Origin of the sequence: Halospina denitrificans (genome assembly GCF_004364635.1) — a bacterium.
GTDB lineage: Bacteria > Pseudomonadota > Gammaproteobacteria > Pseudomonadales > Oleiphilaceae > Halospina > Halospina denitrificans.
The window spans coordinates 57,491-112,904 of sequence record NZ_SOAX01000001.1 but is presented as its reverse complement, the minus strand read 5'-3'; the positions used below and the strand labels follow the sequence as shown (position 1 = coordinate 112,904).

General features: G+C 62.4%; 55 protein-coding genes and 1 pseudogene (2 of these 56 cut by a window edge). 39 read left to right on the top strand and 17 right to left on the bottom strand.

The window, feature by feature from the left end; genetic code table 11:
* Positions 1-681: the 3' portion of a dihydroorotase gene (locus DES49_RS00520; RefSeq protein ID WP_166645945.1), read on the top strand. It extends 594 nt beyond the left edge of the window; 681 of the gene's 1,275 nt are visible here — the last part of the coding sequence; its start codon lies beyond the left edge, outside the window; the stop codon is at positions 679-681.
* Positions 682-699: 18 nt separating this feature from the next.
* A complete protein-coding gene (locus tag DES49_RS00515; protein WP_133734436.1) occupies positions 700-891 on the top strand; it encodes a hypothetical protein in 192 nt (63 codons plus the stop codon).
* A gap of 19 nt (positions 892-910) precedes the next feature.
* On the opposite strand, the gene DES49_RS00510 is transcribed toward DES49_RS00515, so the two are convergent.
* Positions 911-1,183: an HU family DNA-binding protein gene (locus DES49_RS00510; RefSeq protein WP_133734435.1), complete on the bottom strand. Its 273-nt coding sequence runs from the start codon at positions 1,181-1,183 to the stop codon at positions 911-913.
* Between the two features lie 234 nt (positions 1,184-1,417).
* Here DES49_RS00510 and DES49_RS00505 point away from each other — a divergent pair, with 234 nt between their 5' ends.
* Genes DES49_RS00505 through DES49_RS00495 form a run of 3 tightly spaced genes read left to right on the top strand, consistent with a single transcriptional unit; the run spans position 1,418 to position 5,619 of the window.
* On the top strand, positions 1,418-2,479 hold the full coding sequence (locus DES49_RS00505; RefSeq protein ID WP_208296996.1) for a hypothetical protein: 1,062 nt from the start codon (positions 1,418-1,420) through the stop codon (positions 2,477-2,479).
* 23 nt (positions 2,480-2,502) lie between these two features.
* Positions 2,503-3,531 (top strand): putative solute-binding protein, encoded by a 1,029-nt coding sequence (locus tag DES49_RS00500; RefSeq protein WP_243864777.1) that lies wholly within the window; start codon positions 2,503-2,505, stop codon positions 3,529-3,531.
* 30 nt (positions 3,532-3,561) lie between these two features.
* Positions 3,562-5,619, top strand: a complete 2,058-nt coding sequence (locus DES49_RS00495; RefSeq protein ID WP_133734434.1) for a TRAP transporter large permease subunit — start codon at positions 3,562-3,564, stop codon at positions 5,617-5,619.
* 31 nt (positions 5,620-5,650) lie between these two features.
* Here the strand turns inward: DES49_RS00495 and DES49_RS00490 are convergent.
* A pseudogene (locus tag DES49_RS00490) lies at positions 5,651-7,192 on the bottom strand (phosphoenolpyruvate carboxykinase); the annotation flags it as partial.
* Between the two features lie 339 nt (positions 7,193-7,531).
* Between DES49_RS00490 and DES49_RS00485 the strand changes: the two are divergent.
* From DES49_RS00485 to DES49_RS00475, 3 genes are read left to right on the top strand one after another with little or no spacing between them, the layout of a single operon-like run.
* On the top strand, positions 7,532-8,656 hold the full coding sequence (locus DES49_RS00485; protein ID WP_133734991.1) for an NAD(P) transhydrogenase subunit alpha: 1,125 nt from the start codon (positions 7,532-7,534) through the stop codon (positions 8,654-8,656).
* A 2-nt stretch (positions 8,657-8,658) separates the two neighbouring features.
* Positions 8,659-8,964, top strand: coding sequence for an NAD(P) transhydrogenase subunit alpha part 2 (locus DES49_RS00480; protein WP_133734432.1), 306 nt, complete (start codon positions 8,659-8,661; stop codon positions 8,962-8,964).
* 9 nt (positions 8,965-8,973) lie between these two features.
* Positions 8,974-10,389 carry an NAD(P)(+) transhydrogenase (Re/Si-specific) subunit beta gene (locus tag DES49_RS00475; RefSeq protein ID WP_133734431.1) on the top strand — a complete coding sequence of 472 codons (1,416 nt, stop codon included), beginning with the start codon at positions 8,974-8,976 and terminating at the stop codon, positions 10,387-10,389.
* Here the strand turns inward: DES49_RS00475 and DES49_RS00470 are convergent.
* Complete coding sequence (locus DES49_RS00470) at positions 10,373-11,044, bottom strand: SOS response-associated peptidase (RefSeq protein ID WP_133734430.1); 672 nt, start codon at positions 11,042-11,044, stop codon at positions 10,373-10,375. The genes DES49_RS00475 and DES49_RS00470 overlap by 17 nt on opposite strands.
* 239 nt (positions 11,045-11,283) lie before the next feature.
* On the opposite strand from DES49_RS00470, the gene DES49_RS00465 reads away from it, so the two are divergent.
* Positions 11,284-11,685 carry a hypothetical protein gene (locus DES49_RS00465; RefSeq protein WP_133734429.1) on the top strand — a complete coding sequence of 134 codons (402 nt, stop codon included), beginning with the start codon at positions 11,284-11,286 and terminating at the stop codon, positions 11,683-11,685.
* A 5-nt stretch (positions 11,686-11,690) separates the two neighbouring features.
* Here DES49_RS00465 and DES49_RS00460 read toward each other — a convergent pair whose 3' ends face one another.
* The 5 genes from DES49_RS00460 to DES49_RS00440 are packed head-to-tail and all read right to left on the bottom strand — an operon-like array spanning position 11,691 to position 18,093.
* Positions 11,691-11,933 carry an acyl carrier protein gene (locus tag DES49_RS00460; protein ID WP_133734428.1) on the bottom strand — a complete coding sequence of 81 codons (243 nt, stop codon included), beginning with the start codon at positions 11,931-11,933 and terminating at the stop codon, positions 11,691-11,693.
* The gene (locus DES49_RS00455; protein WP_133734427.1) at positions 11,930-13,144 is read right to left on the bottom strand and encodes a dihydrolipoamide acetyltransferase family protein; all 1,215 of its coding nucleotides are present in this window, start codon (positions 13,142-13,144) and stop codon (positions 11,930-11,932) included. The genes DES49_RS00460 and DES49_RS00455 overlap by 4 nt, the downstream gene beginning before the upstream one ends.
* A complete protein-coding gene (gene pdhA / locus DES49_RS00450) occupies positions 13,141-15,153 on the bottom strand; it encodes a pyruvate dehydrogenase (acetyl-transferring) E1 component subunit alpha (protein WP_133734426.1) in 2,013 nt (670 codons plus the stop codon). The genes DES49_RS00455 and pdhA overlap by 4 nt, the downstream gene beginning before the upstream one ends.
* Positions 15,150-16,877 (bottom strand): acetate--CoA ligase, encoded by a 1,728-nt coding sequence (gene acsA / locus DES49_RS00445; protein WP_133734425.1) that lies wholly within the window; start codon positions 16,875-16,877, stop codon positions 15,150-15,152. Before acsA ends, pdhA begins: the two co-directional genes overlap by 4 nt.
* A gap of 34 nt (positions 16,878-16,911) precedes the next feature.
* Positions 16,912-18,093, bottom strand: a complete 1,182-nt coding sequence (locus DES49_RS00440) for a cystathionine gamma-synthase family protein (protein ID WP_133734424.1) — start codon at positions 18,091-18,093, stop codon at positions 16,912-16,914.
* Between the two features lie 222 nt (positions 18,094-18,315).
* Here DES49_RS00440 and DES49_RS00435 point away from each other — a divergent pair, with 222 nt between their 5' ends.
* The 6 genes from DES49_RS00435 (at position 18,316) to DES49_RS00410 (ending at position 22,864) form a co-directional block, all read left to right on the top strand.
* Positions 18,316-18,867, top strand: coding sequence for a hypothetical protein (locus DES49_RS00435; RefSeq protein ID WP_133734423.1), 552 nt, complete (start codon positions 18,316-18,318; stop codon positions 18,865-18,867).
* Between the two features lie 61 nt (positions 18,868-18,928).
* Positions 18,929-19,324, top strand: coding sequence for a GFA family protein (locus DES49_RS00430; RefSeq protein WP_133734422.1), 396 nt, complete (start codon positions 18,929-18,931; stop codon positions 19,322-19,324).
* Between the two features lie 75 nt (positions 19,325-19,399).
* Positions 19,400-20,539, top strand: a complete 1,140-nt coding sequence (locus DES49_RS00425; protein ID WP_133734421.1) for an MlaE family ABC transporter permease — start codon at positions 19,400-19,402, stop codon at positions 20,537-20,539.
* A complete protein-coding gene (locus DES49_RS00420) occupies positions 20,539-21,306 on the top strand; it encodes an ABC transporter ATP-binding protein (RefSeq protein WP_243864776.1) in 768 nt (255 codons plus the stop codon). Before DES49_RS00425 ends, DES49_RS00420 begins: the two co-directional genes overlap by 1 nt.
* Positions 21,307-21,338: 32 nt before the next feature.
* Positions 21,339-22,328 carry an MlaD family protein gene (locus DES49_RS00415; protein WP_166645944.1) on the top strand — a complete coding sequence of 330 codons (990 nt, stop codon included), beginning with the start codon at positions 21,339-21,341 and terminating at the stop codon, positions 22,326-22,328.
* Positions 22,325-22,864 carry a PqiC family protein gene (locus DES49_RS00410; protein ID WP_133734419.1) on the top strand — a complete coding sequence of 180 codons (540 nt, stop codon included), beginning with the start codon at positions 22,325-22,327 and terminating at the stop codon, positions 22,862-22,864. Before DES49_RS00415 ends, DES49_RS00410 begins: the two co-directional genes overlap by 4 nt.
* A 7-nt stretch (positions 22,865-22,871) precedes the next feature.
* On the opposite strand, the gene hslO is transcribed toward DES49_RS00410, so the two are convergent.
* The 5 genes from hslO to mutM form a co-directional block, all read right to left on the bottom strand.
* Positions 22,872-23,729: an Hsp33 family molecular chaperone HslO gene (hslO, locus tag DES49_RS00405; RefSeq protein WP_133734418.1), complete on the bottom strand. Its 858-nt coding sequence runs from the start codon at positions 23,727-23,729 to the stop codon at positions 22,872-22,874.
* 9 nt (positions 23,730-23,738) lie between these two features.
* On the bottom strand, positions 23,739-24,152 hold the full coding sequence (locus DES49_RS00400) for an RNA-binding S4 domain-containing protein (RefSeq protein ID WP_133734417.1): 414 nt from the start codon (positions 24,150-24,152) through the stop codon (positions 23,739-23,741).
* A gap of 4 nt (positions 24,153-24,156) precedes the next feature.
* A complete protein-coding gene (yrfG, locus tag DES49_RS00395) occupies positions 24,157-24,831 on the bottom strand; it encodes a GMP/IMP nucleotidase (RefSeq protein ID WP_133734416.1) in 675 nt (224 codons plus the stop codon).
* Positions 24,824-25,159, bottom strand: coding sequence for a hypothetical protein (locus DES49_RS00390; RefSeq protein ID WP_133734415.1), 336 nt, complete (start codon positions 25,157-25,159; stop codon positions 24,824-24,826). The genes yrfG and DES49_RS00390 overlap by 8 nt, the downstream gene beginning before the upstream one ends.
* Before the next feature lie 70 nt (positions 25,160-25,229).
* Positions 25,230-26,042: a bifunctional DNA-formamidopyrimidine glycosylase/DNA-(apurinic or apyrimidinic site) lyase gene (mutM, locus tag DES49_RS00385; protein WP_133734989.1), complete on the bottom strand. Its 813-nt coding sequence runs from the start codon at positions 26,040-26,042 to the stop codon at positions 25,230-25,232.
* 76 nt (positions 26,043-26,118) lie between these two features.
* On the opposite strand from mutM, the gene DES49_RS00380 reads away from it, so the two are divergent.
* Complete coding sequence (locus DES49_RS00380; RefSeq protein WP_133734414.1) at positions 26,119-28,110, top strand: hydantoinase/oxoprolinase family protein; 1,992 nt, start codon at positions 26,119-26,121, stop codon at positions 28,108-28,110.
* On the opposite strand, the gene rsmD is transcribed toward DES49_RS00380, so the two are convergent.
* Entirely contained in the window at positions 28,095-28,691 is a 597-nt protein-coding gene (gene rsmD / locus DES49_RS00375; RefSeq protein ID WP_243864775.1) for a 16S rRNA (guanine(966)-N(2))-methyltransferase RsmD, read from the bottom strand. The two genes, DES49_RS00380 and rsmD, sit on opposite strands and share 16 nt — an antisense overlap.
* A gap of 250 nt (positions 28,692-28,941) precedes the next feature.
* Between rsmD and ftsY the strand changes: the two genes are divergently transcribed.
* From ftsY to DES49_RS00345, 6 genes are all read left to right on the top strand, one after another.
* Entirely contained in the window at positions 28,942-30,096 is a 1,155-nt protein-coding gene (gene ftsY, locus DES49_RS00370; RefSeq protein ID WP_133734413.1) for a signal recognition particle-docking protein FtsY, read from the top strand.
* Positions 30,093-30,785 (top strand): cell division ATP-binding protein FtsE, encoded by a 693-nt coding sequence (gene ftsE / locus DES49_RS00365; protein ID WP_133734412.1) that lies wholly within the window; start codon positions 30,093-30,095, stop codon positions 30,783-30,785. The genes ftsY and ftsE overlap by 4 nt, the downstream gene beginning before the upstream one ends.
* Entirely contained in the window at positions 30,775-31,758 is a 984-nt protein-coding gene (gene ftsX / locus DES49_RS00360) for a permease-like cell division protein FtsX (RefSeq protein WP_133734411.1), read from the top strand. Before ftsE ends, ftsX begins: the two co-directional genes overlap by 11 nt.
* A 113-nt stretch (positions 31,759-31,871) precedes the next feature.
* Positions 31,872-32,729 (top strand): RNA polymerase sigma factor RpoH, encoded by an 858-nt coding sequence (gene rpoH, locus DES49_RS00355; RefSeq protein WP_133734410.1) that lies wholly within the window; start codon positions 31,872-31,874, stop codon positions 32,727-32,729.
* Between the two features lie 170 nt (positions 32,730-32,899).
* On the top strand, positions 32,900-33,580 hold the full coding sequence (locus tag DES49_RS00350; protein WP_133734409.1) for a response regulator: 681 nt from the start codon (positions 32,900-32,902) through the stop codon (positions 33,578-33,580).
* Complete coding sequence (locus DES49_RS00345; protein ID WP_133734408.1) at positions 33,567-35,015, top strand: HAMP domain-containing sensor histidine kinase; 1,449 nt, start codon at positions 33,567-33,569, stop codon at positions 35,013-35,015. Before DES49_RS00350 ends, DES49_RS00345 begins: the two co-directional genes overlap by 14 nt.
* A 2-nt stretch (positions 35,016-35,017) precedes the next feature.
* On the opposite strand, the gene DES49_RS00340 is transcribed toward DES49_RS00345, so the two are convergent.
* A complete protein-coding gene (locus DES49_RS00340) occupies positions 35,018-35,287 on the bottom strand; it encodes a hypothetical protein (protein WP_133734407.1) in 270 nt (89 codons plus the stop codon).
* A gap of 115 nt (positions 35,288-35,402) precedes the next feature.
* On the opposite strand from DES49_RS00340, the gene greB reads away from it, so the two are divergent.
* From greB to DES49_RS00325, 3 genes are all read left to right on the top strand, one after another.
* Positions 35,403-35,906, top strand: a complete 504-nt coding sequence (gene greB, locus DES49_RS00335) for a transcription elongation factor GreB (RefSeq protein ID WP_133734406.1) — start codon at positions 35,403-35,405, stop codon at positions 35,904-35,906.
* A 94-nt stretch (positions 35,907-36,000) separates the two neighbouring features.
* Positions 36,001-36,435, top strand: coding sequence for a hypothetical protein (locus DES49_RS00330; RefSeq protein WP_133734405.1), 435 nt, complete (start codon positions 36,001-36,003; stop codon positions 36,433-36,435).
* Between the two features lie 77 nt (positions 36,436-36,512).
* Positions 36,513-36,785: an acyl-CoA-binding protein gene (locus DES49_RS00325; RefSeq protein WP_133734404.1), complete on the top strand. Its 273-nt coding sequence runs from the start codon at positions 36,513-36,515 to the stop codon at positions 36,783-36,785.
* Positions 36,786-36,794: 9 nt separating this feature from the next.
* Here the strand turns inward: DES49_RS00325 and DES49_RS00320 are convergent, their stop codons facing one another.
* Complete coding sequence (locus DES49_RS00320) at positions 36,795-38,780, bottom strand: serine/threonine-protein kinase (RefSeq protein ID WP_133734403.1); 1,986 nt, start codon at positions 38,778-38,780, stop codon at positions 36,795-36,797.
* A 50-nt stretch (positions 38,781-38,830) separates the two neighbouring features.
* Positions 38,831-39,121 carry a PAAR domain-containing protein gene (locus tag DES49_RS00315; RefSeq protein ID WP_133734402.1) on the bottom strand — a complete coding sequence of 97 codons (291 nt, stop codon included), beginning with the start codon at positions 39,119-39,121 and terminating at the stop codon, positions 38,831-38,833.
* Positions 39,122-39,428: 307 nt separating this feature from the next.
* On the opposite strand from DES49_RS00315, the gene tagH reads away from it, so the two are divergent.
* From tagH to tssF, 14 genes are all read left to right on the top strand, one after another.
* The gene (tagH, locus tag DES49_RS00310; RefSeq protein WP_133734401.1) at positions 39,429-40,589 is read left to right on the top strand and encodes a type VI secretion system-associated FHA domain protein TagH; all 1,161 of its coding nucleotides are present in this window, start codon (positions 39,429-39,431) and stop codon (positions 40,587-40,589) included.
* A gap of 2 nt (positions 40,590-40,591) precedes the next feature.
* Entirely contained in the window at positions 40,592-41,041 is a 450-nt protein-coding gene (gene tssJ / locus DES49_RS00305) for a type VI secretion system lipoprotein TssJ (RefSeq protein WP_133734400.1), read from the top strand.
* A gap of 14 nt (positions 41,042-41,055) precedes the next feature.
* Complete coding sequence (gene tssK, locus DES49_RS00300) at positions 41,056-42,378, top strand: type VI secretion system baseplate subunit TssK (protein WP_133734399.1); 1,323 nt, start codon at positions 41,056-41,058, stop codon at positions 42,376-42,378.
* A 24-nt stretch (positions 42,379-42,402) separates the two neighbouring features.
* Complete coding sequence (gene tssL, locus DES49_RS00295) at positions 42,403-43,689, top strand: type VI secretion system protein TssL, long form (protein WP_133734398.1); 1,287 nt, start codon at positions 42,403-42,405, stop codon at positions 43,687-43,689.
* Between the two features lie 17 nt (positions 43,690-43,706).
* Positions 43,707-47,216 carry a type VI secretion system membrane subunit TssM gene (gene tssM, locus DES49_RS00290; protein ID WP_133734397.1) on the top strand — a complete coding sequence of 1,170 codons (3,510 nt, stop codon included), beginning with the start codon at positions 43,707-43,709 and terminating at the stop codon, positions 47,214-47,216.
* A 14-nt stretch (positions 47,217-47,230) separates the two neighbouring features.
* Positions 47,231-47,902 carry a type VI secretion system-associated protein TagF gene (tagF, locus tag DES49_RS00285; protein ID WP_133734396.1) on the top strand — a complete coding sequence of 224 codons (672 nt, stop codon included), beginning with the start codon at positions 47,231-47,233 and terminating at the stop codon, positions 47,900-47,902.
* Between the two features lie 3 nt (positions 47,903-47,905).
* Positions 47,906-48,703: a PP2C family protein-serine/threonine phosphatase gene (locus tag DES49_RS00280; protein WP_133734395.1), complete on the top strand. Its 798-nt coding sequence runs from the start codon at positions 47,906-47,908 to the stop codon at positions 48,701-48,703.
* 16 nt (positions 48,704-48,719) lie between these two features.
* Entirely contained in the window at positions 48,720-49,859 is a 1,140-nt protein-coding gene (gene tssA, locus DES49_RS00275) for a type VI secretion system protein TssA (RefSeq protein WP_243864851.1), read from the top strand.
* A gap of 72 nt (positions 49,860-49,931) precedes the next feature.
* Complete coding sequence (gene tssB, locus DES49_RS00270) at positions 49,932-50,441, top strand: type VI secretion system contractile sheath small subunit (RefSeq protein ID WP_133734393.1); 510 nt, start codon at positions 49,932-49,934, stop codon at positions 50,439-50,441.
* Positions 50,438-51,931, top strand: a complete 1,494-nt coding sequence (tssC, locus tag DES49_RS00265) for a type VI secretion system contractile sheath large subunit (RefSeq protein WP_133734392.1) — start codon at positions 50,438-50,440, stop codon at positions 51,929-51,931. The genes tssB and tssC (DES49_RS00265) overlap by 4 nt, the downstream gene beginning before the upstream one ends.
* A gap of 75 nt (positions 51,932-52,006) precedes the next feature.
* The gene (tssC, locus tag DES49_RS00260) at positions 52,007-53,518 is read left to right on the top strand and encodes a type VI secretion system contractile sheath large subunit (protein WP_133734391.1); all 1,512 of its coding nucleotides are present in this window, start codon (positions 52,007-52,009) and stop codon (positions 53,516-53,518) included.
* 72 nt (positions 53,519-53,590) lie between these two features.
* The gene (locus DES49_RS00255; RefSeq protein ID WP_133734390.1) at positions 53,591-54,400 is read left to right on the top strand and encodes a type VI secretion system accessory protein TagJ; all 810 of its coding nucleotides are present in this window, start codon (positions 53,591-53,593) and stop codon (positions 54,398-54,400) included.
* Positions 54,387-54,851 (top strand): type VI secretion system baseplate subunit TssE, encoded by a 465-nt coding sequence (gene tssE / locus DES49_RS00250; RefSeq protein ID WP_166645943.1) that lies wholly within the window; start codon positions 54,387-54,389, stop codon positions 54,849-54,851. The genes DES49_RS00255 and tssE overlap by 14 nt, the downstream gene beginning before the upstream one ends.
* Before the next feature lie 2 nt (positions 54,852-54,853).
* On the top strand, positions 54,854-55,414 hold the start of the coding sequence (gene tssF / locus DES49_RS00245) for a type VI secretion system baseplate subunit TssF (RefSeq protein ID WP_133734388.1). Its footprint extends 1,254 nt past the window's final position; 561 of the gene's 1,815 nt are visible here — the first part of the coding sequence; it begins with the start codon at positions 54,854-54,856; its stop codon lies off the right edge, out of view.

Here is a 55,414-nt window from a genome sequence, read left to right as displayed (position 1 = left end):
GCGCGTCTGGGTTTGCCCGGCATCCCTGAAGTCGCGGAAACCACCGCTGTGAATGAACTATTGATGCTGGGCGCGGAAACCGAGGTAAGACTGCACCTGGGCCCGCTAAGCTGCGCCCGCTCCCTGGACCTGGTGCGCGCCGCCCGCGAGTCAGGGCAGGCGGTGACCTGCGAGGTGGGTATTACCCACCTGGTGGCCACAGAAGGCAGCATCGATGGCTACGAGGGCATTTTTCACTGCCGCCCGCCGTTGCGGACCGAGGTGGACCGCCAGGCGCTGCTCGAGGGTGTGGAATCGGGCGTGATTGACGCCATTGTCAGCCAGCACCGCCCGACCGACAGGGCCGCCAAGCAGGCTCCTTTTGCCGACACAGAACCCGGGCTTTCGACCGTGGAGTCACTGCTCTCGCTGGGGCTGAGGCTTGTCAGTGAAGGGGCGCTTTCACGGGAAAGACTCCTGGCAGCCCTGACGTCCGGGCCGGCGCGGATCCTGGATCAAGCGCCACCCTCGCTGGAGGCAGGTAGCCCTGCGGATTTCTTCCTGCTCACACCCGGCCAGAGCTGGAACGTGGAACCGGAAAGTCTGCTGTCATCGGGGGCACATGCCCCGACCCTGGGGGCGGAGCTTCCGGGCGTTGTTACCCTCACGGCCCTGGGGGGACGGGTTGTCTACCAGGCCTGAACAGGGAGAACGGGACTCATGACGATTCTGCTATTGGTCGCACTGGCGGCCATTATCTGGTTGCTGATGCGGATTGCCCGCCATACGGCGGATGCGCTGGACCGCCAGGCTGCGCTGCAGGTTGAACTGGCCGCACTGAACCGGCGTCTTAGCGCCATTGAGCGGCGGCTGGCATCGGATGCCGGGGAGCAGGACTCACCGGGCGGGTGAGTCCTGCGGAATGTGACTGTTAGTTAACGGCTTCACGCAGGGGCTTGCCAGCCTTGAAGCCCACTGAACGGCTGGCTGGAATCTTGATGGACGCGCCGGTCTGTGGGTTTCGGCCGGTGCGGGCACTACGTTCACGGATGTTGAAGTTGCCAAAACCCGGCAGGGATACGGGTTCATTCTTGGCCAGGGCGGCGCTGATCTGATCGGTTACCGCATTGAGCACTTCCTGGGCCTTGTTTTTCGAAAGGCCTGTTTCCTCAGCAATCGCTGCGGCGAGTTCCGGTTTACGCATCGTTGGGTCTCCTTGTGGGGTTGACGACACAGTACTTATCTATAGCTCACCCATTGCAGCTGTCAAACCCGTCCCCTGCCCAGGCGGACGCCGCCACTGTCGGCTTTGAGGCATCTGTCTCACAAATCCCCTGCCATTTTATTTATGATGCCCAAACTCCGGCTTTAACATTCTGTAACAATGGCGCCCGGACACGGTTCCCAAGCGTCAGACAGTATAACAACAGGACCCATCATGATCCGATCTGCGCCATTACAAGGCCACCGTCACGCGAGCTGTGCAAGACTTGTGGTACTTCTGCTCGTACTCACCCTGCTTAGCGGCTGTTCCATCATCCGCAACCATATGTACCGCACTACCGGCGGCGTGATGCAGGGCCTGTCCAAGGAACATACAACGCCCTACCTGCTGCAGCAGAAGGACCTCGGCATGTCCTGCGCCATGAGCGAGGCGACCACCCCCATGATTATGTCGTTTGGCCGGATTATCGACGAACCCAACCAGCTCGGCGTCATGATGAACCTCTCGGCCGCTGGCTGTTCCATTGAGCGGGCCCGCGAACATGATCTTGCCTACCACCGGCTGATGCGTGACCGCGACACCGACGCCGCCAGGGATGCGCAGTACAGCGCACGGCGCCATTTTCGCGAGGCGACCCTGCGCTATCACCGCAGCTGGAAGAATCTCAACGCCCACTACGGGGATATCGGGAACCAGCAGTGTCCGACGGGCATGCTGGAAACGGAGATGGACCAGTTCATGTACCTCAGCGGTCTTATCGCCGGGCTTCAGGCCATGAATACCCAGGTGCGCTCGGCAGAGCAGCTCGGCGTGCCCAATAACATCGGTTCCCGTGTTGCCCGTGCAACGGACTGTCTCGACGACGATCGCTGGTGGGGCGTCCCCGGTGCCATGAAGGCTGCAGTCCACGCCATGCTCCCGAGCGCTGCCCCTGAGGGCGCTCAGCCCTTCGAGGAACTTGAGGCGGCCAGCCGCAAGGGCGAAGAAGCCGGCGTGCGGCTCGCCAATGTTTTCCACGCCGTGGCGGCCCAGAACGCCGAGGATCGGCAGCGGGTCCGGGATGTGATCCGCCGCCATGCCAAAGCGGTTGAAGAAACGGAGCCGGCGGAGGACTGGGTCATGATCGACGAGACCGCCACGCAGCAGATCCGGGCGATTTCGGACACGCTGTGGACCAAAGCGACCGGGCACAGGACGCCGACGGGGCGCCTTGGGGAATTCTGGGACGATGCGGAACCGGATTCCGAGGACATTGACCTTAACGAGCTGATGTAAGAATCAAGGGAGAGGACAGAACCATGGGTGGAACAACACGCAACATCCTGAAGGCCTGCCTGATGGCAGTCGCAATCGCCGGCCAGCCCCTGATGGCTCAGGGGGACGACGTCATTGAACGCAGTTTCTGCGTTTTTGATCCGGTGGGTGCGAACGGCCCGCTTTTCAACCTGATGCAGTCGGCGCGCCCCATGGCGCTGGAAAACGGCGTGGACCTGGAGTTGCGGGCCTATACCAGCGAGAAGATTGCCGCTGAGGAATTTCGCAATGGCCAGTGCGATTCCGTTCTGATCACCGGCACCATGGCGCGTGACTTCAACCGCTTCACGGGCACCATCGAAGCGATGGGTGCATTGCCGGGCCAGGAGGAGATGCGCATGATGATGCAGGTCCTTAGCCAGGACAATGCACGCAAGTACCTGCAGACCGAGAAGTATGAAGTGGTCGGCGTGCTGCCGGCCGGTGCCATTAACCTATACCTTGATGACCGCCGTATCGACAGCGTCGAAAAGCTTCAGGGCAAGCGCATTGCAACGATGGATCACGACAAAGCGGCCATTACCCTGGTCCGGCACGTTGGTGGGTCGGTGGTGGGCTCCAGCACCTCCAACTTCTCGGGTCGTTTCAACAACGGGAGTGTCGATGTCGCTTACGCGCCCGCAGTCGCGTATGAACCGTTGGAGCTTTATCGGGGACTTGGTGATGATGGCGGCATAATGGACTACAACGTGGCCCAGATGACCTTCCAGATCCTGGTGCGGCGCGACCGCTTCCCGGAAAAGTACACCACGAATGTTCGCGATTACGCCTTCAGCCGGGTCGATGAAGCTTACGAGATCATCGCGGACGCTGAGTCCGGTATCAAGGACAGTTACTGGATGAAGCCCACCCCGCAGGAGCGCAAAGACTACGACGCCATGCTGCGTCAGGTGCGCCAACAGCTCCGGAACGAGGGCGAATTCGACGAGACGGCATTGCGGCTGATGAAAGGCATTCGTTGCCGCGTGGATGGTTCACGCGCGGAGTGTGCCCGCACCGCAAGTAATGACTAAATTTTCCGCTCAACAGGATTCGCTGTAATCATGCCTGTACCCAGTCGCTCCGGTATTGAGTGGTTTTCTTCATTACCGGCATGCCTGATCCTGCTGCTGTTCGTTTTCTTTTCAACAACAACGGATCTGCACAATCAGGCACTTCAGCTCGGTGACCACATCTGGCCCAGCTATTACGAGCTGCGGGAGGATCCGGTCCCACCGGACTGCAATCCCAGGGCGGACGTCGAGTCCGAAGTGGATCGCCTGGCCGAAGAGCGCCTCGAGGATGACATTGCCGGGTTACTGGGGGAATCGGCGGTTGACCGTGAGGCAATCCGCGAATCGGTTATTGCTTCCCGCGAGTCCTGCGAATCGGAGCATGAGGGGTATGAACAAACCAAGGACCGCATTACCCCCGCAGTGCGCACCTACCGGTATCTGGAGCAGAAGCTGGCCGAACTGACCGAGGCCGGGCTTAACTGGCAGCGACCGATGCTCATCGTGCTTTTGATGATCTGTGCGGCCACCGCCACCCTTGGGCGTCATCAGATTGCGATTCGCGGTATTGAAACGATTACGGACTATCGGGTTTCCTACACGGGCCAGTTGATCGCCAACATTCTGCTGCTTGGCTCCAGCTGGATCTTTCGTATCCATACCCATGAGGCAATGGATTCGGTTCCGCCAGAGCGTGACACCCTGCACCTGCTGTGGATTCTGTGCTTCGGCGTGCTGTCCCTGGCCAGTCTTTACCGGCTTCTCCGGATGCCCGGTGACCTCAAGTCAGGCGGAAATGTGGCCCAGGCCCTGTCGACTGTGCCGCTATACAGCGTCATGTGTTTCATTTCCGCCGCCTATTTCCTGAGCTTCGGGTACGCCCAGGGAATCGGGGTCTACCTGGGCGCGCTCATGGAGCACGCGGATATTTTCGTTAACGTTGCGCTCTATGTCTGGGCCGGCATGATGTTGAAACAGACCCGTGTCGCTACCCTCGTGTTCGATATTTTCCGCCCGCTCAGGATGCCGCCTGAACTCCTGGCAACCGTTGCCGTTGTGGTCGCGGCCATTCCCACGGCCTATACCGGTGCCTCGGGGATCTTCGTGATTGCCGCGGGCGCGGTTATCTACCACGAGATGCGCGCCGCCGGAGCCCGCCGGCAGCTCGCTCTGGCGGCAACCGCCATGTCCGGCTCCATGGGCGTCGTGCTCAGGCCCTGTCTGCTGGTGGTGGTGATTGCCATGCTCAACCGGGAGGTCACTACGGACCAGCTGTTCAGCTGGGGTTACTATGTGTTCCTGCTGTCCGCTGTACTGTTCTTCCTGGTGACCATGCTGGTTAACCGCCAGAGCCGTTTCGAGCTTGCACCGCTTAACGTTGCCATCCCCGAGATGCTCCAGGCGCTACGACCACTGATTCCCTATGCCCTGGTCATTGCCGCGGTCGTTCTGGCCTATAAGTATGGGCTTGGTGTCAGTCTTGATGAGTTCTCGGCGCCCCGAATTCTGCCATTGATGCTCCTCGGCATCCTCGTCTACGAGGCCGCGCGCTTCCGTGGCCAGCCCCTGCCGGAAACTGCCGGCGGTCAGGCGCACAGTGGTTTTGAGCCGAGCCTGCGCCACGCAACCAGTGACACCACCATCGAGATCGGCGCCCTGCTGCTGCTGTTCGGTCTGTCCATCAGCCTGGGCGGGGTTATCGAGCGTGGCGGCCTGATGGGCCACTTCCCGGACAGCTTCGCCAGCCCCTGGAGCGCGATGCTCATCATGGTGCTTGTGCTGGTCATCCTGGGAATGATCATGGACGCCTTTGGCGCTGTGATCCTGGTCAGTGCCACGGTCGCGACTATGGCCTATAAGAGCGGGATCAATCCGGTCCATTTCTGGATGGTTACCCTGGTGGCCTTTGAGCTGGGCTACCTGACGCCGCCTGTGTCACTCAACCATCTGCTCACGCGTCAGGTGGTCGGAGATGCGGAGGTACGGCTGAGCCATCTTTCAGAGGGCAGCTTCTACCAGCGCCACGAGCGGATACTGATGCCCATGGTGGTCATGGGCACGGCCCTGTTGCTGGTGGCGTTCGTTCCGCTTCTGTTCTACGGCCTCTGAGCGAGGCCGCATCCGCTGTTGTGGATCAGGGTTACTGGTTCAGGCGGGGTCCGGCGTTCACGATGGATTCGGGAACGTCGAACTTGCTGAAGTTGTCCACGAACTGACCGATCAGCTCCTGGGCCTTACGGTCATACTCTGCCGGATCATCCCAGGTGTTGCGCGGGTTCAGCAGTGTGGAATCGACGCCCGGAACCTCTACCGGCACGTTCAGGTTCAGATCTTCCAGGTGCTGGGTCTGCGTATCGTCCAGGGCACCGCTCTGAATGGCCGTGATGATGGCCCGGGTTGTCGGGATGCTGAAGCGCGACCCAACGCCATAAGGGCCCCCGGTCCAACCGGTGTTTACCAGGAAGACATGGCTGCCGAAGGCTTCCATCCGCTTCATCAGCAGTTCGGCGTAGACACCGGCCGGACGTGGGAAGAAGGGAGCACCGAAGCAGGTGGAGAAGGTCGACTTGAGACCCTCGCCGGATCCCATCTCGGTGGAACCCACCAGCGCCGTGTAACCACTCAGGAAGTGATAGGCGGCGGATTCCTTGTCGAGAATCGATACCGGGGGCAATACCCCGGTCATGTCGCACGTCAGGAAGATGATGTGGCTGGGCTCACCGGCACGGTTCGCCACCACGCGTTTCTCCACGTGCTCCAGCGGATAGGCGCAGCGCCCGTTCTCGGTCAAGGAGGTGTCCTTGTAGTCGGGCTTGCGGGTCTCTTCATCCACAACCACGTTTTCCACCAGTGAGCCGAAGCGGATCGCGTCCCAGATGATCGGCTCGTTCTTGCGGCTGAGATCAATGGTCTTGGCGTAGCATCCGCCTTCCAGGTTGAAGACCGTGCCTTCGCCCCAGCCGTGCTCATCATCACCGATCAGGTAACGGCTTTCGTCGGCTGACAGGGTGGTCTTGCCGGTGCCGGACAGGCCGAAGAACAGGCAGGTTTCGCCGTCATCGCCCACATTGGCCGAGCAGTGCATGGGCAGCACGTTATGGGCCGGGAGCAGGAAGTTCTGTACCGAGAACATCGCCTTCTTCATCTCGCCCGCGTAATGCATGCCGGCGATGAGCACCTTTCGGCGCGCGAAGCTGATGATGACGCAGCCGTCACTGTTGGTGCCGTCGCGATCCGGTACGCACTCGAATTCCGCCGCGTTCAGGATCTCCCACTCGGCATTGCCGGCAGGGTTGTATTCATCCGGACGGATGAAGAGATTAAGACCAAAAAGGTTCTGCCAGGCCAGCTCGGTGGACATCTTCACCGGCAGGTAGTTCTTCGGGTCGGATCCCACGTGAACGTGGGACACGAAATGCTCACGCTCATTCAGGTACTGGGACACGCGGTCCCAGAGAGCGTCGAACCTGTCGCCGTCGAATGGATGGTTAATGGCACCCCAGTCGATCTGGTCCCTGGTGTCATTCTCCTCGACAATGAAACGGTCCACGGGGGAGCGGCCAGTGCGCTCACCCGTCTCGACCACCAGCGATCCGTTGGATGCCAGTTTGCCTTCATTTCTTACCAGTGCCAGTTCGACGAGGCGTGCCGGGCACAAATCCGTGTAGGTTTTACTCACGTTGACCTCACCTTCAGATGTTTCGAAAACGGTTGGCTTCGCCGGCTGACGAGATGACGGTCAGCGCGGCTGCCAAGGGTGCGGATGGCTCTGCTTGGGCTGCACCCTGAATAACGCGGTTGCATTCCGGCGGGTCCAAGGGTTGCCGGATGCGGGGAAGCGTTCGAGTCTCTATAGGCGCAACAGTATGCCAGAACATGGAATCGATTACGACCACCAGCGCCGGCTTTGCCCTTTAGTGCTCCTGATCACAGTCCAGGGGGTTCGTCAGCGCGATTTATTAGCTACTCTTGTCCTGAGAGATGGTTCATGCAATCACATGACGATGAGGGGGTTCCCACAATGACGGTGAAGATCACCGCACCCAGGGAAACGCGGGCGAATGAACGACGGGTTGCCGTTGTTCCCGCGGTCGGTGCCAAGCTCCAGAAACTGGACGCGGAAGTCAGCGTGCAGAAGGGGGCTGGTGAGGCAGCCAGGGTTCCGGATGAGGCCTATGAGGAAGCGGGTATCCGTGTGGGCCGGCTCGAGCTGGGCAAGGCGGATGTGGTATTGAGCGTGCAGCCGCCGAGCCCCACCGAGATCCGTAAAATGCGCCAGGGTAGCGTGTTGCTTTCACTGGTCTATGCCCACCGCGAACCGAAGGTCGTCCAGGCCCTGGCCGAGAACAGGGTTACCTGTTTTGCCATGGAGCTTGTGCCACGGATCAGCCGGGCCCAGGCCATGGACGCCCAGTCGACCCAGTCGGCGCTGATCGGCTATTACGGCGCCTTGCTGGCCGCCACCAACCTGCACCGGATTCTTCCCATGATGACGACGGCCGTTGGCTCCATACGCCCCGCCAAGGTGCTGGTGATGGGGGCGGGTGTGGCCGGACTGCAGGCCATCGCCACCGCGCGCCGTCTCGGGGCCATGGTGGAGGGGTATGACGTGCGACCGGAAGTCGCGGAACAGGTGGAGTCGCTGGGCGCGAAGTTCGTGGACACGGGCGTATCCGCCTCGGGTGAAGGTGGCTATGCCCGGGAGTTGACGGACGAGGAAAAGGCGCAGGCCAACGAGGTGCTCACCCGCCACATCCAGAACGCCGACGCCGTGATCACCACGGCGGCGATTCCTGGCCGGGACAGCCCAAAGATCATTTCCGAGGAACAGATCCGGGGGATGAAGCCGGGCGCGGTCATTGTGGACCTGGCTGCCGATGGGGGCGGGAACACGCCGTTGACGCAGCCCGGGGAAACGGTTGAGGCGGGCAGCATTTCCATTGTGGCTCCGCTGAACGTGGCAAGCCACCTGGCGGAACACGCCTCGGAACTCTATGCCAAGAACCTTCTCAACTTCCTGGGCCTGATCGTGAAGGAAGGGGAGATTCACTTTGACTGGGAAGATGAGGTCATCGCCCGTTCGTGCCTGACCCACGACGGCGAGATCAAGAACGAAGCGGCGGCCGAAGCCGTCAAGGGGAGCTGATCATGGATGCCACAACCGCAATAACGGGCTTCGTCGCCCTCTACATCTTCATGCTGGCGGCGTTCACCGGTTACGAGATCATCGGCCGGGTACCGGCCATTCTGCACACCCCGCTGATGTCGGGGTCGAACTTCGTGCACGGTATCGTGGTGGTCGGTGCCATCTGGGCTCTGCTCAACGCGGGCACCCCGCTGGAGCAGACCATCGGTTTCATCGGGGTGGTCCTGGGCGCGGGCAATGCGGCCGGCGGCTACGTGGTCACGGACCGGATGCTGGACATGTTCAAAACCAGCGACAAGCAGGAATAGGGGAGCCTCATGACGGTTAACTTCATCATTGCGGCAGCCTTTTTCATTGCAACGCTGCTGTTCATCTACGGACTCAAACGCATGGCCAGCCCGGTGACCGCACCTTCGGGCATCCGCGTGGCTGGTTGGGGCATGGTCCTGGCCGTGGCCGCATCCTTCCTTTACGCCTTTGATGTGCGTGAGGCGGCGGCGGACAACCTGGGCATGAATCTTTTCCTGGCGCTGGTCGCTCTGGGTATCGGCGTTGGCTGGGCCTGGCGCAGCGGCAAGAAGGTGGCCATGACCGGCATGCCCCAGATGGTCGCCCTCTACAACGGCATGGGGGGTGGCGCCGCGGCGGCCATTGCCGCCGTTGAGCTCTATTCCGGCAATGCCCAGCACTACGGCTTCGCCGTGACGGTGCTGGCACTGCTCGGTGGGCTGATCGGCGCCGTTGCGCTGTCCGGCTCCATCGTGGCCTGGGCCAAGCTGGACGGGCGCCTGAACAAGACCATCCGCTTCGGGGCCCAGCAGCTCGTCAACGGTGGCCTTTTGGCCTTCGCGGTGCTGCTGTCCATCTATGTGCTGGCCGTGGGCGACGGTGGAACACCGGACATGGCGATCACCCTGTTCTTCCTGGTCTCACTGGTGCTGGGCATCCTGCTCACAACGCCCATCGGCGGGGCGGACATGCCCGTGGTCATCTCCCTCTATAATGCCTTCACCGGCCTGGCGGTCGCCTTCGAGGGCTTCGTACTCCAGAACCCGGCAATGATCATCGCCGGCACCGTCGTCGGCTCCGCCGGTACCCTGCTGACCTTCCTGATGGCCAAGGCCATGAACCGGTCCGTCAGCAACGTCATCTTCTCCAACTTCGGGGCCGAGGATGACGGCGGCAGTGATATTGAAGGCAGCATGAAGTCCGTGGAAGCCTCCGATGCGGCCATCAACATGTATTACGGCTCCAGGGTCATCATCGTCCCGGGTTACGGCCTGGCCGTGGCCCAGGCCCAGCACAAGCTTTACGAGTTCGTGAAGCTGCTGCAGAAACAGGGCGTGGACGTGAGCTTTGCCATTCACCCGGTCGCCGGGCGCATGCCCGGGCACATGAACGTGCTGCTGGCCGAGGCGGGCATTCCCTACGACATCATCCACGACCTGGAAGACATCAACGAGGAGTTCCCGCTGGCTGACGCGGCCCTGGTCATCGGCGCCAACGATGTGGTGAACCCGGCTGCCCGCTCGAATACGTCCAGCCCCATCTACGGCATGCCCATCCTCAACGTGGATCAGGCGCAGCAGGCGTTCGTGGTCAAGCGCGGCCAGGGCAAGGGCTACAGCGGTGTGGAGAATGAGCTCTTCTTCGCTGACAACACCTCCATGGTGTACGGCGATGCCCAGAAGGTGATGGTGGAGATGATCGAGGCGATCAAGTCCCTGGGGTGATTGGCTCGAGCAGATCCGGGGAGTCGTTCGCCGGGCGGTTCACGGCGCTGGAAACCGCCCAGAACCGAAGGCTTTCCGGATCCCGGCGCTGCACCATCCGGCGGACGGCCTCGCGATCCACCAGCTCTGGATCCAGCCACTGCTCAAGGCAGGCTGGATCCAGAACCACGGGCTGGCGTGAATGGATGGACGCGAGCGAGGGCGCCGCCGGTTCCGTGATGATCGCGCAGACGGGATCATCCCCGGCGCCGTATTCCCAGATGCCCGCCATGAACAGGACCCCCTCCGTATCCGGGGCGGACGTGATGTAATAAGGCACCTTCCCAGCGTCCGAGGCCTGCCACTCAAACCAGCCATCCGCCGGTACCAGACAGCGCTTGTGGGCAAAAGCATGCGCAAAGTACCGCGACCCTGCCACCGTCTCCGCCCGGGCATTGATCGGCTCCGGTGCATCCTTTCCGGCCCAGGCCGGACGAAAGCCCCAGTGCATGGGGCTGATGTAAACCGTCTCCGCGTCCAGCCGGGTCAGCGCATCAATCGGCGTCCCCGGTGCCACATTGTAACGCGGCGACGATTCCGGCCCGCTCAATGCCCGCCCGAAACACTGCCGCGCAATCCATTCGTTGCTGGTGTGTTTATCAAACCGACCGCACATGCCCGACGCCCCTCGCCTGTGATTTCAAAACTGTAGGGTATTATTGAATGAACGAAAACTAGAAATCATGCGATTCCATGGTGCCGGGTGGCCGGGTATGCTGAGGTCCTGGGTAAAATATATCGACCAGAATCCTGAAGTCTTCATTCAGTCACTCGTTAAAGTTCATTCCCCGTCTGTGATCGGGTCACCATTCAGGTAATCACCTGACATTGATATCTCCAGTAAGGGAGCAATAGATGCTTTCGGTCGTGGCTTTAAAGGCATTTACAATCTGGGTCGGCATTCTCGTCCTGGCTATCGCGAATGGCGCATTGCGCGAGGCGGTGCTCATGCCGCGGCTGGGAATTCCGGCCGCGCTCGTGCTGAGCGGATTGCTGCTTTCAGCCCTGATCATCGGCGTGGCGTACCTGTCGCTCCCCTGGCTGCAGATTCGCCGTCCTATGCAGTTCTGGGCCGTTGGGTTTGGCTGGCTCGCGCTCACGCTCGTTTTTGAGTTTGCATTCGGGCTGTGGCAGGGCAAGTCGTGGCCGGTACTGCTTGAGGCCTATACGTTCAAGGGCGGCAACATCTGGCCGGTCGTTCTTGCGGTAACGCTCCTTGCACCCTACATCGCTGCCCAGCTCAGGGGTTGGGGGTAGGCCCATCAGACCCTTTTCTCCAGATAATCCAGGAGCTCCGCGATGCAGTGCATGCGCGCGTAATCCTGGTCGGGAATGTTGACCCCCAGCCGCTTGTGCACTCGCTCCGCCAGGGTCAGCGCGTCCATGGAATCCAGGTCGTATTCGTCCTGCAGGTTCGCGTTGTCGTCGAACGATGCCAGATCAATGTCCGGGGCAATACCGGTGAGTTCCTCCAGTACCGCCTTGCGTAATTCGTCCCTGTTCACAGTGCCTCCGGTTGCTGTAGCAGTTGCTCGATTTCATTCAGGAAAAGGGCGCCCAGGTGACCGTCACAGACGCGGTGATCCGCAGCCAGGCTGAGATCCACGGCCAGTCGCACGGCAATGCCATCCTCCACTGCCAACGGCTGCCGGCGGGCACGGCCAATACCGATCATGGCGACCTGGGGCGGATAGATGACGCCATAGACGGTGTCGACGCCGCGATCCCCCAGGGCGGTGACGGTGGCGGTGCCGCCGGTCATCTCGGACAGGCGCAGGCCTCCGCCCCGGGCCCGGCGCACCAGGTCCCGAAGCTGGTGCATCAGTTCCGGCAGTGTCAGTGTATCGGCATCCATAATGGCTGGCGCCACCAGGCCGCCACCCCGCAGGTGCACGGCCATCCCCAGGTTGACCTGAGTCGCGGCAACGAAACCGTCTTCGCCATAGTGGCCGTTGAGTTCGGAGTAGCGGGCCAGGGCCAGGGCGGTGGCTTTCATGAAGAGCGCGGACAGCAGCAGGCGGTTTTCCGGCGGCTCGTGTTCGTTGTAGTCCGCGAGCCACTGCTCGGCCGCATGCAGATCGACGGTGGTGGCGAGGTAGTAATGCGGTATCTCGCGCTTGGAGCGGCTCATGGCGGCGGCGATGGCGGCGCGCATCTGGGCGGGATCGAAACCGGCCGTCGGCCGGGTTTTCGGGCTGGTGGGCTGCGTGCCCTGGAGATCCCGGAGCACGATGGCGCCGTCCGGGCCACTGCCACGCAGCTGTGAAAGGGGGATGCCCTCTTCCCTCGCCTTGCGGCGTGCGGCGGGTGAGGCTGGCACGCGCTCTCCGGCGCTGCGCTTGTCGGATGCGGGTGGCGAGGCGGGTTCTGGCGGGACCCGATCCGGTTCGGTTTGGGCGGCCTCCGGTGCCGTTGGTGTTGCAGGCTCGGGTTTCGGGCCGTATTCAGCCCCGCCGCCGGATGCCGCCTGCCCCATGCCGCTGCCATCGCCGATCCGGGCCAGTGGAGTGCCCACATCCACGTCGGTGTCCTCGGTCACGTACAGGGCTTCCACGACGCCGTCCTCGAAGACCTCCACGTCCATCACGGCCTTGGCGGTCTCCACCGAAGCGATTACCTGACCCTTGCTGACCCGGTCCCCGGGTTGCACCTTCCATTCCACCAGCCTGCCGCTGTCCATGTCGGCGCCCAGTGAGGGCATGAGGAAGTCGCTCATGGCGCCTCTCCGAGCGTGCGTTTCGCGGCGGCGACAATGGCATCCACGCTCGGCAGCACGGCCTGCTCCATGTGCCTGGCGTAGGGCACCGGCACCTCGGCACTGCACACCCTGGCCGGAGGTGCATCCAGCTCCCAGAATGCCTGCTCGTTGAGGATCGCCATCAGCTCGCCGGCCAGGCTGCCGGTCTTCCAGCCCTCGTCGACCATGACTGCCCGCCGGGTGCGGCTAACGGACTTGATCAGGGTGTCGGTGTCCAGCGGCCGCAGCACGCGCAGGTCGATGACTTCGGCTTCGATGCCGTCGGCGGCAAGCTGCTCGGAGGCCGCCAGGGTCTTGTAGAGCGAGCCGCCGTAGGTGATGAGGGTGATGTCCCTGCCCGGGCGGCGGATGGCCGCCTTCTCGATGTCCACGCCCTGCGGCTGCGGGGTCAGTTCGGCCTTGTGGTTGTAGAGCATCACGTGCTCGACAATCACGACTGGGTTGGGGTCCTGCAGCGCCGCCCAGAGCATGTAGCGGGCATCCTCCACCGTGGCCGGTGCCAGCACCCGCAGGCCGGGAACATGGGTGTACCAGTTCTCCAGGCTGTGGGAGTGCTGGGCCGCCACCTGGCGGCCGGCGCCGGTGGCCATGCGGATGACCACCGGTACGTTGAACTGGCCGCCGGACATGTGCAGCAGGGCGGCGGCGGTATTCACGATCTGGTCAATCGCCAGGAGGCTGAAGTTGATGGTCATGATCTCCACCACCGGCCGCATGCCGCCCAGTGCAGCGCCCAGGCCGGCGCCGGTGAAGCCGTTTTCCGCAAGTGGTGTGTCAATCACCCGCCCGGCGCCGAACTGCTCGAAAAGGTCACGGGTAACGGCGTAGCAGCCCCCGTAACGGCCGATGTCCTCGCCCATCAGGAAAACCCGCTCATCCTGCGCCAGGGCTTCCTCGAGCCCCTGCTGGAAGGCCTCGCGCATGCTGATTTCCCCCGCTTCGGCGGTCGGGGACGGTGGCGGAGGGAGCGGCTCCGGCAGGGGCAGGCTGAGGTGATCAAACAGGGTCTCGGTTGATTCCCAGTCCGCCGCTTCGGCGAACTGGACCGCCTGCTCCACTTCCTCGGCGATTGCCGCCTCCATGACGTCAAGCTCGTCCTGGCTGATCAGGTTGGTCTGTGCCATCCAGTTGCTCAGCCGGTCGATTGGATCTTTCCGCTTCCATTCCTCCACCTCGGTCCTGTCCCGGTAGAGCTGGGGGTCGAACATGGAGTGCGCGCGGAAGCGGTAGGTCTCGCATTCAATCAGGCGCGGCCCTTTGCCGGTCCGCGCCGCCTCCAGTGCATCGCGGGTGGCCGCTTCCACCTGCACCACGCTCATGCCATCCACCCGCTCGCTGGGCACGCCGATCGCCTCGGCCTTGCGGAAGATTTCCGGTTGGGCATGCTCAACGGCCAGTGGCGTGCCCATGGCGTAGTAGTTGTTCTCGCAGATGAACACCACCGGCAGCTGCCAGAGGGCGGCCAGGTTCATGGATTCGTAGAAGACGCCCTCGGAGGCGGCCCCTTCGCCGAAGAAGCACAGGGTGGCCCGGTTCCGCCCCTGCATTTTGTCGGCAAGCGCCAGGCCAACGGCGAGGGGGATGCCGCCGCCGACAATGGCGTTGCCGCCGAAGAAGCGGGTCTGCGCGTCGAACAGGTGCATGGAGCCACCGCGGCCCAAAGCACAGCCGGCTGCCTTGCCATACATCTCGGCCATCACCCGGTCCATGGACAGGCCCTTGAGCAGCGCGTGGCCGTGGTCCCGGTAGGCGGCCACCACGGCCTCATCCTCGGCGACATTGAACAGGACGCCCGCGGCCACCCCTTCCTGGCCGATGCAGACGTGCAGAAACCCCCGGATCTTTTCCTGGGTATACAGCTCCACGCAGCGCTCCTCGAAACGGCGCACGCGGAGCATGTCGCGCAGCAGGGCCAGGGTATGTTCCTTCGACACTCGGGGTTTGCGGGAAGCCGTTGCCTCGTTCATTCCCCGGCTCCCTCCAGCGTTGAGGTGTCGCCTTCGGGCAGGCCCAGCTCGCGCGCCCGCAGCAGCCGACGCATGATCTTGCCGCTTCGGGTGCGCGGCAGGTCCTCGCGGAACTCGATGTGGCGCGGCGCCACCGCCGGTCCCAGGCGTTTGCGGGCCCGCCCCATCAGGTCCCTGCGCAGGGCCTCGTCCGGTTGATAGCCGGGCTTCAGCGAAACGAAGGCCTTCACGATCTCTCCGGCGACTTCGTCGGGTATACCGATGACCCCGGCCTCGGCCACGGCAGGGTGTTCGAGCAGTACGGTCTCCACCTCGAAGGGGCCGATCAGGTGGCCGGAGGACTTGATCACGTCATCATTGCGGCCGATGAACCAGAAGTAGCCGTCACTGTCCCGGGAGGCCAGGTCGCCGGTGAGGTACCAGTCGCCGTCGAAGGAATGGCGGTATTTCTCCTCCTGATGGAGGTAACCCCGGAACATGGACGGCCAGCCCTTTTTCAGGACCAGCTCGCCCGTTTCGCCGGGCTCGTCGATCAGTTCGAGGCCGCTATCGGTGTGGCGTGCCACCGCGGCCTCGATGCCAGGGATCGGTTTGCCCATGGAGCCCGGGCGGATCGCCATGGTGGCGTAATTGCTGACCATGATGCCGCCGGTCTCGGTCTGCCACCAGCTGTCATGGAAAGGCCGCCCGAGCACTTCCCGTCCCCAGATGACCGCCTCCGGGTTGAGCGGTTCGCCCGCGCTGGCCATGAACCGCAGTGAGGACAGGTCATGCGCCCGGGGCAGTTCCTCGCCCAGCTTGATCAGCATGCGGATGGCCGTGGGAGCGGTATACCAGACCGCTACCTTCTGGTTCTGGATGATGCGGTACCAGCGTTCGGCGTCAAACTCGGCCTCGTCCACCACCATGGTCACCCCGTTGGTCAGCGGCGCGACAATGCCGTAGGAGGTGCCGGTGACCCAGCCCGGGTCTGCAGTGCACCAGTAGATATCGCCCGGGTGCATGTCCAGCACATAGCGACCGGTCATGTGATGGGTGACCACCGCTTCGTGCACATGCAGTGCGCCCTTGGGCTTGCCGGTGGTGCCGCTGGTGAAGTGCAGCAGGGCAGGGTCTTCAGGGTCCATGGCCCGGGTTGTGTAGTCACCGCTGGCCGCATCCATCAATGCCCGGGCATCCAGGGTGCCGGCAGGGGCCTGGTCGAGCTCGTCAATCAGCAGGACATGGCGCACTGAGGGGGTTTCAGCCACCCAGTCAGCGACCTTCTTCTGGTACAGCCGCTTGCTGGTGACGAGTACCGCCGGCTCGCCGATTTCCACCCGCTGGCGTATGGGCTCGGGCCCAAAGGCGGGGAACAGGGGCGTGAACACACAACCATGCTTGAGGGTACCGAGCACGGCCGCGTAGAGGTCCGGAATCCGGTGTGAGAGGCCGTAGACCCGCTCGCCGGGCTTGACGCCCAGCTCCTGGAGCACATTGGCAAACCGGTTACTGCGCTCGTTGAGCGCTCGGTAGCTGATGTCCACAGGGGTCTCGCTGTCCCGGGCCAGGAAGCGGATGGCGGTGCGCTCGGCTGCTTCCGTGTCCATATGCCGGTCCAGCGCCTCGTGGGCGATGTTGAGCCGGCCATTGGCCATCCCCGCCAGCTCGCGGCGGGCCTGGTTCCAGGAAAAACCGGCGCAGAACCGGTCGTAATCGGCCAGGTTTGGCGCCTTTTCATCCATTCCCTGTGTCTCCTCTTGTCATCCGGAAATCCGTTCAGAGTCCGGACAGGCCGCTGTCGAGATCCGCGAGCAGATCCTCGACGTTCTCGATGCCCACCGAATAACGGATAAGGCTCTCTGGAATCCCCATAGCGCGCCGCTCCTCCATGCTCAGTTCCACATGGCTGGTAACGCGCGGCGGGCCCACCAGGGTGGCGACGGAACCGAGACTGGCCGCGTTGTGGCTGTAGTGAAGCCGGGGCAGCAGCTTTTTGACCTGATCGAAATCGCCGGGCAGGGCGAAGCTCAGCATGCCGCCGAAACCGTCCATCTGCCGCCGGGCAATGTCGTGATTGGGGTGGTCAGGAAGGCCGGGGTAGTACACGGCCTCGACCCCCTCGTGGTCGTGCAGGAACTCGGCGATCCTCTGGGCACTCTCGTTGTGGCGCTGAATACGCAGCTCCAGGGTCTTCAGGCCGCGCAGGATCATGTAGGCGGAATTGGCATGCAGGGCGGCGCCATTGATCTCCCGGTAGTGGAATACCTGGTCCACCAGGTCCTTGGCTCCGCTGAGGATGCCGCCCATGGCGTCTGAGTGGCCGTTCAGGTACTTAGTGGCGCTGTAGACAACCAGGTCAGCGCCCAGTTCCAGTGGCCGCTGGTTCACGGGAGTGGCAAAGGTGTTGTCGACGATGACAATGCCCCTGTGTTCATGGGCTACCCGCGCCAGGCGCTCTATATCGACGACTTTCAGGGTGGGGTTGGTGGGTGTCTCCAGGTAGAGTACCTTGCAGCCCTTGCGGATCTCGGCCTCGATCTCCTCGAAATCCAGGGTGTCGCAGAGGGCGACCTCCACGTTGTTCCTGGGCATGAATTCCAGAAAGATCTTGTTGGTTCCGCCATAGGTGTCCTTGATGGCGACGACCCGGTCGCCCGGCACCAGCAGGGTAAAGAGGGTGTTACTGATTGCGGCCATGCCGGTGGAGAAGCTGATGCACTCCTCGGCGTCATCCAGGGCACGCATGGTCAGCTCCAGTGGCCGCACGGTAGGGTTGGTGTTGCGCGAATAGATATGACCGGGGCGCTTGCCCAGGGCGACGTCGAGCCATTCGTCCACATCCTCGTAGGCGAAGTTGACGCTGTGATGAATGGGCAAGGCCACATCCTTTTCACCGCTCCCTTCCGGGTGAGCGGCCCACAGGGCCAGGGTTGCGAAACGCCTGGACGAATCCGCCATGACAGTGCTCCTTTGCCAACCCCGTCCCCGACGGGGAATGAGTGCCCTCTAAGCATCATGCAACGGGCGGGACAAACCCTTGACACAGGTCAACCCTTACGGTGATCGGTCGGTTTCTCAACGAGGATGATAATGCTGTTGCCCGGGTGTTCTTCAGCGATACACTGATCCCAGGACTGATGTTGTTTGAGTGGCAGACCCCAGGCACGGGAGGGCCGAACAATGGCAAATCAATCCCAGAGGACCCCGGGGCGATTGATGTTTTTCCTGCTTGCCCTGATTGTTGTGCCCGCGGCTGACGGCGAGAGCAATCGTAGCGTCCTGAACCGGATCCTTGAGGACAGGATGACGCAGTCGGAGCCGTCCCTCGGCGAACAGATTGAAGCCTGTGAGCGCATCGCAGCTGATCGACAGGGACCGGTTCTTGACGCGGAAAAGCTGTCGTCGCTGGGTGCGAAACGCCACCAGGTGGTGACCGCGTTGGCCTATCTTCACGCCCGGAACCAGTACCTCTGTGAACGGGAGATGCAGCAGGAGGGAGCGCTCAAGCGCGACGTTCTCGCTCATCTGCAGGCTAAGCGTGGTAAGGCGGGTCGCTCAAACTACCCCACCCATGAGCGTTTCCTTGATGAAGGCTATCGCTATCACCGGCTTGCCGGGAAATACCGGGCCCTTCCCCTCGGCTTGCGCCGACACCTGGAGGAACGCGTCGGGAATGTGCCGTTCAATCTGCCGCGCACCATGGAAAACGCCGGGTATGCACCTTTACAGTGATTGGACGCCTCGCTTGACGGCGGGTCTCGAGTGAGGGATATCGCACCAGGAGTCCACTGTTATGAAGATTCACCCAGTCCACAACGCCTCCTGCCACTGCGGCGCGGTCCAGTTTCAGCTGTCCTTACCCAATGGGCTGGTTGAGCCCCGCCACTGCAGCTGCTCGATGTGCCGTCGCCGGGGCGCCATTGTGGCTTCTGTTCCGCTTGATGGGCTCACGATTCTCAAGGGGGAAGAGCACCTGCGTCTTTATCAATTCAATACCATGACGGCCAAGCACTATTTCTGCTCCATTTGCGGCATCTACACCCATCATCAACGTCGCTCCAACCCAAATGAGTTCAGTTTCAACATTGGCTGTCTGGATGGTGTTGAAAACCCTTTTGAGTTGGAGCCGGTGAAGGTTCTGGATGGAGGTAATCATCCAAAGGATCGAGACAATGTGGATGGAAGGTAATCAGCATGAAGTAATCGTTTTATAAGACGCTGTGCTGTTAAGCTTCAGGCAAGATTCACTATCACGGAATGACGAATGATGCGCCAGGAGCAATCCGCGGAACCGCTCTGGTCCGTGAGCGACGAGGGTGACAGCGCCATGCTGGTGTTGCGGGGCGATTGGCAGCCCGGAGAGGGGCAGGCGTTCCCCTCGGCCAGCGCGGTTCTGAAAGCCTGTCCCAGCGGTATCAAGCGCCTGGATGTGGATGCAGGCGCGCTGGAAAGCTGGCACGGATCTGTGCTTCCGGCTCTTCTGTATGGCCTGGAAACCCGGCTTGAGGAGAAGGGGGCGGCACTGCATGCGGGCGACCTGGACGAAGAGCTTCAGGCGCTCCTCGACCTGACCCGGGACCGTATTGGCGATGCCCGCAGGCCCCTGGCAGCGCCCCTGCTGGAGCGGGTATGGGAGGTGCTGCTGGGGGCCGGCAATGCAACCTATGCCGTTGGCGTCAGTGTGGTCCTTTACATGAAGGGGCTTGGGCGTCTGGCATCCGGTAGTGTGGGCTTTCGGGCCCGGGACTTCCTGGACGCGCTGACCCAGAGCGGCGTGCAGGCGCTGCCTATCATTACGCTGGTCAGCCTGCTGGTGGGCAGTATCCTCGCCTTTGTGGGCGCACTGCAGCTGCAGGATTTCGGGGCCGAGATCTATATTCCGGAGATGGTCGGCGTTGCGGTGGCCCGGGAAATGGCGGCGATGATGACGGCCATTGTGATGGCGGGGCGAACGGGCGCGGCCTTTGCCGCCCACCTGGCCTCCATGGAGGTGAACGAGGAGGTGGATGCGCTCAAGACCCTGGGCGTGTCCTCCTACGATTTCCTGGCCTTTCCGCGCATACTGGCGCTGACCCTGATGATGCCACTGCTCTATCTCTACGCCTCGGCCATCAGCATTCTCGGAGGGCTGATCGTTTCGATGCTGGCGCTTGGGCTTGAACCCGCCATCTATCTGGCCCGCACCTTCGAAAAGGTCGCCCTTTACCACTTCTACATCGGGCTTCTCAAGAGCGTGTGCTTTGGCGCGCTCATTGGCATGGTGAGCTGCCATATTGGCTTGCGCTCCGGGCGCAGTGCGGCGGCTGTGGGTGAATCCGCCACCCGCGCGGTGGTGATCAGTATTGTGGGCATTATTGCGGTGGATTCCGTGTTTGCCATCGTCAGCACGTTGACGGGGGCGTGATGATGGCATCGCGGAACCGCCCGGAAGAAACAGTGGCGCGGGTCGACCGGCTGACCATGGCCTTCGGGGATACCGTGGTCCAGCGGGATCTGGATTTCGAGATCGTGCCGGGAACCATCTTTGCGATCATGGGGCCCAGCGGCTGCGGCAAGAGCACGCTGCTGCGCCATATGGTCGGGCTTCATGAGCCGGCCGCCGGGCGGGTGTTCCTGGGGGGCGAGAATTTCTGGGGACTGGAGCAGCATGACCGCAACCGGTTGCTGCAGCAGGCGGGCGTGCTCTTTCAGGGAGGCGCGTTGTGGAGTTCCATGACGGTGGCGGAGAACGTGGCCCTGCCCCTGGAGCTGTTCACGGACCGATCACCGGAGCTGATTGCCGACCAGGTGGCGTTCAAGCTGGCACTGGTGGGGCTTGCGGGGGCTTCGGACGTGTACCCTGCGGCTCTTTCCGGCGGGATGCGCAAGCGCGCGGGCCTGGCGAGGGCTCTGGCAATGGACCCGAGGGTGCTGTTCCTGGATGAGCCTTCGGCCGGTCTGGATCCGCTCAGTGCGCGGCGCCTGGATACGCTGATCCTGCGCCTGCGCGCGACACTGGGTGTTACCGTGGTAATGGTGACCCATGAACTGGAGAGCCTGTTTGCCATTGCGGACGACAGCCTCTATCTGGATCCTGAAACAAAGACGGCCATTGCCCGGGGCGCACCCCGGGACTTACAGAAGCAGAGCGAGCACGACCAGGTGCGAGAGTTCCTGAACACTCGCCTCTGATCGACTTGCTCTGAAGCATGGATGGAGAACCAATGGGGAATCGAACCAAACCGGCGCTGGTTGGCCTTTTTGTCCTGGGCGGCCTGGTGCTTGCCTTTGTCGGGCTTCTGGCGTTCGGCGGGCTGCGCTGGTTTGAGCCCAGCCAGCAGGCGGTGGTCTACTTCAATGAGCCGCTCTCCGGCCTTTCAGCCGGGGCGCCCGTCACTTTCCGCGGCATCGAAATCGGTTCCGTGAGCCGGCTCGCCATCAAGGGGGATCCGGAGACCTTCTCGGTCGTCATGCCGGTTTTCCTGAGGCTACGGCCCGGGGATATCAACTTTACGGGTGAGGGCAGTCCCCGGCGGCTCGATATCGATCGGCTGGTGGCCAACGGTCTGAGGGCCCAGATCCGCCCCCGGAGCCTGCTTACCGGGCAGATGGCCGTAGAGCTGGATTTCTACCCGGATGATCCTGTGAGGTTTCGTCATTCCGAGGATGAGGAGGAGTCGGTGACGGAAATCCCGTCAAAACCCTCGGACTTCCAGCAGGCGAGGAACGCGGTGGAGCAGTTTCCCTGGAAGGCGTCGCTGGAGAAGGCTGTGGTTACCCTTGAATCGCTGACTTCCCTGAGCCGGACCCTGGAAAAGGAAATGACGGGGATTGGCGGCAAGCTCCACACCACCCTGGATGAAAGCCGTGCTCTTATTTCCCGGGCAAGGGAAACCCTTTCCACACTGGAGGCGGATGCCGGTAGCGCTCTAGGCAGTGTTGAGCGGCTGGGCGAGGAGGGGCGCGATCAGTTCCGGGACCGCGGTGAAGAACTGGAGCAGGTGCTGGAGCGGGCCTCCGGGCTTCTGGAACGGACCGAGCGGGTTGCGAACAACCTGGAGGATATGACCCACCCCCGCTCGCCCGAGCGGGATGACCTGCGCACCGTACTACGGGAATTGACGGCCGCGACCACGGCGCTGCGGCGTTTTTCGGAAAAGGTGGAACGGCGCCCCAACGCGCTGCTGTTCGATGACGGGGAGGATAGTCCATGAAGCGGTTCTGGTTGTGCGTGGCAGTGCTTGTTGGGGGGCTCTCGCTGTCGGGATGCGCCAGCCCTCCGGAGCTTCGCTATTTCACCCTCGGTTCTGATGAACAGGTGGTTGAGAAGAGGCAGGAGCCGCTCTATGTGGCACGGGTTCAGGTGCCGGAATATCTTGACGACAATCGGATCTGGGTGCGCCCGGAGCCCCATCGGATTGAAGCCCTTCCCCATGTCCGCTGGGCGGAACGCCTGCCCCGGGCCATTACGCGCAGCCTCCAGAACCAGTTTGGAACCGGGGTTGCCGAAGCGTCGGAAGGTCCCCGGTTGCTGGTGGATATCCAGCGCTTCGAGGCCGTCTGGGATGGGGGAGACAAGGGTGCCCGGGTCGTGCTCAGGGCCGCATGGCGCATCGGTGACGGCGATGCCAGGAGTGTAACCTTCAAGGCAAATGCTCCTGACCGGGAGGCCTCAACGCTGGTCAAGGTGATGTCGAACCAGGTGGGGCAACTGGCGAAGGCGATTGCCGAGCAGAGCCTGCGGGGGTAGCCGTTGTTCAGTGGCGGCTGTGGGGCCCGAAAAGGGTTTCCAGGTCACTCTGCCCGAAACGGTACTGCTGGTTGCAGAACTGGCAGTCCACGGTGATCTCGCCCTGTTCCGCCAGCAGGTCGTAGCACTCCTGGGCGCCCATGGTCTCAAGCGCGTTCTCGGTGCGTTCACGGCTGCAGTGACAGTGGAAGAATACGGGTTCGGCCGGGTAGAGGCTGATGTCTTCCTCGTGGAAGAGCCTGTGCAGCAGGGTCTCCGGTGCCAGCTCCAGAAGCTCGTCCTGGCTGGTGGTGCTGGCCAGATAGGTAAGGCGATTCCAGAGATCGTCATCCTCCGTTGTCGTATATCCCGGCATCTTCTGGAGCATGAGGCCGCCGCTGCGCTCGCCGTTGGCGAAGAGCATGACCAGGGTGTCGAGTTGTTCCGAGCGGGCGAAGTAATCCTGAAGGCAGCCTGACAGGGACTCGGATTCAAGGGGCACGATGCCCTGGTAGCGCTGCCCCTGTTCGGGCTCCAGCGTGATCGCGAGCTGCCCTCGGCCGAGCTGCTCGCTGATGGTTCCGGGCTCAATGCTGTCATCCGCGTGGATCAGTCCGCGTACCCCGCGCTCGTGGCTGCAGTCCGCCATCAGAAGGCTGACCGGGCCTTCACCCTTGGCCTGCAGGCTGATGCGCCCCTTCATCTTCAGTACACCCCCCAGCAGCACGGCGGCACTGAGGCTTTCGGCAAGCAGGGTGGCGGCGGGTTCCGGGTAGTCCCGGTTACCGAGGGTGTCGTTCAGGGTCTCGTCCAGGACGACGAGTTCACCGCGAACTTCGCCTTCATTGAACACGAAGCGCTGCAGGTTATCGGAACTTTCGGTCATGGGGGCTCGCTAGTAGGACATTTCGTCTTTCATGCGCTGGAGTTCGCGGCGCTGCTTCTTGTTGGGCCGGCGGGCGGGCGGATGCTCTGCCGCCTGCATCATGCGGCGGCGCCAGGCATTCTCTTCGCGCTTCTCAGCGCTGGCCTCGGTCTCCGTGTAGAGCATCTGGGCCTCCGCGGCGCTACGACGCTTTTCGCTCAGGCCCTCGATGATGACCTCGAATTCCGTGGCGCCCTTGCGGACCTGGACCCGGGCACCCAGGGCCACGAACTTGCCGGCCTTGGGGCGCTGGCCCTCGTAGCGGACCTTGCCGCCCTCGATGGCTTCCCGGGCCATGGTCCGGGTCTTGAAGAAACGCGCCGCGCACAGCCACTTATCAAGGCGTACGCGCTCGTTATCCGGGGTGCTGTCGGTTTTGCTCATGCCGTCAGTATAACGGTTCGGGCGTGCCTATCGGAAGGAGCTCGTCGAAGTGCTCCACCGCCGGCCAGTGTGCGCCGGGAATCGGCGGTTGCTGGCTGTCCGGGGTGCGGACGCTGACCAGGTGCCTGATGCCGAAGGTTTCCGCCGCCCTGAGCGCGGCGTGATTGTCGTCAATCAGCAGGCTCTGTTCGGGCTCGAAGGGTTCTTGGGCCTGGAGTTCGGGCCAGAAGGCCGGGTCCTCCTTGGGGCGGCCGAAGCTGTGGGTGGTGTGAATCGTGTCCACCCACTGGTCCAGGCCGGTGCGGTGGATCTTGAGATCCAGCCCGGTCTGGTGGGCATTGGTGACGATCACCACCCGGCGGTGGGAATCCCTGAGTTCGCGCAGGAAATGCTGGGCGCCGGCACGGAAGCCGATCCGCTCCTGGACCTCGCTCTTGAGCGCGCCCACATCCATGTCCAGCCGGTTACTCCAGTAGTCGAGGCAGTACCAGTCCAACGAGCCCCTGAGGCCCTGGATGGTGCGGTGGATTTCGTCCCGGGCTTTTTCGTGGGGCAGACCCCGGACTTCTGCGTAACGGGTTGGGAGATGGGTCAGCCAGAAATAGGTGTCGTAATGCAGGTCCAGCAGGGTGCCGTCCATATCGAGCAGCACCGTGCGGATCTGGTTCCAGTCAATCATCGTCGCGATTGACCACCTCGTTGGCGTTGCGGCCGGATATCGTGCAGCCGAGGCAGCGGACGAAGGTTGCCTTGGCCGGGCCCACAATCAGCGTATCGCCCACTTCATCCGCATTGCCCCCAATGGCCGAGAAGGGCAGGGCAACGGTGTGGACCACACTGCCCGCGACAGTCGCACCCAGCAGCAGTGGCCGCGCAATGAGGGCATCACCCACCATGGCCAGTGCTGTGGGCTTCTCTTCAACCCGTTGTGCCTGCGTCGGGCCTGCCGTGACGGCAAGCAGCAGGACCAGAACGGCAACAGTGCTTGTCCGGATCCGGTGTTTCATGTGATTTCTCCCAGGATTCTTTTTTCGTGCCTTAACTATGGTCCAAATTGGCCATTTTTCAAATCGACTATCAGCGCTGGCACTGAGTGCAGAAAACCGTACTGCGCTGGGCGATGACGCGGTCCCTCAGCGGTGTACCACAGACCTTGCAGGGCTCGCCGGCGCGTCCGTACACGGTCAGGGACTGGCGGAAGTAGCCCGGGTTGCCGCTGCTGTCCGTGAAATCACGCAGGGTGGTACCGCCGACGGCAATGGCATTGCCCAGGATCTCCCGGATGGCTTCCGCCAGCCGACGGTAGCGCTGGCGCCCGACGCTGCCCGCCGGGCGGCCCGGGTGGATGCCGGCCCGGAACAGGGCTTCGCTGGCGTAGATGTTGCCCACGCCGACCACCGTCTTCGCGTCCATGATAAAGGCTTTCACCGAGGCGCGCCGCCCTCGGGACCCTTCGTAGAGGCGGTCGCCGGTAAAGCTTGCTTCCAGGGGCTCCGGGCCCAGTGGCGCCAGCAGGGGATGCTGTTGCCAGTCGCTGGTCCAGAGCCAGGAACCGAAGCGCCGTGGGTCGTTGAAGCGCAGGACACGGTCACCATCAAGACCCAGTTCCACATGGTCATGCTTGCGGCGCGGTTCCTCTGGGCTGGCAACGCGCAGGCTGCCGGACATACCCAGGTGCACCAGGGCCGTGCCCAGCGGATTGTTCAGCAGCAGGTACTTGCCGCGACGTTCAACGCTGCCAATGGGCCCGGCGGTCAGGCGCTCCGGGAGCTCGGGCGTGATGGGCCAGCGCAGCGACGGGTTGTGGATGACCACGGAGGCCGGGGTACGCCCTTCCAGCCAGGGGGCGATGCCACGGCGGGTTGTCTCGACTTCGGGCAGTTCGGGCACGTGGGGTGGTTTCTCCATTCGGGGCTGAGCCGTACTATATCATGCAGATTGGGTTTCAGAGCAGGAGAACGAGCGCATGACGGCAGCCGTCAACGCCTGGCTGGGCGTGGATACGGGAGGCACCTTCACGGATTTCGTCTATTACGATGGCGGTGATCTGCGCATCCACAAAGTGCTCTCCACCCCGGATGATCCCGCCCGGGCGATCCTGCAGGGCCTCGAAGAGATGGGCCTGGCGGAGGCGGCAACGCAGGGGCGGCTGGCTGTTGTCCACGGCAGTACCGTGGCCACCAATGCGGCGCTGGAGCGCAAGGGCGTGCCGACGGCCTACGTCACCAACACGGGCCTGGAGGACGTGCTCACACTCGGGCGCCAGAACCGCCGGGAACTCTACAACCTGATGCCGGAGGTGGAAGCGCCGCCGGTGCCCGCCGAGCTGTGTTTCGGTGTTGGGTTTCGCACCGGTGCCGATGGGCAGCGCCTGTGCTCCCCGGATGACGCCGAACTGCAAGCCCTGGTGGAGAAGATCCGGGATTCCGGCGTCTCGGCGGTGGCGATCAACCTGCTGTTTTCCTTCCTGGACCCGGAGGCGGAGGATCGGCTCGCGGCCATGATGCCGGAAGACTGCTTTGTCAGCCGCTCCTCCCGGGTGCTGCCGGAATCCGGCGAGTATGAGCGGGGCATCGCCACCTGGCTCAATGCCTGGCTGGGCCCCCGGGTCCAGCAGTATCTGGGGCGCCTTGGCGACGCGCTTGGCAGTGCGCCCGTGACCATGATGCAGTCCTCGGGCGGCACCATCGCCCTTGAGCAGGCGGGCGAACATGCCGTGAACCTGTTGCTCTCGGGCCCGGCGGGTGGTTTGGCTGCGGCCCGCTACTTGGGCGAATCACTGGGCGAAGAAGCATTGCTCACCTTCGACATGGGCGGCACCTCCACCGACGTGGCCATGGTGCGCGAGCAGGTCCAGCTCACCACCGAGGGCAGTATCGGTCCCTGGCCCGTGGCCGTTCCCATGGTGGACATGCACACCATCGGCGCCGGGGGCGGGTCCCTGGCGCGGATGGACGCCGGCGGCGTGCTCCAGGTGGGCCCGGAATCCGCCGGCGCCGACCCGGGCCCCGCCTGTTACGGGCGCGGAGGCACCGAACCCACCGTCACCGACGCCAACCGGGTCCTGGGCCGGCTGCCGGATGCGGCGGCCCTTGGTGGCGGCCTGACCCTTGACCGCCAGGCCGCCCTGACCGCCTTCCAGCCCCTGGCCGAGGCTATGGGCATCAGCCGGGAAGAAGCAGCGGAAGGGGTGATCCGCGTCGCCAACGAACACATGGCCCGGGCCCTGCGCACCATCTCCATCCAGCGCGGCGACGACCCGCGCGGCTACCGGCTGTGCTGCTTCGGCGGCGCGGGCGGACTGCATGTCTGCGCCCTGGCCGAGGCACTGGGTATGGAAAGGGCACTGGTGCCGCTTCATGGCGGTGTGCTCTCCGCGCTCGGCATGCTGGTCGCCCCCCGGGAGCGCCACCTGTCGCGAACCCTGCTCCTGGATGTGGACGACCAGACGGCAGCGCGGGCCGAACCCGCCCTTGAAGCCCTTGAACAGGAAGGACGTGAGGCGCTGGAGGCGGAGGGCGTCCAGGGATCGGCGATTGAAGCCACCTGGTCCGCCGACCTGCGCTACCAGGGCCAGAGCTTCACCCTGAACCTCCCCTGGGAGGCGGGCGCCAACCTGGCCGAACGTTTCGCCCGGCAGCATGAACACCAGTATGGTCATCGGCTTTCAGCAGGCGTGGAACTCGTCAGCGTCCGGATCGCTGTTCGCGCTCCCGCCGGTGAGTGGCAACTCCCACTATGGAGCGCCGAGAAGGGTGTGACTGATTCCGAAGCCCGAGTGGTGGGTGAGCCCGAGCCGGTCCCGGTTCGCCCAAGAGAGGGCCTGGCAGCGGGCGAGACCCTCAAAGGCCCCATGCTGATCACCGAGGCCGTCAGCACCACCTGGCTGGCCCGGGGCTGGCAGGCCGAAGTGCACCAGGAAGGCCACCTGCTGCTGACCCGTCAGCCCACCTCATAAAGGCTGTAACACACCTGCCCCGCCGTCTTGCGCCGGCTCAGCGCCCAGCCGGGGGGGAGTTGGGGCTCCGGCAGATCCGATTCATGCTCGATGTATACCAGGCTGCCGGTCTTAACCCAGGCCTCGGCAGCCAACCGATCACAGACCGGCTCAACAAACCCGGCCCGAAAGGGCGGATCCAGAAACACCAGATCCATGGCGTCACCACCGTTCTCCCGCCCCAGAAACGCCATCACATCGGCTTCAACCACGTCGGCGTTGCCGGCATCCAGGGTCGCAAGATTCGCCCTCAGCGCTTTCATCAAAGCCCGGCTCTGGTCCACGAACGTCGCTTTTCCGGCCCCCCGCGACAACGCCTCCAACCCCAACGCCCCGCTTCCGGCAAAAAGATCCAGACAACGGCTCCCCGGCAGCACCGGCGCCACCCAGTTGAACACCGTCTCCCGCACCCGGTCCGGCGTCGGCCGAACATCGTCCACAGCCGGAAACTCAAGCGACCGCCGCCGCCAGTCCCCGGCAATGATCCGCACCCGACCCGTTGTGTCTGTTTTTCTGGTGTTTTTCCTGGTACGTGGCATCATGACTTCCGCTTTTGGACGGCCTTGTTACGGCCCGGTAGAATACCGCTGACTGACGGTATCCGGCTACAACCCAAGTAGTGTCTGGAGCAGGATGGAGGGGGAGCCCTTTCCGGGAAGCTCCGGAGCCATGGATGGCGGAGGCGCAGCGTACAGGGATGTATTCACAGCGTTTCCCGGAAAGGGCTCCCCCTCCATCCTGTTCCAGATACGGGCCACCCCACTCTAGTCACCAGGAAACAGGAACAACTGAATGAATTTAGAACTGATCTTCAACGGCCTGCTGGTGCTGCTGGTCCTCTGGTTTATTGCGGACATCTGGAGCAGCCGCAGCCAGATCCCCAAACCAAAGCCTGTCCCGCAGAAACGCAAGGAGCCTGAAGAAGGCGCCGAAGCTGCAGAGGCACCCCAGGAGGCACCGGCGGAAGCCAAAGAAGCTCCCGCGAAGGCCCCGGAGGCCGCCCCTGAAATCGAGGAACTCCCCCCGGCCAACCTCTTCCAGCGCATGCGCGATGGCCTCGGCAAGACCCGGGGCAACCTTACCGAGGGCCTCGCCAACCTCTTTGCCGGCCGCAAGTCCATCGACCGGGACCTGCTGGAAGAAGTTGAAAACCTGCTGCTCACCGCCGACGTCGGCATGACCGCCACCACCGAAATCGTCGAAAGCCTCACCGCCCAGCTCGAACGCAGCGAACTCAAGGACGCGGACGCCCTCTTCGAGGCCCTCAAGAAAGAACTGCGCAACATCCTTGAGCCCTGCACCATCCCCCTGGAGCCCGAAACCGAGCACAAGCCCTTCGTCATCCTGATGGTGGGCGTCAACGGCGTCGGCAAGACCACCACCATCGGCAAGCTTGCCCGCCGTTTCCAGCGCGAGGGCAAGAGCGTGATGATGGCCGCCGGCGACACCTTCCGGGCGGCAGCCGTGGAGCAGCTCCAGGCCTGGGGTGATCGCATCGATGTGCCCGTGGTGGCCCAGCATACCGGCTCGGACAGCGCCTCCGTGGTCTACGACGCCCTGCAGTCCGCCCAGGCCAAGGGCACGGACGTGCTGATCGCGGACACGGCCGGGCGCCTCCAGAACAAGGAAAACCTCATGAACGAACTGGAAAAGGTGGTTCGTGTCATGAAAAAGCTGGACGAGAACGCCCCCCATGAAGTCATGCTGGTGCTCGACGCCGGAACCGGCCAGAATGCCCTGAGCCAGGCACAGGTCTTCCAGGAAGCCGTGGGCGTCTCCGGGGTGACCCTGACCAAGCTCGACGGCACCGCCAAGGGCGGCATCATCTTTGCTGTCGCCCGGCAGCTGAACCTGCCCATTCGCTACATTGGTGTGGGTGAAACCGTGGACGATCTGAGACCATTTGAAGCCGAGGACTTTGTTCAGGCACTGTTTGAGAACGAATGATTGAATTCCAGCATGTGACCAAGCGCTATGAAGGGCAGTTCACCGCGCTTCGGGATGTGAACTTTGCCCTCGAGCGCGGGGAAATGGCCTTCCTGACCGGGCACTCCGGCGCGGGCAAGAGCACCCTGCTCAAGCTCATCATGCTGATGGAGCGGCCCACGGCGGGGCAGGTCCTGGTCGGGGGGCAGGCGCTGGAACACACGCCCCGGCGTCGCATTCCCTACATCCGGCGCCATATCGGCGTGGTCTTCCAGAATCACCAGCTGCTTTTCGACCGCACCGTCTTCGATAACGTGGCCATGCCCCTGGAAGTCACCGGTGTGCCGCCCCGGGATATCGCACGCCGCGTGCGTGCCGCCCTGGACAAGGTGGGATTGCTGAAGAAGGAACAGCTCAATCCGGTCAGCCTCTCCGGCGGTGAGCAGCAACGGGTGGGCATTGCCCGCGCCGTGGTCAACAAGCCGCCGCTGCTGCTGGCGGACGAACCTACAGGTAACCTGGACCCGGCCCTGTCCACGGAAATCATGGAGCTTTTCCGGGAGTTCAGCCGGGTTGGCGTCTGTGTGCTGGTGGCGACCCACGATATTGACCTGATTGAAGGCATGGAGCGTCGGGTCCTGACCCTCTCGGAAGGTCAGCTTACCGGTGATGGGCCCGTTTCCACCATGGAGGGCGCCCATGGCGGGTAATGAGCGTAAGCCCACCGGGCGCGGCGCGGCGCTCTCGCGCCTTCCCTGGCGGGACCAGTTCGACAGCTACCTGAATCACCATCGTCGCAGTGCCCGGGACAGTGTCAGCCGGCTCTGGCATTCGCCACTGTCGAGCCTGATGACGGGGTTGGTCATGGGCATCGCCCTGGCGCTTCCGGCGGCCCTGCTGCTGTTGCTGGGCAGTCTCCAATCGGTCAGTTCCGGCTGGGACGAGGCGGCCCGGGTGACGGTCTATCTGGCGCCCGAGGCTGATGGGGATCGGGCCCGGGAACTGCGGGAACGCTGGCTTGATATTGCCGCAGTTCGTGATGTGGAACTGATTGAAAAGGACCAGGCGCTGGAGCGAATGAAGGCCAATCCCGGGCTCGGGCGCTCGCTGGATTTTCTGGAGGATAACCCCCTGCCGCACACTCTGGTGCTGACACCGGAGCGCCAGTACCAGGAGGCGCAGGCCCTTGAGGGGCTTTCGGAAAGGCTCGGCAAGGCCGACGGCGTGGACCGGGTTCAGCTGGATCTGGCCTGGCTGCAACGGCTCAATGCCATGGCGGATCTGCTGAGGCGCGGTGCCCAGGTACTGGCGATACTGCTGACCGTGGGCGTGGTGCTGGTGATCGCCAACACCGTGCGTCTTGCCATTGAGAACCGCCGCCGCGAGATCATCGTCGCCCGCCTGGTGGGCGGAACCGATGCCTTCGTGCGCCGCCCCTTCCTTTACACCGGACTCTGGTACGGGGTCCTGGGCGGGCTGCTTGCCTGGTGGCTGGTGGAAGTCGCCTTCTGGTGGCTGTCGGGACCGGTTGACCATCTGGCGATGCTTTACGATAGTAATTTCTCCCTGGCGCGCCCGGGGCTCGAAGAAGTGGGGCTGCTTCTTGGAAGTTCGGTCCTGCTGGGCTGGTTGGGCGCCGTCTGGGCGGTTAAACGCCATCTTTCAGAGGTGGAGCCGGAGTAAACCCGTATGCGGGATTACCCGTATTGACGCACAGGGGTTGAAAAGTCATAAAAGGGCCATACATTAAGTGTAAAGTTTTGTCGGGAGACAACGATTTGACGGGAGAGAGCACCATGGGTACAGCACTGCAGCTCAGCCAGAATCTGGTGCCGGGCGCCAATCTGGAGAGCTATATCCAGACGGTGAACCAGATCCCCGTGCTCAGCGTGGACGAAGAGCAGAACCTAGCGCAGCGCTTCCATGAACACGGTGATCTTGAAGCCGCGCGCCAGATGGTGCTGTCGCACCTGCGTTTTGTGGTTCACATCGCGCGCAGCTATTCGGGTTATGGCCTGGCACAGGCGGATCTTATTCAGGAAGGTAACGTCGGCCTGATGAAGGCGGTCAAGCGTTTCAATCCGGAATACGGCGTGCGCCTCGTGTCGTTCGCCGTGCACTGGATCAAGGCGGAGATTCACGAATTCATTCTGCGCAACTGGCGCATCGTGAAGGTGGCTACCACGAAGGCGCAGCGTAAGCTGTTCTTCAACCTGCGCAGTTCCAAAAAGCGCCTGGCCTGGCTCAACAGTGACGAAACAGAAGCCGTGGCGAAGGATCTGGGTGTTGAGCCACGCGTTGTGCGCGAGATGGAAGGCCGCATGACCTCCCATGACGCGGCCTTTGACGGCGCGATGGAGGATGATGAAGACAGTGGCTGGCAGGCGCCGGTCCATTACCTGGATGACAAGCGCTATGACCCGGCCAGCCAGCTGGAGCAGGCTGACTGGACCCAGGACTCCACTGCACGGCTGACTGCCGCGCTTACGGATCTGGATGAGCGCAGTCAGGACATCCTGCGCCGGCGCTGGCTGTCGGAGAACAAGGCCACGCTCCACGACCTTGCGGATGAGTATGGGGTTTCCGCCGAACGCATCAGGCAGATTGAGAAGAATGCGATGAAGAAAATGCGCAAGGGAATGGCCGCCGCCTGAATCGAGGCGTGACGGGTTCTTCAGAAGGCCGCTTCCTCCGGGGAGCGGCCTTTTTGATTGTGCGGAGACATCCTTAAAACATGGTAACTTTGCCGGTAAGGCCGAGGAACCGTAACCTGCCAGCAATCTGTTAATGTTTTCTGGGACCCGTGAGAGTGGAGGATACAAAGGTGCGAGTACTGGTGATTGAGGACGACCATGATGTGGCGTCCTATCTGAACAAGGGCCTGCGTGAAAGCGACTACGTGGTCGACCACGCCGAGGACGGCAAGGAGGGCATGATGCTGGCCGCCTCCGAGGGCTACGACGTGATGATTGTCGACCGCATGCTGCCCGGCATGGACGGGCTCAATATCATCAAGACCATCCGCGCGACGGGTAATCAGACGCCCGTTCTGATCCTCAGCGCGCTGGGCGATGTGGATGCCCGTGTGGAGGGGCTCCGCGGGGGAGGTGATGATTACCTGACCAAGCCATTCTCGTTCACCGAGCTTCTGGCACGCCTGGATGCACTGGCGCGCCGGACCCGTTCCGGCAGTGATGCCGAAACCGTCCTGAAGGTGGCTGACCTGGAGATGGACCTTCTGGCCCGCACGGTCAAGCGCAATGGCGTCACCATTGATGTCCAGCCCCGGGAGTTCCGGCTGTTGGAATACCTGATGCGCCACGTGGACCAGGTTGTGACCCGCACCATGCTTCTCGAGAAGGTCTGGGACTACCATTTCGATCCGCAGACCAACGTCATCGACGTTCACATTAGCCGCCTGCGCTCCAAGATCGACAAGGGCTTCGAAAAACCGCTCCTGCACACCATTCGTGGTGCCGGGTACATGCTTCGTGACGATTCTTAGCCAGCTTCGCACCTCCACTTTCCAGCTTGCGATGCTCTACATGGTGGTGTTCGCCACCTCCGTGTTCATCCTGCTCGCGTTCATCTACTGGCGGACCGCCGGTTTCATGATGGAGCAGACGGACCAGACCATCGAAGCCGAGATCGTGGGACTGGCTGAACAATACCGTTCCCGGGGCATCAATGGCCTTATGAATGTGATCCAGGAGCGGGGGGCGCGCGACCCAGATGGTGAGTCTCTTTACCTGTTCACAACCGAGGATTATCTCAAACTCGCCGGCAACCTCTCCAAATGGCCCTCCGAGGCTGACGACGGCAGCAGCTGGATCGATTTTACCCTGGACGAGGAGATGGGCTGGGAGGGTGAACCCCGCCGGGCCCGGGCACGCCTGTTTGAGGTTCAGGGCGGACTACAGCTGTTGGTGGGACGGGACGTCAGTGAACTCAGCCGCCTCAAGGGCATGATTGAGACCGCCATGAACTGGGGGTTGGGCATTTCCCTGGGGCTCGCCCTGGTCGGGGGCTTTTTCATGAGCCGGAGTACGACGCGTCGCATCGAGGTGGTTAACCAGACCGCCTACCGAATCATGCATGGGGATCTGTCACAGCGGGTGCCGACGCGGGGCACCAATGATGATTTCGACCAGCTGGCCGATAACCTGAATCAGATGCTTGATCGCATCGAGTACCTGATGGAGGGCATTCGCCATGTCTCGGATTCCATTGCCCATGACCTGCGCACGCCGCTGACCCGACTCCGCAGCCAGCTTGAGAACACGCTGATCAATGTCTCCGACCCGGAGGCGCAGGAACAGGTCGGGCGTGCCGTGGCCGAAGCGGACCAGTTGCTGGGCACCTTCAATGCCCTGCTGCGCATAGCGCGCCTGGAAACCGGTGGCAAGACCGTGGATAACCAGCCCGTGGACCTGGCCACCCTGGTTACGGACGCGGTGGAACTCTACGAGGCCCTGGCCGAGGAAAAGGAGCAGGCGCTGGATCTGAGCGCGCCCGACCCCGTCACCATCAAGGGCGATCGGGACCTGCTGTTCCAGGTCATCAGCAACCTGATCGACAACGCCATCAAGTACACCGATGAAGGCGGGCGAATCCGGGTTGGCGTCAAGCGCGACAATGGGCATGCGGTCGTGGAAGTGGCCGACAGCGGGGGCGGCGTGCCTGATCACGAGAAGGACAAGATCTTTGAACGCTTCTACCGCGTGGGTAAGAGTCGCTCACAGCCGGGCAACGGACTTGGGCTGAGCCTGGTCAGTGCTGTTGTGGACATGCACGAAGGCAGGATTGACCTGCGGGATGCGGATCCCGAGGCCGAAAGGCCGGGACTCTGTGTGGCAATCCGCTTCCCTGCGGAGCCGGAGCCAGCGGATCGACTCCCGAATGAGGAAGGCTCGCCGGCTCGACTCGAGCAGCAAGCCTGAATTCAGGCCTTGCCGAGCAGGCCGCGAAGGGTTTCCGTTGCCAGGCGTGCCGGCTTGAGCGCGATTTCCGCTGTGTTTTCCGCCAGATAGCGATAACGGGCTGTCTTCGCGTGCAGGCTGTCCATTTCCCCTTCAAAGCGGATTTTCTCCGCCATCAGCAGGGCGGCCAGTGTGTGCCGGTTGACCCTGTCGGTGATGCCGAAGCTTTCCAGTTGGTAGCCTACCCGGTCGAGGCCGGTCAGGGCGAACGAAGTGAGTTTTTCGGTGTTCATGGTTATCACCTGTACATTGTCCTTGGAGAATCGAGTGAAGACTACGCAGATGGATTAGAATGCACAACCTATTCATGTTGACTTTACCACCAATACACGGAGTTGAGCATTATTGATGGGACGTTATCGCCCTCCAAGGCCAAAAAGTTCCGCCTACATTACGCCCGACGGGGAGCGGGCCCTGCGCGAGGAACTGCGTTACCTCTGGAAGGAGAAGCGTCCGGCGGTGACCCAGTCGGTCAAGGAGGCCGCGGCCCAGGGTGACCGGTCCGAGAACGCGGAATACATCTACGGCAAGAAACAGCTGCGTGAGATCGACAGTCGTGTGCGTTTCCTGAGTAAACGGCTCGATGAAGTGACGGTTGTTCGGGATCCGCCCCATGATCCCAGCCGGGTTTTCTTTGGCGCGCTGGTGACACTGGAGGACGAGGCCAGCGGCGAGGAGGTTTCCTATCGCCTGGTCGGCCCCGATGAGTTTGATGTCAGTGCCGGACGCCTGAGTGTGGACGCGCCCCTGGCCAGGGCCATGCTGAAGAAGCAGGTGGACGATGAGGTAACGCTGGAGACAGCGGAGGGAAACCGAACCTGGGTGATTGTTGATATTCAGTACCCTCGATGATGGCGCAGGAATGCGACCCTGTTGGCGATATTTTGAGCAGCGTTCCGTTAAACTGTGAGAAATCATCCATGACACTGGATAAGGAGAATCCGGTATGACGTTTATGAATCGGCTCCCAGTCCCTCTTATTGGCGTTGTTTTCATCGCGGTACTGGGCTTGCCCGCAGGGGTAACGGCTCAGGATGAGCTGCTATCGGCACCCCCCGAGGAACGTTCGACCCCGGAAAGCATCCGCTTCGCCCCCGTGGATGAGGAGCAGCTCGGCAATACCTCTATAGAAGGTGCCCTGGGCCCTTCGGCGGCCGGCCTGGTTTCGCAGGACGAGGATACCCTGGTGGAGCCCGTCTACCTGAGCGACCAGCTGCGCCGCTCCCTGGATCTGGAACAGGACGAACTGCAACGCCAGCGCGAGCAGCTCATCGGCCCCTCCCGCAATGTCTCAACTCCCCCCACCCAGGTCCAGTTCCCGGCGTACCAGAACCGTACCTATTCGCCTTCTTCAAGCTCGAGCAGCACGTTCAGGGACTGACGCTATCGGACTGGTGTAATCCCCTCCTGTTTTCTGGTAGCTTCTGCGAAAACACGGAACAACAGAGGTGTCGAAGCATGAGCGAGCTCAAGGAACAGTTCGATAAAGCGGTTGAATACGTCCAGACCGCAGAGGGCGACTTCAAGCCGTCGAACGACGTGAAACTGCAGTTCTACGCGCTGTACAAGCAGGCCACCGAGGGTGACGTGAAGGGCAAGAAGCCCGGTATGCTGGACCAGGTTGGCCGCGCGAAGTACAGCGCCTGGGAGAAGCTCAAGGGCACCAGCTCGGAGGATGCCATGCAGCAGTATGTGGATCTCCTCGAGAGCATGAAGGAAAAGCACGGCTGATCCGGGGATTCAGTCGTGCCAGCCCATCAGGTCACGGGCTTTTTCAAGCAGGGGACGCGCGGCCGAGGCGCGGTTGTTGCCCAGTAGCGCTTCCGCGCGCTCCATGTAGGCATTCGCGAGGCTTTTCCGGAGCCGGCTTACCGGCTCAAACTCCTGCGGAATCCGGTTCCTGAGCGGCTCGAGCCGCGCGTAGACCGCATTGAGTTCGGCTACGTTGTCCGCATTCCTGAGCTGTTCTTCCCAGTCCCTGATGCGGGGGCCATAGAAGGTCAGCGCCGCCTCTTCCGGGAAGGTCGCGGCGTTCTCGCCGCTGGCAGTGGACTCATGGTAGGAGCCGAGGGCTTCAATGGCGTCTTCCTGGCTCCGGGCCCGGGTCAGTGTCTCCTCCAGCTCGGTGGTGCCGTCGAAGAAGCGGTCAGCCAGTGTGAGCAATCGGGCCAGGGCCGATTCATCATCCTGTGACAGTGCTGACTGAAGCTTTTCCTCGAAGATACTGATTGCGGTATCCGAAGGCGTCAGTGGCTCGTCCCTGACAAGCGCCAGGTTGTCCGCCAGCTTCTTGAGCTCTTCGAGCGAGTCGTAACCCTCGTAGTCCCCCTGTTCAAGCCGGCCCTGCACCTCTTCCGTCAATGCCGAAGCGAGGGAGGTTTTCTGTTGTTGCAGGCGCTCCATGCGGCGCGCCAGATCCACATTGTTCGGGTAGTATTCACGCGCCTGTTTCAGCACCTCCAGGGTTTCGGGCACTTTCGCCAGGTTATCCCGTCTCAGGTTGCCCAGGGCGCCGTTTGTCTGCTCCAGGTAATAATCAGTCAGGTGTTGTTCGTGGTGCTTGAGCAATGCAGCCTGCTCCAGGGGCTCAAGACTTTCCATGGCGGAGAGGATGCGCTGCGGCGGCGCCTCTTCCAGTACCTCCAGTGTTGCCAGTCGCTGCTGGATGCTCACGGGTTCCGTGCCGCCCAGAACGCCGTTGTGAAATCCCGCATAGCCGCCCACCATGGCCAGGCCGAATGCCGTACCCAGTGCACCCGGAATAAGGATGCGACGCTGGGGTCCGGGTGAGAGGGCAGCCCGGAATCCGGGTAGGTCAATGCCCGGGTTTTCCTGTTTCAGGAGCGGTTTGACCACCCGCCATAGCCGCAACGGCATGTTTTTGGGACGCTTGATTCTGAAAGCAGCCCGTTCCTCGGCGCTCAGTTCCCGCCGGTCAAAGGGGTGGCGGGAGGAGAGCAGTTCATAGCTGATGCAGGCGAGGGCGTATAGGTCATCATCGGCGCCGGGATCATTGCCTGCCATAACGGATGGCGAGGCATAGGCCGGCGTGTAGCCATAGACCGTGGTTTCATCCTCCTGGCGGGGGTTGAGGAAATCCTCAGGTTGGTGTGGTTTGAGTGCACGTGCCACACCAAAGTCCAGGAGCTTGACGTGACCGTCGCGGGTGAAGAAGACGTTGGAGGGCTTGAGATCCGCGTGGACAATGCCCCTGTAATGGGAGTAGCTCAGTGCGTCCACGATCTGGTCCAGAACGGCTCTGGCTCCGCGCCAGGTCAGCCCTCTGGGCTTGGCCCTCTGTATCACGCGGGACAGCGGTTCCCCATCCAGTAGTTCCATGACCATGAACCAGGTTCCGTTGTCCTGGTCCAGGTCATTCACACGGATGATGCTGGGGTGCGACAGCCGCATGGACTTGGCCGCCTCCCGGGCCAGGAGTGACAGCGCATTCGTATCCTGGGTCAGAGCGCTGCGCAGTATCTTGACCGCCACCTGACAATCCCGCGAGCCCGCCTGTTCAAGGTATTCGTCCACGGCCCGGTAAACATCACTCATCCCGCCCGAGGCGATCAGGGCTTCGATCCGGTAACGCCCCTTCAGGACCTGGTCCAGGCGCTGGTGGCGCCCTTTTGGTCGACCGAAAGCCGAGATGTGCTCATCGGCGTGGGTCGAGGTTGTGTCCGCATCACTGCGGCCGTTTGCGTGAATCAGCTCGGTGGCATCCATGCGATCTTGCTTCCTGTTGATCAATAACGGGGTTTCGGGAGGAACCTTGTTCAGCCGCCGACAAGAACCGTCGGATTTCCCACCACGATCCTGCCGCCGTGGGCAGTGCTGTCGCCAAGCCGGGCCACTGGCTTGCCATTGACCGTGACGGTGGCTGAGCCGGAAGCAATGGTATCCGGCGGGCCGACACAAACCAGTTTGTCACCGACACAGGCGATCGGGACACCTCCGACGGTCACGTTGGCGGCGGTTGCGAGTGTTGGGCCTCCCACATGGGGAACCGGGCCATTGGAGGCGGGGCAGGCGTGAAAAGCGCCCAGATAGGCTGCGGGTTTGGCCATGTCACATTTCCCTTGTTGACCAGTGATTGGGGATCATCCATCGCCGATAACGGCAGCGGGAGTCTATCGGAAGGGTTTTTATCCGGTCAATTGTGAAAGCCTGAAGCGTGAACTGAGACCGGGTCCACGGTCTCCGTCAGCAGATCTCAGGGATTGTTGACACTGTAACCGGCGATGCTTAGGATTCGCACCTCGGCACAGGCCCTCAACAGGTTCGTGCCGACCTGCGACAGGCAGCAAGGACAGCGTTCCGGAATGCAGCATTACCGGAAACCAGCATCGTCGTTATCTAAGGAAGGACAGGCAAATGGAATTGGAGCTTGCCATAACAAGCTACCAGCGGCTTTCCCCCACGGTTACCACCTCCCGGCGGTTCTCAACGGAACACCGTTACAGCCTCGGACGATCCGCGGACTGTGACTGGCATCTGCCGGACCCCGACCGCATTGTCTCCTCTGTTCACGGCGAGATCTTTTTCCGCAACGGCCAGTACTGGCTGAAGGACTGCTCTACCAACGGCATCCACGTCAACGGGGCGGACGAGCCGCTCGGGAATGGCAATGAAAGCCCGCTTGGCGATGGCGACAGCATCGCCCTGGGCGACTATCAGTTCCGTGTCAGCGTCATTGGGTCCGGCGAGCCGGAAGCAGCCGTTCAGGGAGCCAGCACCGAAACCCACCTTCCCCATGCCCCGTCGGCAACCCCAGCAGCTTCGCCAACGGGTATCGAGTCGGTCTCGGCCGGTGAGACCGGAGGCGGTAATCCAACGCTGGCCTCAGGGTTGGGTGAGCAGGCGCTTGCTGACACGCACGTGGACATTCCCGAGGTGGCTATCCCCCAGGATTGGCAGTGGGGGAGCGAACCACCGCCCACGACCGCCGATACCGACACGGATTCAGGAAAAGTCGATCCCCAGCTGGCGACGCTCTTCCAGGCTCTGGGCATGCCGGAGCTGGCAAAGGAGCCAGTGTCCACGGAGATGCTGAATAACCTGGGTGAACTGACTCGGATCCTGCTCGACCAGCTCATGGAATTGCTCAGGGCGCGGGCGCAGCAGAAACAGAAACTCCGGGTTCAGCAGACGCTGTTCCAGCGCCGTGAAAACAATCCGCTTAAATTCTCCGCCACGCCCGAAGATGCCCTGGATGCCCTGCTTGTTCGCCGTCACGGCGCCTACCTGGGGCCGCGCAATGCAATTGAGGAAGCCTTCGCTGACATCAGGGCCCATGAACAGGCACTGATGACAGGCGTGGAAAGCGTCGTCGCTGAGTTGCTTGGTACTGAGGCGCCGGATATGAGCGCTCTCCCAAGCTGGTCACTGCTTCGCAAGGCCCGTGCCTACGACGATCTCGTCGCCAGGCGTACGCAGCAGCGGGAGGAATTCGGTGACAGCGAACGCATGCTGCACAGCAGTACCTTTACGGAAGCCTATGAGGCGGCGGCCAGGGATTATAAAGAGGAGCAGTAAGGATGATGGCAAGAGCAGTGGTGGCGAGTCTGGTCACGGCGCTGATTCTGGGGGGCTGTTCCTCGATTGAACCGTTGACCGAGGTCCGCATCAATGCCACGGACCGGATCAACCCGGATGCGGCTGACAGGGCCTCACCGGTGGTGGTCCGGGTCTATGAGCTGGTTGTCAGGGATACTTTTGAGAGTGCGGATTTCTATGAGCTCTATGACAACCCGGAAGAGCTACTCGGGGATAAGCTGGTCAGTGTCCGCGAAATCGTCCTGAAACCTGAGCAGCAGTGGGAGAAATCGCTGAATCTGGATGGCCGGACCCGCTACCTGGGCATGCTCGGCGCGTTCAGACAGATCGAGAAGGCGGACTGGCGTATTCTCAAACGGATTGATCCCGATGATGGACGGCCAGTGGATGTGGTCGTGGACGGTATCGAATTGCAGCTAACACGGAAATAACAGGGAAGCGACTCATGGAAGGACTGGCAAAGGTTGCCTGGTCGGAGGGCATGCTCCTCCGGCCCCAGCATTTTCAGCAGCAGGACCGGTTCCTGTACCACGTAGCCCGGCTCCGGCACTCGCAGCTTACCGCTCATGGTTATGGGGTCTGCGAGCTGTCTCTGGACAACGAAGTCCTGGCTCTCGGCCAGATCAGCCTGGTGCGGGCAAGTGGCCTCTTTCCGGATGGCATGCCCTTCAGCTTTGATCAGGGCAGCAACCTGGTGCTGGAAGTTCCGGCGGACGCCCGGGATGAGCTGGTCTACCTGGCCCTGCCCCAGGAGAAACAGGCAGGCGTGAACATCGCCTCGGGTGTGAATGGCCAGGTTGCCCGCTTTGTGATGGGCGGTGTTTCCATGCTGGATGACTCCGTGGAAGAAGGCGAGGAAGAGGATGTCGGGCTTGCCTGGCTTAATCCCAGTCTGCGCCTTGGCCGTGAGGACATGGCCGGGTATGTGGCATTGCCGGTTGCGCGCATCGTGGAAGTGGTGAACGAGAAAGAGGTCAAGCTCGATCGTGACTTCATGGCGCCCTGTCTTGATGTGGGGCTCATGCCGCCGCTGTCCTCCTTCCTGAGGGAAACCCTGTCCATGGTGAAGCAGCGCGCCAAGGCCCTGGCGGATCGCATGCAGAAAGGGGCGGAGCAATCCACGACCCTCTTTGACGTGCTCATGCTACAGACGCTGAATCGCTGGCAGCCCTATCTTGAGCACCTGGACAATGGCGACCGCATACACCCGGAACGGTTCTATGAGGCCGTGGTGACCCTGATCGGCGAGCTGGCCACCTTCACCCGTGGCGAGAAGCGCCCGCCGGAATTGCCTCGTTATAACCACGACAAGCTCACCGAGTCTTTCGGCGACCTGGGCGCGGTGCTCAGCCAGTCCCTGAGTACGGTTCTGGAGCAGACTGCCGTGGCGCTCAAGCTGGAAGAGGCTGAGTACGGCATCAAGGTGGCGCCGCTGAACGACAAGTCGCTGCTGGAATCCTCGCAACTGGTGCTGGCGGTCTATGCCGATCTCACCACCGAGGACATCCGCCGGCGCCTGCCGGCCCAGATCAAGCTGGGGCCGGTGGAGCACATCCGCGACCTGGTGAACAACCACCTCCCGGGCATCTCCGTGAGTGCACTGCCCGTTGCCCCGAGGCAGATTCCCTATCATGCCGGCTATCACTACTTCCTGCTGGACAGCGACAGCGAGCGCTGGCAGCAGCTCAAGCAGAGCGGTGGCCTGGCGGTGCACGTGTCCGGGAACTACCCCGGGCTGGAACTGGAATTGTGGGCCATTCGAGGTTAGCCATGATGCAACAGGGACGTTTCCATGAGTGACCAGACAGTCGTCAAGCCACGCCCCGGCGCGCGGGACCTGCCCCAGAAGCCGTCCGGCCCGGGAACGCCGGAGGATGGGACTCAGGTAGGTGCGCCCTCCCGACCCGCTGATTCCGGGACACGCTTCCGCCTGCCGGAGACGCAGCTGGACCCGGTCTGTGATGAGGCCTCGCGCCTGCTGTCACTGGCGGATCGGTTGGGTCAGGCCGAGTCGGTCCGGGACGTGGCCGCGCTCAAGCGCCAGTGCATGGCACTGGTGACCGAGTACCAGCAGGCGCTGCGAACCAGGGAGGTGTCCCCGGACACCGTGGATACCGCCTCCTACTGCATCTGTGCCTTGCTGGATGAATTGGTGCTCAACAGCAGCTGGGGCCAGTCCAGCCACTGGGCGGGCAGTTCGCTGCTCTCCGAGTTCCACACCCAGACCTGGGCCGGGACGCACTTCTTCGAGCGTGTCGAGCAGGCCCAGCGTTCCGCCAATATCTCCCTTCTGACGCTCCAGTACCTCTGTCTGTCACTGGGCTTCAAGGGACGCTATCGCGTGGAGGAGCGGGGCCAGGAGCAGCTCGACATCCTGCGCGACAGTCTCTATCGCCAGATCTGCGCCGAGCAGGGGCGCTTCACGACCCCTTTTGAGCGCAGCTGGCAGTCCCGCGTGGTGCCCAGTGGCTCCCTGAGCCAGCGCATCCCGCCCTGGGCCATCGGCGCGGTCAGCCTGGTGGCACTTCTGCTGGTGTATGTGGGGTTGGTCCACAACATCAACGAGCGTGCCGAGCCGGTCATGAAGGAGCTGACCCAGGTTGGTATCCCCGCACAATCGGAAACCGAGGGCAATGATGGGACGCCCGTGGATACGCGCTACCTCGAGCAGGTTCTCCAGACCGAGATGGATCGTGACCTGGTGGAGCTGGAGAAGACCGACAACAGCGCCAGCCTGGTGCTGGGCAGTGAAGGGCTCTTCCAGGCCGGCTCCGCGGAGGTCCGGGATGCCGTCAAACCGGTGCTGCACAAGATTGCCCGGGCCCTCGAATCCACAGAAGGCACCCTGCAGGTGACCGGCCACACCGATGACCGGCCCATCGCAACGGATCAGTTCCCCTCCAACTGGCATCTGTCACTGGCACGTGCCACGGCCGTTTCGGATCTGCTGGGTGCCGAAGCCAATCTTGATGGCCGACTCTGGCCGGAAGGACGGGGCGAGGCGGAGCCCCGAGTGGACAATGATACCGCCGAAAACCGCGCCCGGAATCGCCGGGTTGAGATTACCCTGACTCCCTGAACCGCAGGTATGCAATTATGAGTCCGATGGCATGGATGCGTCGTCTGAAGAAACTGGTTTCACTCCGGGGGCTGTTCCTGCTTCTCGGCGTTATCGCCGTGGTATTGCTGGTGTGGTTCGGCGGGCCGATGCTGGCCATTGCCGAGTGGAAGCCCCTGGCCTCGGTGGCGGCGCGGATCATCTTCCTGCTTCTGATCGTTGTGAGCGTTATGGCGCGCGGTCTGTGGAAGGCGAAAAAGCAGCGCGCCGACAACGAGAAAGTCGTCAGCGAGATGATGGCCAATACCGAAGAGGACGAGCTTCTCAAGGAAGAGGTCAACAGCCAGCGCGAGCGCATGCGCAGGGCCATCGGCCTGGTCCGGCGCTGGCGTCCCGGCCGTTTCCGTTCCGTCTATGACCTGCCCTGGTACATGATCATCGGTGTCCCGGGCTCCGGGAAATCCACCGCGCTGCTCAACTCGGGCCTCGAATTCCCACTGAAGGAAGAGATGGGCATCGATTCTGTGAAGGGCGTCGGCGGCACCCAGAATTGTGACTGGTGGTTCACCAACAAGGCCGTCATCATCGACACCGCCGGGCGCTACACCTCCCAGGAAAGCAACGACAAGCGCGACTCCCGGGGCTGGGAATCCTTCCTGGGGCTGCTGAAGAAATACCGCCCACGCCAGCCGATCAATGGCGTCATCCTGTCGGTCAGCGTTGCCGACCTGCTGGAACAGACACCGACGGAGCGTATGCTCCATGCCCGCGCGCTCAAGCAGCGTGTTCAGGAGCTCAAGAACCGACTGGGCCTGGTCTTTCCGGTCTACATGGTCCTGACGAAGCTGGACCTGCTGGAGGGGTTCAACGATACCTTTGGCATGCTATCGGAGCAGGAGCGTGACGATGTCTTCGGCATGACCTTCGAACTGGAATCGGTGAATGACACTGAAAGTCTCACCGCCAGCTTTGAGAAGGAATTCGATGCGCTGCTGGAGCGCCTCAGCCACTTCCTGCTGCACCGAGTCCAGCAGGAACGGACCCTGGATGCGACCCGGCGTATCTACCAGTTCCCCAAACAGGTTGCACTGCTGCGGGCGCCGGTCTGGACACTGATCAAGGAAGTGTTCTGTCCCTCCGCCTATGAGGAAGTGCCCGTGCTGCGCGGCATCTACATGGTATCCGCCGAGCAGAGTGGCAAGGCCCATGACAAGGTCTCCCGGATGGTGGACGACCAGTTCGGCCTCGCGATGCCCGAGGGCCGTACCCCCGCTGCTGCCCGACAACAGGAAGGCTTTTTCCTGCGCCAGCTGTTCGAGAACATCATCTTCTCCGAGTATGGCCTGGCAACCGTGGATGGCATTCGCAAGCGTCGCTTCCGCTGGCTGCAGCGGGGTGCCCTGGCCGGCCTGGTGCTGCTTGTCGGAGGTGTAGGACTGGCATGGAGCTTCAGTTACCAGTGGAACGCCGAGTTGATCCAGGTGTATGAAAAGGACCTTGACCAGCTGCAGGGCGATTTAGAGACAGCGCCCCAGAACTGGATTGAGCTGGAGCGCCTGCTGTCTGATGCCATGGCCATGCCGGGCGTATCGGGCACGCCCATGCCCGAGGGTGGGCCGCGCCAGGTGGGCCTGTTCCAGGGCGATGAACTTGGGCAGGTGGCAGAGGGCGCCTATGGTCGGCTGCTCCAGCATCATCTGGGCAGCAATCTCAAGGAGGCCCTGGAGGTCGAGCTCCGGGAGAACCTCGACAACCTGGAATACCTCTACGAAACCCTCAAGACCTACCTGATGCTCAACCGACGTCAGCACATGGACCGGGACCAGGTTCGCGCCTGGCTTTCGGCACTGCTCTCCCGGGAAGTACCGGGGCAGGTGAATGAGCGGGTGCGCCGGAACATGATCACGCATCTGGAGAACTACCTGGCCCTTAATCACCGCCTGCCCACTGAATCGAAGCTGGTGGGCAAGGCGCGAGCCAGCCTTACCTCAATGCCACTTGATGAGCGGGCCTATCAGCGTATCCAGATGGACGCGGCGGATTCCGGCTTTCCTTCCTTCCGACTGCCGCTGGTGCTCGGGTCAGTGGCTGAACGTGTCTTCGAGCGCCGCTCGGGGACGAGCATGCGTGAGGGTATCCCCGGTCTTTATACGCTCAACGGCTACAAGGGGTTGTTCAAGCCCGAAAAGGACCGCGTCGTCGGCCGGCTTCTGGAGGATTCGTGGGTTTACGGTGAGGACGCCGAGGATTTCCGGAACCTGGATGAGGACGCTATCAGAAAGGGGGTCGAGAATCGCTATTTCCGGGATTACGCGCACCGCTGGCGCGAGTTCCTCAAGGACCTGCGGATACAGCCCTATGACAATCCTGGGGAAGGCGCTCGCATCGCCGGACTCCTGGCCGGACCGGAAGCGCCCATAAGCCGGCTCATGGAAGCGGTTGAATACAATACCCAGCTGAGCGTTACGGAAGAGGATGGGGCAACGGATGCTCTGGGCGACGCGGCGAAGGAGCAGGCGGGTCGGGCCGCGGATCGTGCCAGTGGACGCGGTCCCCGGTTGAGCAGCCTGGTGCCGTCGTCCGCCGCCGAAGAGGAGGAACCGACGACCTTTGTGGATGAAACCTTCAAACCGCTGAATGATGTTGGCAAGGACACGTTCCAGGCGCTGCGGGATAACGCAGACATCATGGCGGACTATCTGGAGGAGGGCGGTGCCGAGGTCAGCCGTGAGGAGTTCAATCAGGCCGTATCGGAATTCCGCGCCACCGTGAACGACACGGACTCCGATCTTCTGGCGGCTATGGTCGTCGGTTTTGTGGGCGACAGCCAGAGCCTGGTGAAGGCGTCCGAGACGCAGACGCTCAACGAAGTGTGGCGGAACCAGGTCTATGAGGAATACCGACAGGCGATCTCTGGCAAGTACCCCATCGATTTGGACGCCGACGAGGAGATCGCGCTCCAGGATTTCGAGAATTTCTTCGGGCCCGGCGGAACCCTGGATCAGTTCGTGGCGGCGCACCTGGCGGATCACATCGATATGAGCCAGTCGCCGTGGCGGCTAGAAGAGGATCTGTCGATCCGACCCAGGACCCTGCGCCTGCTTGAGGATGCCAAGCGGATTCAGGAGGCGTTTTTCACCTCCGGCGGTGACGGACTGTCGGTCAACTTCAGCCTGGCACCAATCAGCCTGGATCCGGTCATCACCCGGATGATGGTCAGGATGGATGATCGCAGCCTGGTCTATCGTCACGGCCCATCCCGGGATATCAACTTCCGCTGGCCGGCGGATAACCGTTCGGGCGATACCCGAATTGCACTGACCCCCGGGGATGCGTCCAGGACACCGGCCCAGCATACCTACCCCGGGGCCTGGTCGCTTTTCCGGATGCTCCAGGATACCGGCGGTCTGGACGGTTCCGGGCGCAAGCGGGAGCTGGCGCTGAACCTGGGTGATTACAGCGCCAGCCTCCAATTAACCGCTGACTCAATAAAGCATCCCTTTAACAGGGCGATGTTCAAGGATTTCTGGCTCCCATCAACACTGTGACAGGGTGACGCGCAATGGCCTGGGGATACATGGGCAAGGTCCCGAATCGGGGCGATTTCATTACACACAACGTACCGCCGCAGGCGCGGGATCTGTTGCTCGAATGGTGTCAGGCAACACTCGCCGTAAGCCGGGAGCAGCTCGGCGACAACTGGTTGGAAGCCTACCTGACGTCGCCGATCTGGCATTTTGCGGCGAGTCCCGGCGCCTTTATGGAATCCGGCCTGATCGGGACCATGATTCCGTCGGTGGATCGGGTTGGCCGTCATTTTCCGTTTCTGGTGCTGGCGGAATATAACGGCAGTGCCCTGGAAGCCTGGCGCCAGCCGGACTGGTTCTCTGCGATGGAGGATTGCGTTCTGGCGGTGCTGGATGATGGTTGGGATGAGGCGACCTGGTACCAACGCCTTGGCGCGATCGAGATACCGGAAGCCCAGGGGCCGCGCCTGAAATGGCCATCCGAGGAGGGCAATATGATGCTTCCCGGCGAGGCCAGGGAGGATGACTGGCTGCATGCCCTTCTGAGCCGCCGACAGGGTCTGGCGCTCTGGTGGACCCAGGGGTCTGCCTACGTTGAATCAGCGACGCTGCTGACGGACGGGCTCCCAAGGGTTGGCCAGTTTGCGGCCATGATGGTCGGCCAGTGGGAGAACCACGGCTGGCAACAAGGCGTGATGACGGAGTAGATAATGGCGTTCAGGTCCGCAAGCTTTACCCACAAGGGTGGCACGCGCGAACACAACGAGGATGCGCTTCTGGACGCACCACAGGCGGGCGTCTGGGTGGTTGCCGATGGCATGGGCGGTCATCAGGCGGGCGACGTGGCCAGCCAGATGACCTGTGACACAGTGGCCCGAGAGGTGGAGCGCCAGGGTAGCCAGCTCTCCGTGGACGGGTTGCGGACAGCGCTGAAAGACGCCAATGAGCAGATCCGGGATTACGCCCGTGACACCCTCGACGGTCAGACCGTGGGTGCAACCGTGATTGCGCTGCGGATCAGGGACGGGCGTTACCATGTGCTCTGGGCCGGTGACAGTCGCTGCTACCGCTTGCGTGCCGGCGCCCTCGTCCAGATCTCACGGGATCACAGCCAGGTGGCAGAGCTTGTGGATCAGGGGCTTATCCGGCCGGATGAGGCGGATGGTCATCCGTTGGCGCACGTGATTACCCGGGCTCTGGGAGTGGATGATGAGCTGAGTCTGGATTACGCCACGGGGGAGATCCAGCCAGGGGACCTCTTTCTGCTCTGCAGCGACGGGGTGAGCAACGAGTTCGGAACCCGGGATCTGGAGGGCTTCCTGGGTGATGGAAAAATCCGGGATGCGAGCCATGCCATAATGTATTCGGCACTGGTTAACAAATGTGGCGACAACATAACCTGTATTATTGTCAATGTTGATGAAGGTGGGTATGATCCGCAGCAGATTCGAGCTGAGAACGACGCAGACGCAACCGTTCCCGTGTCAGTTCTGAACAATCAAGGATGATGTACGCGTGAGCATTATGGACGATCAGGCCACTCTTATATTTGACCCGAATACCCTTCTTGAGGCGATCTCAGAGAGCCAGCCCTGCGGTGATGATACCCGTGAGGACTCGTCCCACGCGTCTCCCTATTTCAATCTCAAGGATCTGCGCAACCAGGCGCGTGCCTCCGAACGCCAGCAGCTGATCGAGAACGAGGCACTCCAGGTTCCCCAGTGGCGTCAGCTTCTCGATGAAATCCCCGATGTACTGGTGAAGCGCAGCAAGGACCTGGAGTTCGTTGCCTGGTATGTCGAGGCGCTCTGCCGCGAACACGGTTTCGAGGGCCTGGCCCAGGGCTTTGACCTGGCCCGCCGCATGCTGGAGACCCACTGGAACAACCTCTATCCGCTGCCTGACGAAGAAGGGGCGGCTACCCGTATTGCGCCGCTGGTCGGCCTTAATGGCAGCGACAGCGAAGGCACACTGATCCAGCCCATTCTCTCGATCCCGCTGTTCCACAACGCCACGCTCGGTGATGTTGCCGTATGGCAGGTGGAGCAGGCCGCTGAAATCTCCCGCCTGGATGAACAGAAGACCCAGCAGCGCATCGAGGCCGGTGCGCTGGCGGAAGATGATGTGATGCAGGCGGTCCGTGAGACCCCGGAGAGCGCACTGTTGGCAATCCACGGCACGATTGAACGTGCACAAAAGGCATTTACAGGCCTGAGTGAGGCCATGGACCGGGTGATGGACGGCGAGCCACAACCGACCAGCCATATCCGTTCCGTGCTTGAACGCTGCAAGAGCATTCTCATGCACTACGCCGGCGCCAGGATCGAGAAAGCGCTGGCTCGTGAAAGCCAGATGCCCGAGGCCGCAGGCCAGGACCCCGAGATGGAAGGTGAGGGGGCCGAGCCCACGGGTGGGCCCCACGCGGACCCGGTGCAGGTGGCTATTGCCAGCCGTGCCCGGGCGCTGGAGCAACTGAGTCAACTGGCCGAGTTCTTTCGCCAGACTGAACCGCATTCGCCGGTTTCCTATGCCATCAACCAGGCCGTGCGCTGGAGTGAGCTGTCACTGCCCGAGCTGATGCAGGAGTTGATCGACGACAAGGGCGTGCGCGAGGGCTTCGCCCGCATAACCGGCGTTCCGGACCCGGAGTCGCAAAAGCAGTAACTACCTGGAAACCGGGCGCCGTGCGGTGGGCGATGGTTTCCTGACACATTGGTAAATCAAGGAGACAGTGACATGGAAAGTGTTCACGACAAGCTTTCAAGAGTCCGCAAGCCCAGGGTCCACATTACCTATGATGTGGAAACGGAAGGCGCCATGGTCAAGAAAGAGCTGCCGTTCGTGGTTGGCGTCATGGGCGACTTTTCCGGTAACAACAACACCGATCTCAAGCCGCTCAAGGATCGCCGGTTCATCCAGATTGACCGCGATAACTTCGACGACGTGATGCGCCGGATGAGCCCGAAACTGGCGATGAAGGTGGACAATAAGCTTTCCGATGACGATTCCGAGATGTCCGTTGAGCTCGAGTTCAACAGCATGGAGGATTTCGAGCCCTCCAACGTCGTGAACCAGGTTGAGCCGCTGCGCCAGTTGATGGAAACGCGCAACCGGCTGCGTGACCTGATGACCAAGGTGGATCGCTCGGAAGAGCTGGAAGAACTTCTGGAGCGCGTTCTCAACAATTCGGATGACCTGAACGCGCTGAATGAGGAACTGGGCAGCAAGGAAGGGGACCAGGAATGAGTGCTGAAGAACAGACCCAGGATACGGCGGTTGCCGAAGAGGGCGAGAGCCTTAGCCTGCTGGAGCAGGCCATCGGCGCAACCAAGCAGACGGAAAGCGAACGGGCCCAGGAGCTGATCCAGACCCTGACCGATGAGGCCATGAAGGGCACGGTCACCTGGAACAAGAACCTGAACGTGACCTTCAACCAGGCGATCTCGGCGCTGGACCAGATGATTTCCAGCCAGCTGTCCGAGATCATGCACCAGGAAGAGTTCCAGAAGCTGGAAGGTTCCTGGCGCGGCCTCAACCATCTGGTCATGAACTCAGAGACCAGCGCCACCCTCAAGATCCGGGTGCTGAACCTGAGCAAGAAGGAACTGCACAAGGACCTTTCCAAGGCAGTGGAGTTCGACCAGAGCCAGACCTTCAAGAAGATCTATGAGTCCGAGTTCGGCACACCCGGCGGCGAGCCCTATGGCGCCATGATTGGCGACTACGAGTTCACCAATCACCCGTCGGACATCGAAACCCTGAGCCTGATGTCCAACGTGGCGGCGGCCGGTTTCTGTCCCTTTGTCGCCTCCTCGGGCCCCGGCCTCTTTGGTTTCGATGACTGGACCGAACTGACCAAGCCGCGCGACCTTGAGAAGGTGTTCGAGTCTGTCGAGTACACCAAGTGGCGGTCGTTCCGCGAGAGCGATGATTCGCGCTTCGTGACCCTGACCATGCCCCGCGTGCTGGCCCGCCTGCCCTATGGTGAGTCCACGCAGCCGGTGGAAGCGTTCAACTACGAAGAGTTCGATGTGGACCCCGGTACCGGCATGTCCGTCGCCGCGGACCATGAGGACTACTGCTGGATGAACGCCTCCTATGTGATGGGCACGCGGCTGACCCAGGCCTTTGCCAAGTATGGTTTCTGCACCGCCATCCGTGGTGCCGAGGGCGGAGGCAAGGTGGAAGGACTTCCGACCCACGTCTTCCAGAGCGATGATGGCGACCCGGACCTCAAGTGCCCCACCGAGATCGGCATCACCGACCGTCGTGAAGCGGAACTCAGCAAGCTTGGCTTCCTGCCGCTGTGCCATTACAAGAACACCGATTACGCCGTGTTCTTCGGGGCCCAGACATGCCAGAAGCCCAAGATCTTTGACAATCCCGATGCCACGGCCAACGCTGCCATCTCCGCACGGCTGCCGTACCTGATGGCAACCTCGCGCTTTGCCCACTACCTCAAGGTCATGGCGCGGGACAAGATCGGGTCCTTCATGGAAGCCGAGGATGTGGAAAACTGGCTCAATCGCTGGATCCTGACCTACGTGAACGGTTCCGAGGGTGGTGGCCAGGATATCCGTGCCCGTTATCCGCTGGCGGATGCCAAGGTGCAGGTGAAAGAGATCCCGGGTCGCCCCGGCTCCTACAACGCGGTGGCCTGGCTTCGCCCCTGGCTGCAGCTTGAGGAGCTCTCCACCTCGCTGCGGATGGTCGCCAAGATCCCGGAAGTCGGTTAACCCGACTCCCGGCGTGACCGCAGGACAACACATGGATGACGGGGCACAAGCCCCGTCTGGTTGCAGGGATGCGCAATGAGCAGTGCCCTTCAGTTCGTGCCCAGTGACTACCTGGACAGACCGGCCTCGGCAGAGCCGGACGTGGTGCCTGATTCAGGCTTCGCGGCCCGTCTCGTCGCGGAAGCGGATGATGTCCTTGCGTTACTGATGTGGCTGAGCCGGCTGGACCCCGGAAAGACCTGGGAGCGCTCCAGCATCCGGGCCCTGTTGGCAAAGACGCTGGATGGCGTGGATCGCCGGATCAACGAGCAGCTGAACGCGATCCTCCACCATCCGGAACTGAAGGCACTCGAGGCAAACTGGCGTGGCGCCTGGCTGCTGACCGAACAGGTCGCCCATGACGATGGCGAGGGCCGGGTCCGGGTGAAAGTCCTGGACCTGAGCTGGCGGGAACTGTCCAGGGACCTGTCCCGGGCTATTGAGTTCGACCAGTCCCGGCTGTTTTCCCACATCTATTCGGAAGAGTTCGGGAGTCCAGGCGGCGAGCCTTTCGGGTTGCTGCTCGGGGCCTACAGCGTCAGTCACCGGATGCCGGGCGGGCAGGCCAATCTGGACACCCTGCAGGAACTGACACAGGTGGCGGCCGCGGCCTTTGCGCCGCTGATACTGGATGCGGCGCCGAGTTTTTTCGGCGTGGACCAGTACGCGGAACTGGCGAGCGTTACGGACCTGGAAAACCACTTCAATCAGCCAGAGCTGACGAAGTGGCGTTCGCTGAGACAGACCGAGGACGCGCGATTCCTGGGGCTGGCCATGCCCCGGATGCTGATGCGCCAGCCCTATCCGGACGCCGGCTGGGGGCCGGAAGGTTTCCGTTTCCATGAAGCGCGGGGCGATTCGGAAAGGGACTATCTCTGGGGCAATGCCTGCTTTTCCGTGGGCACCGTGGCGATCCGCGCGTTCTGCCAGTCCGGCTGGTTCGCGCAGATCCGCGGTTACCGGGAAGGGCGCATTGCCCATGGCACCGTGGACAACATGCCGGCCATTCAGGCGCTGTCCTCTGCCGGGCGGCTCTTTCCCACGCGCAGTCCCGTGGAGTGGCAGGTCAGCGACCGCATGGAGCGGGTGCTCTCCGAGGAGGGGTTCATTCCCCTGATGCCGCTGGCGAATACAGAAATGCTGGTGCTGCATTCGGTGCCCTCGGTGCAGGAACCTGCTCACTATGACAGCGGCGAGGCGCAGGTCAGTGCCCGCCTGGCGGCGATGCTGCACTACACGCTCTGTGTCTCGCGCTTCGCCCATTACCTGAAGGTGATGGGACGTGACCGGGTCGGGGGCTATCGCTCCCCGGAGGAGTGTGAAACCCAGCTCCAGAAGTGGCTCCACAGCTACACCATGGCCACCGAGGGAGCCTCGGACGAGATGCGGGCGCGGTTTCCGCTGCGCAGTGCCAGTGTCTCGGTGAAACAGCGGGTGGGGGAGCCCGGCCGCTATTACTCGGTGATCCGGTTACAGCCCCATTTCCAGCTGGACCAGCTGGTGACCAGCATGCGGCTGATTACGGAGCTTACGCCGATACAGACGTGACGGCGGGAGCAGGGAAGAAGGCGGACCCGCTGTGGGTCGCCGGAAACGCACGGATTAACAGGAAGAGTCGATATGGACGTTATCAAGCAGTATCTATCCGCGGGACAGCTTCAGGAAGCCATCGAGCACCTCCAGCAGGAGCTGCGCCAGTCTCCCGGAGCCAGCGACCTGCGTGCCTGCCTGGTGGAACTGCTGTGCATTGCCGGTGACCTGGAGCGCGCCGACGAGGTCCTGGAGCACCTGGCAAAGCACCATCAGGACTGGCTTGCCGGCGCCGCCAACCTCAGGCAGCTGCTCCGGGCCCAGCAGGCGCGCCTGGCCCTGCGTGAAGGCAAGCTCGCGGACGATGTGATCGCCACGCCCGGGGAATCGCTCGAAGCGCTCCTTGAACTGAACCTGAACCTTTCAAACGGTAAGACTGAAAAGGCGCGCGACGCCGCATCCGCTTTGGAGTCGGCTCGTGCGGGTGATGTTTTCCAGGCCGGTGAGTCCCAGGGCGAGATCCGGGACTGTGACGACAGTCTGAACGGTTATGTCGAAGGCCTGGGAACCGACGGCTATTACTACCTGTGGCAGTGGAACGAAATCGATGCCCTGCGTTTCCAGAAGCCGTCCTCGCCCATTGAACTGATCTGGCGCCGGGCACTGATCGAGCTGTCCGATGGTCGCCAGGGCGAGGCCTTCCTGCCCCTCACCTACGCCACCAGTGGCACCGATGCCCAGAAGCTTGGCCGTGAAACGGACTGGGTCGAGCACGAGCCGCAGTTGGTAACCGGCCTCGGGCTCAAGATGTTCCTCGTCGGCGACGAGGCCGTCTCCCTGGAAGGCATCCAGGATGTTGAACGCGTGGAACCGGTCGAGGCGCACGATGAAGCACTCTGATGCCCGCAATGGCTTGCAGCTGAGCCTGCTGGACCGGTTGCTGGAGGACGGTTCACTGCGCCCCAGCCTGGCGCAGATCCGCCAGTCCGTGCGGCGTGACCTGGAATGGCTGCTCAACGCACGCCGCTGCTGGCTGCCGCGATCCTCCGACTACAGGGAACTCGGTCGTTCGGTGCTGGGCTATGGGCTGCCGGATTTCACGGTCATGGAGCTGAGCACCGAGGACGGTCGCCAGTGGCTCTGTGACGAGGTCAAGCGCACCATCGTCGAGTTCGAGCCGCGACTGGCCCGGGTCGAGGTGATCATGAAGGATACCGAAGCGCCGCTGGACCGGTTCCTGCGACTGCGGATCGAAGGGATTCTGCTGGTGGAACCGGTGCCGCAGCAGGTGGCCTTTGACTCGGAGCTTGAACCCGTAAGTCTGTCCGTCACCCTCAAGGAGTGTGCCTGACCATGAGTGACGAACTGCTCCAGTATTACAACCGCGAGCTTGCCTACCTGCGTCGTCAGGGGGCCGAATTCGCCGAGGCCTACCCCAAGGTGGCCGGTCATCTGCGGATGAGTGAGGAGGCCGTGGAAGATCCCCATGTCTCCCGGCTCCTGGAAGGCGTGGCCTTCCTGACCGCGCAGATCCGCCAGCGCCTGGACAGCCATTTCCCGGAGCTCACTGATGTGCTCATGGGCACCCTGTACCCGGACTACCAGGCACCGGTGCCGTCCATGACGATCCTCCAGCTCGAGCCCGCGCCGGCCCAGACCCATGCGGCCCCGCTGGAGGATGGCCAGGCATTCGAGACGGCGGCGGACGACGTTCCCACCTGCCGTTTTGCGGCCCGGGGTGAGCAATGGGTGGCGCCGATAAGCGTGAAAGACGCAGTCTTTGAAAACAGCCCCTTTGAGGCGCCCAGGCCTGTCGGGGTCGAGAAGGCCCGGAGTGTCATCCGTCTGCGCCTGAACAGCCCGGTCGCCATGAGTGAGACCAACGCACCGTGGCTGCGGTTCTACCTGCACGGC

Excerpts from the sequence above, each read along its gene's own strand:
- DES49_RS00415 (WP_166645944.1), top strand. The coding sequence starts at position 21,339 with ATGGGGAATCGAACCAAACCGGCGCTGGTTGGCCTTTTTGTCCTGGGC.
- DES49_RS00280 (WP_133734395.1), top strand. The coding sequence starts at position 47,906 with ATGGCGTTCAGGTCCGCAAGCTTTACCCACAAGGGTGGCACGCGCGAA.
- hslO (WP_133734418.1), bottom strand. The coding sequence starts at position 23,729 with ATGACCGAAAGTTCCGATAACCTGCAGCGCTTCGTGTTCAATGAAGGC.
- tssE (WP_166645943.1), top strand. The coding sequence starts at position 54,387 with ATGAAGCACTCTGATGCCCGCAATGGCTTGCAGCTGAGCCTGCTGGAC.
- DES49_RS00485 (WP_133734991.1), top strand. The coding sequence starts at position 7,532 with ATGACGGTGAAGATCACCGCACCCAGGGAAACGCGGGCGAATGAACGA.
- DES49_RS00505 (WP_208296996.1), top strand. The coding sequence starts at position 1,418 with ATGATCCGATCTGCGCCATTACAAGGCCACCGTCACGCGAGCTGTGCA.
- DES49_RS00475 (WP_133734431.1), top strand. The coding sequence starts at position 8,974 with ATGACGGTTAACTTCATCATTGCGGCAGCCTTTTTCATTGCAACGCTG.
- DES49_RS00420 (WP_243864776.1), top strand. The coding sequence starts at position 20,539 with ATGATGGCATCGCGGAACCGCCCGGAAGAAACAGTGGCGCGGGTCGAC.
- DES49_RS00425 (WP_133734421.1), top strand. The coding sequence starts at position 19,400 with ATGATGCGCCAGGAGCAATCCGCGGAACCGCTCTGGTCCGTGAGCGAC.
- DES49_RS00430 (WP_133734422.1), top strand. The coding sequence starts at position 18,929 with ATGAAGATTCACCCAGTCCACAACGCCTCCTGCCACTGCGGCGCGGTC.
- DES49_RS00470 (WP_133734430.1), bottom strand. The coding sequence starts at position 11,044 with ATGTGCGGTCGGTTTGATAAACACACCAGCAACGAATGGATTGCGCGG.
- DES49_RS00330 (WP_133734405.1), top strand. The coding sequence starts at position 36,001 with ATGACGTTTATGAATCGGCTCCCAGTCCCTCTTATTGGCGTTGTTTTC.
- DES49_RS00325 (WP_133734404.1), top strand. The coding sequence starts at position 36,513 with ATGAGCGAGCTCAAGGAACAGTTCGATAAAGCGGTTGAATACGTCCAG.
- rsmD (WP_243864775.1), bottom strand. The coding sequence starts at position 28,691 with ATGATGCCACGTACCAGGAAAAACACCAGAAAAACAGACACAACGGGT.
- DES49_RS00510 (WP_133734435.1), bottom strand. The coding sequence starts at position 1,183 with ATGCGTAAACCGGAACTCGCCGCAGCGATTGCTGAGGAAACAGGCCTT.
- acsA (WP_133734425.1), bottom strand. The coding sequence starts at position 16,877 with ATGGATGAAAAGGCGCCAAACCTGGCCGATTACGACCGGTTCTGCGCC.
- DES49_RS00515 (WP_133734436.1), top strand. The coding sequence starts at position 700 with ATGACGATTCTGCTATTGGTCGCACTGGCGGCCATTATCTGGTTGCTG.
- greB (WP_133734406.1), top strand. The coding sequence starts at position 35,403 with ATGGGACGTTATCGCCCTCCAAGGCCAAAAAGTTCCGCCTACATTACG.
- tssM (WP_133734397.1), top strand. The coding sequence starts at position 43,707 with ATGAGTCCGATGGCATGGATGCGTCGTCTGAAGAAACTGGTTTCACTC.
- DES49_RS00465 (WP_133734429.1), top strand. The coding sequence starts at position 11,284 with ATGCTTTCGGTCGTGGCTTTAAAGGCATTTACAATCTGGGTCGGCATT.
- DES49_RS00255 (WP_133734390.1), top strand. The coding sequence starts at position 53,591 with ATGGACGTTATCAAGCAGTATCTATCCGCGGGACAGCTTCAGGAAGCC.
- DES49_RS00315 (WP_133734402.1), bottom strand. The coding sequence starts at position 39,121 with ATGGCCAAACCCGCAGCCTATCTGGGCGCTTTTCACGCCTGCCCCGCC.
- tssA (WP_243864851.1), top strand. The coding sequence starts at position 48,720 with ATGGACGATCAGGCCACTCTTATATTTGACCCGAATACCCTTCTTGAG.
- tssL (WP_133734398.1), top strand. The coding sequence starts at position 42,403 with ATGAGTGACCAGACAGTCGTCAAGCCACGCCCCGGCGCGCGGGACCTG.
- tagF (WP_133734396.1), top strand. The coding sequence starts at position 47,231 with ATGGCCTGGGGATACATGGGCAAGGTCCCGAATCGGGGCGATTTCATT.
- tssC (WP_133734392.1), top strand. The coding sequence starts at position 50,438 with ATGAGTGCTGAAGAACAGACCCAGGATACGGCGGTTGCCGAAGAGGGC.
- DES49_RS00380 (WP_133734414.1), top strand. The coding sequence starts at position 26,119 with ATGACGGCAGCCGTCAACGCCTGGCTGGGCGTGGATACGGGAGGCACC.
- DES49_RS00410 (WP_133734419.1), top strand. The coding sequence starts at position 22,325 with ATGAAGCGGTTCTGGTTGTGCGTGGCAGTGCTTGTTGGGGGGCTCTCG.
- tssB (WP_133734393.1), top strand. The coding sequence starts at position 49,932 with ATGGAAAGTGTTCACGACAAGCTTTCAAGAGTCCGCAAGCCCAGGGTC.
- DES49_RS00455 (WP_133734427.1), bottom strand. The coding sequence starts at position 13,144 with ATGAGCGACTTCCTCATGCCCTCACTGGGCGCCGACATGGACAGCGGC.
- yrfG (WP_133734416.1), bottom strand. The coding sequence starts at position 24,831 with ATGATTGACTGGAACCAGATCCGCACGGTGCTGCTCGATATGGACGGC.
- DES49_RS00500 (WP_243864777.1), top strand. The coding sequence starts at position 2,503 with ATGGGTGGAACAACACGCAACATCCTGAAGGCCTGCCTGATGGCAGTC.
- tagH (WP_133734401.1), top strand. The coding sequence starts at position 39,429 with ATGGAATTGGAGCTTGCCATAACAAGCTACCAGCGGCTTTCCCCCACG.
- DES49_RS00340 (WP_133734407.1), bottom strand. The coding sequence starts at position 35,287 with ATGAACACCGAAAAACTCACTTCGTTCGCCCTGACCGGCCTCGACCGG.
- DES49_RS00440 (WP_133734424.1), bottom strand. The coding sequence starts at position 18,093 with ATGGCGGATTCGTCCAGGCGTTTCGCAACCCTGGCCCTGTGGGCCGCT.
- tssJ (WP_133734400.1), top strand. The coding sequence starts at position 40,592 with ATGATGGCAAGAGCAGTGGTGGCGAGTCTGGTCACGGCGCTGATTCTG.
- ftsX (WP_133734411.1), top strand. The coding sequence starts at position 30,775 with ATGGCGGGTAATGAGCGTAAGCCCACCGGGCGCGGCGCGGCGCTCTCG.
- DES49_RS00495 (WP_133734434.1), top strand. The coding sequence starts at position 3,562 with ATGCCTGTACCCAGTCGCTCCGGTATTGAGTGGTTTTCTTCATTACCG.
- DES49_RS00320 (WP_133734403.1), bottom strand. The coding sequence starts at position 38,780 with ATGGATGCCACCGAGCTGATTCACGCAAACGGCCGCAGTGATGCGGAC.
- tssC (WP_133734391.1), top strand. The coding sequence starts at position 52,007 with ATGAGCAGTGCCCTTCAGTTCGTGCCCAGTGACTACCTGGACAGACCG.
- rpoH (WP_133734410.1), top strand. The coding sequence starts at position 31,872 with ATGGGTACAGCACTGCAGCTCAGCCAGAATCTGGTGCCGGGCGCCAAT.
- DES49_RS00390 (WP_133734415.1), bottom strand. The coding sequence starts at position 25,159 with ATGAAACACCGGATCCGGACAAGCACTGTTGCCGTTCTGGTCCTGCTG.
- ftsE (WP_133734412.1), top strand. The coding sequence starts at position 30,093 with ATGATTGAATTCCAGCATGTGACCAAGCGCTATGAAGGGCAGTTCACC.
- ftsY (WP_133734413.1), top strand. The coding sequence starts at position 28,942 with ATGAATTTAGAACTGATCTTCAACGGCCTGCTGGTGCTGCTGGTCCTC.
- DES49_RS00400 (WP_133734417.1), bottom strand. The coding sequence starts at position 24,152 with ATGAGCAAAACCGACAGCACCCCGGATAACGAGCGCGTACGCCTTGAT.
- DES49_RS00480 (WP_133734432.1), top strand. The coding sequence starts at position 8,659 with ATGGATGCCACAACCGCAATAACGGGCTTCGTCGCCCTCTACATCTTC.
- pdhA (WP_133734426.1), bottom strand. The coding sequence starts at position 15,153 with ATGAACGAGGCAACGGCTTCCCGCAAACCCCGAGTGTCGAAGGAACAT.
- tssK (WP_133734399.1), top strand. The coding sequence starts at position 41,056 with ATGGAAGGACTGGCAAAGGTTGCCTGGTCGGAGGGCATGCTCCTCCGG.
- DES49_RS00435 (WP_133734423.1), top strand. The coding sequence starts at position 18,316 with ATGGCAAATCAATCCCAGAGGACCCCGGGGCGATTGATGTTTTTCCTG.